Source organism: Pseudoxanthomonas suwonensis 11-1, from assembly GCF_000185965.1.
GTDB classification, from domain to species: Bacteria; Pseudomonadota; Gammaproteobacteria; order Xanthomonadales; family Xanthomonadaceae; genus Pseudoxanthomonas; species Pseudoxanthomonas suwonensis_A.
In genome coordinates, this window is record NC_014924.1 from 333,899 (window position 1) to 388,602 (window position 54,704).

The 54,704-nt window shown below is 70.0% G+C and carries 56 protein-coding genes and 1 tRNA gene (2 of these 57 running past the window's edge); 29 read left to right on the forward strand and 28 right to left on the reverse strand.

Going from position 1 to position 54,704, the window contains the following annotated elements; translation table 11 throughout:
* Positions 1 to 406, reverse strand: the 5' portion of a protein-coding gene (locus tag PSESU_RS01500) for a YajQ family cyclic di-GMP-binding protein (protein WP_013533994.1). Its footprint begins 77 nt before the window's first position; the window shows 406 of its 483 coding nt (coding positions 1-406); its start codon is at positions 404 to 406; its stop codon lies beyond the left edge, outside the window.
* A gap of 88 nt (positions 407 to 494) precedes the next feature.
* Here PSESU_RS01500 and PSESU_RS01505 point away from each other — a divergent pair, with 88 nt between their 5' ends.
* The 6 genes from PSESU_RS01505 to PSESU_RS01530 all read left to right on the forward strand — a co-directional run bounded on the left by PSESU_RS01505 (position 495) and on the right by PSESU_RS01530 (position 5,448).
* The gene (locus PSESU_RS01505; protein WP_013533995.1) at positions 495 to 1,394 is read left to right on the forward strand and encodes a DMT family transporter; all 900 of its coding nucleotides are present in this window, start codon (positions 495 to 497) and stop codon (positions 1,392 to 1,394) included.
* A 121-nt stretch (positions 1,395 to 1,515) separates the two neighbouring features.
* Positions 1,516 to 2,523, forward strand: coding sequence for a methionine ABC transporter ATP-binding protein (locus tag PSESU_RS01510; protein ID WP_013533996.1), 1,008 nt, complete (start codon positions 1,516 to 1,518; stop codon positions 2,521 to 2,523).
* Positions 2,520 to 3,221, forward strand: coding sequence for a methionine ABC transporter permease (locus PSESU_RS01515; RefSeq protein ID WP_013533997.1), 702 nt, complete (start codon positions 2,520 to 2,522; stop codon positions 3,219 to 3,221). The genes PSESU_RS01510 and PSESU_RS01515 overlap by 4 nt, the downstream gene beginning before the upstream one ends.
* Before the next feature lie 42 nt (positions 3,222 to 3,263).
* Entirely contained in the window at positions 3,264 to 4,064 is an 801-nt protein-coding gene (locus PSESU_RS01520) for a MetQ/NlpA family ABC transporter substrate-binding protein (RefSeq protein WP_013533998.1), read from the forward strand.
* An 8-nt stretch (positions 4,065 to 4,072) separates the two neighbouring features.
* Positions 4,073 to 4,624: a hypothetical protein gene (locus PSESU_RS01525; protein ID WP_013533999.1), complete on the forward strand. Its 552-nt coding sequence runs from the start codon at positions 4,073 to 4,075 to the stop codon at positions 4,622 to 4,624.
* Positions 4,625 to 4,671: 47 nt separating this feature from the next.
* Positions 4,672 to 5,448, forward strand: coding sequence for a YiiX/YebB-like N1pC/P60 family cysteine hydrolase (locus PSESU_RS01530; RefSeq protein ID WP_013534000.1), 777 nt, complete (start codon positions 4,672 to 4,674; stop codon positions 5,446 to 5,448).
* 74 nt (positions 5,449 to 5,522) lie between these two features.
* Here the strand turns inward: PSESU_RS01530 and PSESU_RS01535 are convergent, their stop codons facing one another.
* A complete protein-coding gene (locus PSESU_RS01535) occupies positions 5,523 to 6,152 on the reverse strand; it encodes an OmpW/AlkL family protein (RefSeq protein WP_013534001.1) in 630 nt (209 codons plus the stop codon).
* Positions 6,153 to 6,529: 377 nt separating this feature from the next.
* Between PSESU_RS01535 and aceF the strand changes: the two genes are divergently transcribed.
* Positions 6,530 to 7,954: a dihydrolipoyllysine-residue acetyltransferase gene (gene aceF / locus PSESU_RS01540; protein WP_013534002.1), complete on the forward strand. Its 1,425-nt coding sequence runs from the start codon at positions 6,530 to 6,532 to the stop codon at positions 7,952 to 7,954.
* A gap of 10 nt (positions 7,955 to 7,964) precedes the next feature.
* Complete coding sequence (lpdA, locus tag PSESU_RS01545; RefSeq protein ID WP_013534003.1) at positions 7,965 to 10,097, forward strand: dihydrolipoyl dehydrogenase; 2,133 nt, start codon at positions 7,965 to 7,967, stop codon at positions 10,095 to 10,097.
* A gap of 73 nt (positions 10,098 to 10,170) precedes the next feature.
* Here lpdA and PSESU_RS01550 read toward each other — a convergent pair whose 3' ends face one another.
* The gene (locus PSESU_RS01550) at positions 10,171 to 10,995 is read right to left on the reverse strand and encodes an outer membrane protein (protein ID WP_013534004.1); all 825 of its coding nucleotides are present in this window, start codon (positions 10,993 to 10,995) and stop codon (positions 10,171 to 10,173) included.
* A 344-nt stretch (positions 10,996 to 11,339) separates the two neighbouring features.
* Here PSESU_RS01550 and PSESU_RS01555 point away from each other — a divergent pair, with 344 nt between their 5' ends.
* From PSESU_RS01555 to PSESU_RS01595, 9 genes are all read left to right on the forward strand, one after another.
* A complete protein-coding gene (locus PSESU_RS01555; RefSeq protein ID WP_013534005.1) occupies positions 11,340 to 11,708 on the forward strand; it encodes a hypothetical protein in 369 nt (122 codons plus the stop codon).
* A 74-nt stretch (positions 11,709 to 11,782) separates the two neighbouring features.
* Positions 11,783 to 12,583, forward strand: a complete 801-nt coding sequence (gene atpB / locus PSESU_RS01560) for a F0F1 ATP synthase subunit A (RefSeq protein WP_013534006.1) — start codon at positions 11,783 to 11,785, stop codon at positions 12,581 to 12,583.
* Between the two features lie 70 nt (positions 12,584 to 12,653).
* A complete protein-coding gene (gene atpE, locus PSESU_RS01565; protein WP_013534007.1) occupies positions 12,654 to 12,935 on the forward strand; it encodes a F0F1 ATP synthase subunit C in 282 nt (93 codons plus the stop codon).
* Positions 12,936 to 13,057: 122 nt separating this feature from the next.
* A complete protein-coding gene (locus PSESU_RS01570; protein WP_013534008.1) occupies positions 13,058 to 13,528 on the forward strand; it encodes a F0F1 ATP synthase subunit B in 471 nt (156 codons plus the stop codon).
* 1 nt (position 13,529) lies between these two features.
* A complete protein-coding gene (locus PSESU_RS01575; RefSeq protein WP_013534009.1) occupies positions 13,530 to 14,057 on the forward strand; it encodes a F0F1 ATP synthase subunit delta in 528 nt (175 codons plus the stop codon).
* A 72-nt stretch (positions 14,058 to 14,129) separates the two neighbouring features.
* A complete protein-coding gene (gene atpA, locus PSESU_RS01580; protein ID WP_013534010.1) occupies positions 14,130 to 15,677 on the forward strand; it encodes a F0F1 ATP synthase subunit alpha in 1,548 nt (515 codons plus the stop codon).
* A gap of 124 nt (positions 15,678 to 15,801) precedes the next feature.
* Positions 15,802 to 16,665: a F0F1 ATP synthase subunit gamma gene (gene atpG, locus PSESU_RS01585; RefSeq protein WP_013534011.1), complete on the forward strand. Its 864-nt coding sequence runs from the start codon at positions 15,802 to 15,804 to the stop codon at positions 16,663 to 16,665.
* A 99-nt stretch (positions 16,666 to 16,764) separates the two neighbouring features.
* Positions 16,765 to 18,162: a F0F1 ATP synthase subunit beta gene (gene atpD / locus PSESU_RS01590; RefSeq protein WP_013534012.1), complete on the forward strand. Its 1,398-nt coding sequence runs from the start codon at positions 16,765 to 16,767 to the stop codon at positions 18,160 to 18,162.
* A gap of 38 nt (positions 18,163 to 18,200) precedes the next feature.
* Positions 18,201 to 18,623, forward strand: coding sequence for a F0F1 ATP synthase subunit epsilon (locus tag PSESU_RS01595; RefSeq protein WP_013534013.1), 423 nt, complete (start codon positions 18,201 to 18,203; stop codon positions 18,621 to 18,623).
* A gap of 31 nt (positions 18,624 to 18,654) precedes the next feature.
* Here PSESU_RS01595 and PSESU_RS16065 read toward each other — a convergent pair whose 3' ends face one another.
* A complete protein-coding gene (locus PSESU_RS16065) occupies positions 18,655 to 18,894 on the reverse strand; it encodes a hypothetical protein (RefSeq protein WP_155942698.1) in 240 nt (79 codons plus the stop codon).
* 960 nt (positions 18,895 to 19,854) lie between these two features.
* Between PSESU_RS16065 and trpD the strand changes: the two genes are divergently transcribed.
* The 3 genes from trpD to PSESU_RS01610 all read left to right on the forward strand — a co-directional run bounded on the left by trpD (position 19,855) and on the right by PSESU_RS01610 (position 22,843).
* Positions 19,855 to 20,901 (forward strand): anthranilate phosphoribosyltransferase, encoded by a 1,047-nt coding sequence (gene trpD, locus PSESU_RS01600; protein WP_013534015.1) that lies wholly within the window; start codon positions 19,855 to 19,857, stop codon positions 20,899 to 20,901.
* A gap of 431 nt (positions 20,902 to 21,332) precedes the next feature.
* Positions 21,333 to 22,127, forward strand: coding sequence for an indole-3-glycerol phosphate synthase TrpC (trpC, locus tag PSESU_RS01605; protein ID WP_013534016.1), 795 nt, complete (start codon positions 21,333 to 21,335; stop codon positions 22,125 to 22,127).
* Positions 22,124 to 22,843 (forward strand): haloacid dehalogenase-like hydrolase, encoded by a 720-nt coding sequence (locus PSESU_RS01610; protein WP_013534017.1) that lies wholly within the window; start codon positions 22,124 to 22,126, stop codon positions 22,841 to 22,843. The genes trpC and PSESU_RS01610 overlap by 4 nt, the downstream gene beginning before the upstream one ends.
* A gap of 22 nt (positions 22,844 to 22,865) precedes the next feature.
* Here the strand turns inward: PSESU_RS01610 and crp are convergent, their stop codons facing one another.
* Positions 22,866 to 23,555 carry a cAMP-activated global transcriptional regulator CRP gene (crp, locus tag PSESU_RS01615; RefSeq protein WP_013534018.1) on the reverse strand — a complete coding sequence of 230 codons (690 nt, stop codon included), beginning with the start codon at positions 23,553 to 23,555 and terminating at the stop codon, positions 22,866 to 22,868.
* A 136-nt stretch (positions 23,556 to 23,691) separates the two neighbouring features.
* Here crp and speD point away from each other — a divergent pair, with 136 nt between their 5' ends.
* Complete coding sequence (gene speD / locus PSESU_RS01620; RefSeq protein ID WP_041764315.1) at positions 23,692 to 24,486, forward strand: adenosylmethionine decarboxylase; 795 nt, start codon at positions 23,692 to 23,694, stop codon at positions 24,484 to 24,486.
* A 182-nt stretch (positions 24,487 to 24,668) separates the two neighbouring features.
* Entirely contained in the window at positions 24,669 to 24,986 is a 318-nt protein-coding gene (gene sugE / locus PSESU_RS01625) for a quaternary ammonium compound efflux SMR transporter SugE (protein WP_013534020.1), read from the forward strand.
* A gap of 252 nt (positions 24,987 to 25,238) precedes the next feature.
* On the opposite strand, the gene coq7 is transcribed toward sugE, so the two are convergent.
* Positions 25,239 to 25,883, reverse strand: coding sequence for a 2-polyprenyl-3-methyl-6-methoxy-1,4-benzoquinone monooxygenase (coq7, locus tag PSESU_RS01630; protein ID WP_013534021.1), 645 nt, complete (start codon positions 25,881 to 25,883; stop codon positions 25,239 to 25,241).
* Positions 25,884 to 26,097: 214 nt separating this feature from the next.
* Between coq7 and rplM the strand changes: the two genes are divergently transcribed.
* From rplM to PSESU_RS01650, 4 genes are all read left to right on the forward strand, one after another.
* A complete protein-coding gene (rplM, locus tag PSESU_RS01635; RefSeq protein WP_013534022.1) occupies positions 26,098 to 26,526 on the forward strand; it encodes a 50S ribosomal protein L13 in 429 nt (142 codons plus the stop codon).
* A gap of 9 nt (positions 26,527 to 26,535) precedes the next feature.
* The gene (gene rpsI, locus PSESU_RS01640; RefSeq protein WP_013534023.1) at positions 26,536 to 26,928 is read left to right on the forward strand and encodes a 30S ribosomal protein S9; all 393 of its coding nucleotides are present in this window, start codon (positions 26,536 to 26,538) and stop codon (positions 26,926 to 26,928) included.
* A 132-nt stretch (positions 26,929 to 27,060) separates the two neighbouring features.
* Positions 27,061 to 27,135: transfer RNA gene (locus PSESU_RS01645), tRNA-Gln, on the forward strand.
* 74 nt (positions 27,136 to 27,209) lie between these two features.
* Positions 27,210 to 28,250, forward strand: a complete 1,041-nt coding sequence (locus tag PSESU_RS01650; protein WP_013534024.1) for a diguanylate cyclase — start codon at positions 27,210 to 27,212, stop codon at positions 28,248 to 28,250.
* Between the two features lie 13 nt (positions 28,251 to 28,263).
* Here the strand turns inward: PSESU_RS01650 and PSESU_RS01655 are convergent, their stop codons facing one another.
* The 10 genes from PSESU_RS01655 to ccoN all read right to left on the reverse strand — a co-directional run bounded on the left by PSESU_RS01655 (position 28,264) and on the right by ccoN (position 37,370).
* Positions 28,264 to 28,995, reverse strand: a complete 732-nt coding sequence (locus tag PSESU_RS01655) for a sulfite exporter TauE/SafE family protein (protein ID WP_013534025.1) — start codon at positions 28,993 to 28,995, stop codon at positions 28,264 to 28,266.
* A gap of 10 nt (positions 28,996 to 29,005) precedes the next feature.
* Positions 29,006 to 29,197, reverse strand: coding sequence for a cbb3-type cytochrome oxidase assembly protein CcoS (gene ccoS / locus PSESU_RS01660; protein ID WP_013534026.1), 192 nt, complete (start codon positions 29,195 to 29,197; stop codon positions 29,006 to 29,008).
* A complete protein-coding gene (locus tag PSESU_RS01665) occupies positions 29,194 to 31,647 on the reverse strand; it encodes a heavy metal translocating P-type ATPase (RefSeq protein WP_013534027.1) in 2,454 nt (817 codons plus the stop codon). The genes ccoS and PSESU_RS01665 overlap by 4 nt, the downstream gene beginning before the upstream one ends.
* 5 nt (positions 31,648 to 31,652) lie before the next feature.
* Positions 31,653 to 32,171: a FixH family protein gene (locus PSESU_RS01670; protein ID WP_013534028.1), complete on the reverse strand. Its 519-nt coding sequence runs from the start codon at positions 32,169 to 32,171 to the stop codon at positions 31,653 to 31,655.
* The gene (locus PSESU_RS01675) at positions 32,168 to 33,718 is read right to left on the reverse strand and encodes a 4Fe-4S dicluster domain-containing protein (RefSeq protein ID WP_013534029.1); all 1,551 of its coding nucleotides are present in this window, start codon (positions 33,716 to 33,718) and stop codon (positions 32,168 to 32,170) included. The genes PSESU_RS01670 and PSESU_RS01675 overlap by 4 nt, the downstream gene beginning before the upstream one ends.
* Positions 33,719 to 33,902: 184 nt before the next feature.
* Positions 33,903 to 34,199, reverse strand: a complete 297-nt coding sequence (locus PSESU_RS01680) for a hypothetical protein (protein ID WP_013534030.1) — start codon at positions 34,197 to 34,199, stop codon at positions 33,903 to 33,905.
* Positions 34,196 to 35,134: a cytochrome-c oxidase, cbb3-type subunit III gene (gene ccoP / locus PSESU_RS01685; RefSeq protein ID WP_013534031.1), complete on the reverse strand. Its 939-nt coding sequence runs from the start codon at positions 35,132 to 35,134 to the stop codon at positions 34,196 to 34,198. The genes PSESU_RS01680 and ccoP overlap by 4 nt, the downstream gene beginning before the upstream one ends.
* Entirely contained in the window at positions 35,131 to 35,289 is a 159-nt protein-coding gene (locus PSESU_RS15835; protein WP_013534032.1) for a cbb3-type cytochrome oxidase subunit 3, read from the reverse strand. The genes ccoP and PSESU_RS15835 overlap by 4 nt, the downstream gene beginning before the upstream one ends.
* Positions 35,286 to 35,915: a cytochrome-c oxidase, cbb3-type subunit II gene (gene ccoO / locus PSESU_RS01690; protein WP_013534033.1), complete on the reverse strand. Its 630-nt coding sequence runs from the start codon at positions 35,913 to 35,915 to the stop codon at positions 35,286 to 35,288. The genes PSESU_RS15835 and ccoO overlap by 4 nt, the downstream gene beginning before the upstream one ends.
* A 15-nt stretch (positions 35,916 to 35,930) precedes the next feature.
* Positions 35,931 to 37,370 (reverse strand): cytochrome-c oxidase, cbb3-type subunit I, encoded by a 1,440-nt coding sequence (ccoN, locus tag PSESU_RS01695; protein ID WP_013534034.1) that lies wholly within the window; start codon positions 37,368 to 37,370, stop codon positions 35,931 to 35,933.
* A gap of 196 nt (positions 37,371 to 37,566) precedes the next feature.
* On the opposite strand from ccoN, the gene PSESU_RS01700 reads away from it, so the two are divergent.
* A complete protein-coding gene (locus tag PSESU_RS01700; protein WP_013534035.1) occupies positions 37,567 to 40,281 on the forward strand; it encodes a bifunctional acetate--CoA ligase family protein/GNAT family N-acetyltransferase in 2,715 nt (904 codons plus the stop codon).
* A 63-nt stretch (positions 40,282 to 40,344) separates the two neighbouring features.
* Positions 40,345 to 41,277, forward strand: coding sequence for an NAD(P)/FAD-dependent oxidoreductase (locus PSESU_RS01705; protein ID WP_013534036.1), 933 nt, complete (start codon positions 40,345 to 40,347; stop codon positions 41,275 to 41,277).
* A gap of 48 nt (positions 41,278 to 41,325) precedes the next feature.
* Here PSESU_RS01705 and prpF read toward each other — a convergent pair whose 3' ends face one another.
* From prpF to nirK, 8 genes are all read right to left on the reverse strand, one after another.
* On the reverse strand, positions 41,326 to 42,507 hold the full coding sequence (gene prpF / locus PSESU_RS01710) for a 2-methylaconitate cis-trans isomerase PrpF (RefSeq protein ID WP_013534037.1): 1,182 nt from the start codon (positions 42,505 to 42,507) through the stop codon (positions 41,326 to 41,328).
* Positions 42,508 to 42,544: 37 nt separating this feature from the next.
* The gene (locus tag PSESU_RS01715; RefSeq protein ID WP_013534038.1) at positions 42,545 to 43,003 is read right to left on the reverse strand and encodes an SRPBCC family protein; all 459 of its coding nucleotides are present in this window, start codon (positions 43,001 to 43,003) and stop codon (positions 42,545 to 42,547) included.
* A gap of 46 nt (positions 43,004 to 43,049) precedes the next feature.
* Positions 43,050 to 45,668 (reverse strand): Fe/S-dependent 2-methylisocitrate dehydratase AcnD, encoded by a 2,619-nt coding sequence (acnD, locus tag PSESU_RS01720; RefSeq protein WP_013534039.1) that lies wholly within the window; start codon positions 45,666 to 45,668, stop codon positions 43,050 to 43,052.
* A 207-nt stretch (positions 45,669 to 45,875) separates the two neighbouring features.
* Positions 45,876 to 46,115, reverse strand: a complete 240-nt coding sequence (locus PSESU_RS01725; RefSeq protein ID WP_013534040.1) for a hypothetical protein — start codon at positions 46,113 to 46,115, stop codon at positions 45,876 to 45,878.
* A 59-nt stretch (positions 46,116 to 46,174) separates the two neighbouring features.
* A complete protein-coding gene (gene azu / locus PSESU_RS01730; protein WP_013534041.1) occupies positions 46,175 to 46,633 on the reverse strand; it encodes an azurin in 459 nt (152 codons plus the stop codon).
* 36 nt (positions 46,634 to 46,669) lie between these two features.
* Complete coding sequence (locus tag PSESU_RS01735) at positions 46,670 to 47,290, reverse strand: SCO family protein (protein WP_013534042.1); 621 nt, start codon at positions 47,288 to 47,290, stop codon at positions 46,670 to 46,672.
* Positions 47,287 to 48,093, reverse strand: a complete 807-nt coding sequence (locus PSESU_RS01740) for a formylglycine-generating enzyme family protein (RefSeq protein WP_013534043.1) — start codon at positions 48,091 to 48,093, stop codon at positions 47,287 to 47,289. The genes PSESU_RS01735 and PSESU_RS01740 overlap by 4 nt, the downstream gene beginning before the upstream one ends.
* Positions 48,094 to 48,111: 18 nt before the next feature.
* Positions 48,112 to 49,179, reverse strand: coding sequence for a copper-containing nitrite reductase (gene nirK / locus PSESU_RS01745; RefSeq protein ID WP_013534044.1), 1,068 nt, complete (start codon positions 49,177 to 49,179; stop codon positions 48,112 to 48,114).
* A 240-nt stretch (positions 49,180 to 49,419) separates the two neighbouring features.
* On the opposite strand from nirK, the gene PSESU_RS01750 reads away from it, so the two are divergent.
* The gene (locus PSESU_RS01750) at positions 49,420 to 51,477 is read left to right on the forward strand and encodes a TonB-dependent copper receptor (RefSeq protein WP_013534045.1); all 2,058 of its coding nucleotides are present in this window, start codon (positions 49,420 to 49,422) and stop codon (positions 51,475 to 51,477) included.
* Between the two features lie 21 nt (positions 51,478 to 51,498).
* Here PSESU_RS01750 and PSESU_RS01755 read toward each other — a convergent pair whose 3' ends face one another.
* The 4 genes from PSESU_RS01755 to PSESU_RS01770 all read right to left on the reverse strand — a co-directional run.
* The gene (locus PSESU_RS01755; RefSeq protein WP_013534046.1) at positions 51,499 to 52,734 is read right to left on the reverse strand and encodes a hypothetical protein; all 1,236 of its coding nucleotides are present in this window, start codon (positions 52,732 to 52,734) and stop codon (positions 51,499 to 51,501) included.
* Positions 52,731 to 52,961 carry a DUF2249 domain-containing protein gene (locus PSESU_RS01760; protein ID WP_013534047.1) on the reverse strand — a complete coding sequence of 77 codons (231 nt, stop codon included), beginning with the start codon at positions 52,959 to 52,961 and terminating at the stop codon, positions 52,731 to 52,733. The genes PSESU_RS01755 and PSESU_RS01760 overlap by 4 nt, the downstream gene beginning before the upstream one ends.
* 118 nt (positions 52,962 to 53,079) lie before the next feature.
* Positions 53,080 to 53,484, reverse strand: coding sequence for a SirB2 family protein (locus PSESU_RS01765; RefSeq protein ID WP_013534049.1), 405 nt, complete (start codon positions 53,482 to 53,484; stop codon positions 53,080 to 53,082).
* A 9-nt stretch (positions 53,485 to 53,493) separates the two neighbouring features.
* Positions 53,494 to 54,704, reverse strand: the 3' portion of a protein-coding gene (locus PSESU_RS01770; RefSeq protein WP_013534050.1) for an NnrS family protein. Its footprint extends 34 nt past the window's final position; 1,211 of the gene's 1,245 nt are visible here — the last part of the coding sequence; its start codon lies off the right edge, out of view; the stop codon is at positions 53,494 to 53,496.

The following is a 54,704-nucleotide window of genomic DNA, read 5'->3' on the forward strand; positions in this document are numbered from 1 at the left end:
CGTCGCGCTTCTTGCCGTTGACCCGCAGCTTCTCGCCGTTGATCTGGCTGTCGACCTTGAGCTTGGCGTCCTTGAGCGCGGCCTGGATCTTCTTGGCCGTCTCGCGCTCGATGCCCTGCCTGACGGTGACCTTCTGCCGCGCGCCGGCCAGGTTGGTCTCGACGTCGCCGAATTCCAGGCAGCGGATGTCGATGCCGCGGGCAGTCAGGCGCTGCTTGAGGATGTCGGTCATCTGCTTGAGCTGGAAGTCGCTGGGCGCGGACTGGCTGATGATGTTGTCGTCCAGGGCGAACTTCGCGTCCACGCCCTTGAAGTCGAAGCGGGTGGTCAGTTCGCGGCTGGCCTGGTCGACTGCATTGGTCAGCTCGTGGGTGTCCACTTCGGACACGATGTCGAACGAAGGCATTGGGATACTCCTGGTGCGATGCGCACATTCTAGGCGGTGCCCGGGCCGGGAGCGCGCATGGGGCCGCGCATGCGCGGATAATGGGCGCATGCCTCCCCGTCCCCGCTCGAACCTGGCCGCCGCCGGCTGGATGGTCGCCGCCATCGCCTGCTTCTCGGTGATGGACACGGCGATGAAGCTGCTGTCCGCCCGCTACCCGCCGTTGGAGGTGACCCTGCTGCGCGGCGCGGCCTCGTTGCCGTTCGTATTGGCCTGGGTGATGGCCACCGCTGGCGTGCGCTCGATCCTGCCGGTGCGCTGGGGCCTGCACCTGCTGCGCGGCGTGCTGGGCATGGCGATGATCGGCTGCTTCGTGTTCGCCTTGAAGCGCATGCCGCTGTCCACCGCCTACACGATCTACTTCGTCGCGCCGCTGCTGGTGGCGGCGCTGTCGGTACCGGTGCTGGGCGAGCGCGTGGGGCCAAGGCGCTGGACCGCGATCGCCATCGGCCTGGTCGGCGTGGTCGTGGTGCTGCGGCCGGGCGTGGACGGGCTGGTGTCGTTCCCCGGGCTGATGGTGCTGCTGGCCGCCGCCGCCTATGCCGTGGCCGCGGTCAGCGTCAGCCTGCTGACCCGCACCGACACGCCCCAGTCGATGGTGGTGTGGTTCCTGGCGATCATGGCCATTGTCGCTGGCCTGGCGGCGATTCCCGGCTGGGTGCCACTGCAGCGCGGGGATGCGCTGCTGATCCTGGGCATGGGCCTGGCCGGTGCGCTCGGCCAGATCGCGCTGACCACCGCCTTCATGCGTGGCGACGCCTCGCTGATCGCGCCGCTGGAATACACCGGCCTGGTCTGGGTGATCGGCTGGGACTGGCTGTTCTGGCGCACCCTGCCGGACGGCGTCACCTGGATCGGCGCGGCCATCATCATGGGCAGCGGCCTGTACCTGCTGCGCCGCGAGCGCACGGTCGGGGCCTCGCGCAGCGCACCGCTGGACCATTCCTGAGCTGGCGCGGTACGCGGGGGAGCGGGACGCAGCGGCGCGCGGCTGGAACGCCGGCCCGCGCCGCCGGGGCAGGGCAGCTGCTAGGCTTGCCGGCCCGCGCGCCGATGCCTTCCAAGCCCACGTGATCCGGTTCCAGCAGGTCCACAAGTCCTACGCCGTGGGCGGCCGCCAGGTCGCCGCCCTGCATCCGCTCGACCTGGAGATCGAGGCCGGCGAGGTGTTCGGCATCATCGGCCACTCCGGCGCCGGCAAGTCCACCCTGATCCGCCTGATCAACCGCCTGGAGGCGCCCAGCGGCGGCCAGCTGTGGGTCGAGGGCCAGGACGTGGCGGCGCTGGACGGCGACGGCCTGCGCGCGCTGCGCCGCCGGGTCGGCATGATCTTCCAGCACTTCAACCTGCTGTCCTCGCGCACAGTGGCGCAGAACGTGGCCTTCCCGCTGGAACTGGCCGGCGAGCCACGCGCGCGCATCGACGCGCGGGTGGCGGAACTGCTGGAGCGGGTCGGCCTGGCCGACCAGGCAAACAAGTATCCAGCGCAACTTTCCGGCGGACAGAAGCAACGCGTCGGCATCGCCCGCGCCCTGGCCACCGGGCCGAAGATCCTGCTGTGCGACGAGGCCACCAGCGCGCTGGACCCGCAGACCACCGCATCGGTGCTGTCCCTGCTGGCCGGGATCAACCGCGAGCTCGGCCTGACCATCGTCCTGATCACCCACGAGATGGACGTGATCCGCCGCGTCTGCGACCGGGTTGCCGTGCTCGACGCCGGCCGCCTGGTCGAGAGCGGCCCGGTCACCGAAGTCTTCCTGCACCCGCGGCATCCGACCACCCGCCGCTTCGTGTCCGAGGCCGAGCACGTGGACGAGAACGGGCTGCACGCCGACTTCGCCGCGGTGCACGGCCGCATCCTGCGCCTGACCTTCCTCGGCGCCGACACCTATGCGCCGCTGCTGGGCCGGATCGCGCGCGAGGCGGGCGTGGACTACAACATCCTTTCCGGCCGCATCGACCGCATCCGCGACACGCCCTACGGCCAGCTGGTCGTGGCCCTGGTCGGCGGCGATGCCGACGTGGCGCAGCAGGCGTTCGAATCGGCCGGGGTCACCGTGGAGGTGCTGCGCGCATGAACATCTTCGCCATGATCGCCACCAGCGCGGGCTTCTTCCGCAACCTCGACGCCGGCAAGTGGGGCGAGATCGCCCAGGCCACCCTGGATACGCTTGCCATGCTCGGTGGCGCGCTGCCGCTGACCCTGCTGTTCGGCCTGCCGCTGGGCGTGCTGCTGTTCCTGGCCGGGCCGCGCCAGCTGCACGAGCGCCGTGGCTTCTACGCGGTGCTGTCGCTGGTGGTGAACATCCTGCGCTCGGTGCCCTTCATCATCCTGATGATCGCGATGATCCCGCTGACCCTGGCGGTGATGGGCACCTCGCTGGGCGTGCGCGGCGCGATCCTGCCGCTGGTGGTGGGCGCGGCGCCGTTCTACGCGCGCCTGGTGGAGACCGCGCTGCGCGAGGTCGACCGCGGCGTGATCGAGGCCACCCTGGCGATGGGCGCGACCACCTGGCAGCTGGTGTGGCGGGTGCTGCTGCCGGAGGCGCGCCCGGGCCTGGTCGCCGGCGCCACCGTCACCACCATCGCCCTGGTCGGCTTCACCGCCATGGGCGGTGCGATCGGCTCGGGCGGCCTGGGCGACCTGGCCTTCCGCGACGGTTACCAGCGTTCGCACACCGACGTGGCCCTGGTCACGGTGGTGCTGCTGCTGGTGCTGGTGCAGCTGGTGCAGATGCTGGGCGACCGCCTGGTAGCCCGCTACAGCCGCCGCTGAGCCTTATCCTCCATCCACGTCCTTCCCCACGGATTCCTTCCCATGCGCGCCATCCTCCTGCCCGTCCTCATCGCCGCCAGCACCGTGCTTGCCGGTTGCGGCGGCGGTTCCGGCTCCACTGGCAACGACACCCTCAGCGTGGCCGCGACCGCGGTGCCGCACGCCGAGATCCTGGAGGTGGCCAGGCCGATCCTGGAGAAGGAGGGCGTGCGCCTGCAGGTGCGCGTGTTCAACGACTACGTGCAGCCCAACGACCAGGTCGCGCAGAAGCACATCGACGTCAACTACTTCCAGACCGAGCCCTACCTGGACGCGTACAACAAGGGGCGCGGCACCAGCCTGGTGACGGTGACCGGCGTGCACATCGAACCGTTCGGCGCGTACTCGCGCCGCCACGCCTCGCTGGAGGCGCTGCCGGCCGGCGCCGACGTGGCCATCCCCAACGACCCGAGCAACAACTCGCGCGCGCTGATCCTGCTGCACACCGCCGGCGTGATCACCCTGGCGGACCCGAGCAACGCGCTGGCCACCCAGCGCGACATCACCGCAAATCCCAAGGGCCTGAAGTTCCGCGAGCTGGACTCGGCGATGCTGCCGCGGATCCTCGACCAGGTCGACCTCGCCCTGATCAACACCAACTACGCGCTGGACGCCGGCCTGGACCCGACCCGCGACGCACTGGCGATCGAGGGTAGCGACTCGCCCTACGTGAACTTCCTGGTCGCCCGTCCGGACAACAAGGGCGACCCGCGGGTGCAAGCCCTGGCAAGCGCGTTGACCAGCCCCGAGGTCAGGGAATTCATCGAGCGCAAGTACAAGGGCGCGGTGCTGCCGGCGTTCTGAGCCACGCCGTGCCGATCCTGCTCGCCCTCGCCGCGGTACTGGCGCTGTTCCTGGGCCTGCTGCCGGTGGCCCTGGCGCTGCGCATCCGCGGCGCGTTCAACACCCGCCGCCAGGCCTGGGTGCTGCCGCTGCGCCTGGCCTGGTGGTCCAGCCTGCTGTCGGCGGCGCTGTTCGCGCTGACGGTGCTGCTGGCCGGTTTCTTCTGGCCGAACGTCTGGACCTACGTGCCGCTGGCCGCGCTGGCCGGCGCCGTCCTGGGCCTGCTCGCCACCACCCGCGTGCGCTTCGTCGAGACCACCGAAGGCCTGTTCTACCGGACCAGTCCCGTGGTGTCGGTAGGCCTGATGGTGCTGGTCGTGGTGCGGCTGGTGGCCGGCGTGGTTCAGTGCTTCCGCGTGGCCTTCGGCGATGCCACCTGGCCGGAATCCGGCTGGCTGAGCCATGCGGGGATGATGGCCGTCGGCGGCCTGCTGCTGGGCTATGCCCTGGTCATGACCCGATACCTGTACGCACGTACCGCGGCGTACAGGCGCGACGGCGGCGTGCTGGGCCGCCGGTGAGCGGCCGCGTCGGTTAGCCTTCCCCGGTCCACCCGGGGAGTAAGGCGATGGTGTTGCAGTGGATCGGCAGGCGCCTGGCGCGTTTCCTGGCACGGCCACGTCCCGGCCACGCACGCGGTCCCACCAGCCGTCCGGAGCTTGTCGCGGCCACCCTGCGTCGTGGCGACGTGCTGCTGGTGGAAGGCACCAGCCGCTTCTCCACCGCGATCAAGTACCTCACCCAGTCGACCTGGTCGCATGCGGCGCTGTGCCTGGGCGTGCCCGAGGGCGGCGACCAGCCGTGGTTCGTGGACGTGGACGTCAACGATGGCGTGCGCACCGTGCCGCTGTCGGAGTTCGCCGGCCTGCACCTGCGCATCTGCCGACCGGTGGGGCTGGATGCCGCGGAGGTCGAAGCGGTCACCGGCTTCATGCTGGACCGGCTTGGCCATGGCTACGACCTCAAGAACATCCTCGACCTGGCGCGCTACCTCATCCGCCAGCCGCCGGTGCCGGACTCGTTCAAGCGCCGGATGCTGGCCCTCGGCAGCGGCGAGCCGACGCGGGCCATCTGTTCCACCCTGCTGGCCCAGGCCTTCGGTTCGATCGGCTATCCGATCCTGCCGGAGATCGAAGTGCTGGACGGGCAGGGCGCCAAAGGCCGGTTCATGCGCGAGGAGGTGCTGCATATCCGCCACCACAGCCTCTATACGCCGCGCGATTTCGACGTGTCCCCGTTCTTCCAGGTGGTCAAGCCGCGGCTCGAGGCCGGGTTCGACTTCCGCCGCGTGGTGTGGGCCTCGCAGCCCACGCACGACGCGACCGCCGCTGGGACCGCCGCCTGACATCGCTGCGCGGCGCCCGGATGCGGAAGACGGGCCCGTGGGCCCGTCCTCCGTACGACATTGGAGCGCGTGGATCAGAAGCGGGCGCCGATGCCCACGCCGACGGTCCACGGATCCAGCTTCAGTTCCTCGCCAGTGCCCTGGCCGGCAACGCGGACTTCCGGGCGCGAGTGCATGTAGCGCACGTCGGTACGCGCAAACCAGGTCTCGTTGATGTTCATGTCCAGGCCGACGGTGCCGATCGCACCCTTGGCGGTACCCAGGGTGGCCACGCCGCCCAGGCCGGCGACATCCTCGTTGCTGAAGTTGGACTCGTAGTAACCCAGGCCCACGAACGGACGGAAGACCTGGTCGGCCTGGCCGAAGTGGTACTGGCCGCTCAGCGCGATCGGCTGCTGCTCGACGGTGCCGAGCTTGCCCAGGTCGCGATCACGGACGCGGTGGTTGAACTTGTCGGCCGCGCCCCACAGCTCCACCGCGAAGTTCTCGGTGGCGTACCAGCTGGCGCTCAGGGTCGGGGCCGGGCCGCCGTCGACCTTCAGGTTCTGGCCCGGATCGGACGGCTCGATGTGGGCGATACCGCCGACCACGGCGAAACGCTTGTCCGCGGCGGTGCCGGTGGAGGTGCTGTCCTGGGCGAAGGCCGGGGCGGCGACGGCGAGGGCGGGGACGAGGGCGAGGGTAAGGATTCGAATGGACCGCATGGGGGAGTCTCCTCTTCGTTCTTGTGGTGCCCGTGGAGTGGGCGGGGCCGAACGTAGGAGCATGCGGATGAACGGATCCCTGCCACGGCAGGACGATCCGGCTTGGCGTTCAGCAAAAACCCCGCAGGCCGCGTGGTTGCTTGCATCCTCCCGCTGCGGCAATTCATCCGGCTCAGCGCGGCGTGCACGGTGCGTATCGCCCGCGTGCACGTGATGCGCCGGTGGAATCGCATCGACGATGCGGCTACGTATGGTCTCCGCTGAAACCTTGCCGGCGCAAAAAACGCCGTGGAAACACGCTTGTGGAGGTTGGCGGGTGGGGCGCGGACGGACACAATAGGGGTCTTTCCCCACGCACATAACGCCGGAGCCCTGGCATGGCCGAAATCAAGGAAGCGCGCGTCCCCGACATCGGGGATTACAGCGACGTCCCCGTCATCGAAGTCCTGGTCGCCGTTGGCGACACCGTGAGCCAGGACCAGGGCCTGGTCACGCTGGAATCGGACAAGGCGACGCTGGAAGTGCCTTCTCCCTACGCCGGCGTGGTCAAGGAGCTGAAGGTCAAGCTCGGCGACACCCTGTCCGAGGGCAGCGTGGTCGCCCTGATCGAGGTGGCCGATGCCGGCGCCGCCGCGTCCCCCGCTGCCGCGCCGAAGGCCGATGCCGCCCCGGCTGCGCCGCAGACCCCGGTCGCCTCGGTGAAGACCGCCGAGACCGGCGAGCGCATCGAGCCGGTGGCCGTGCCCGAGCAGCCCGACAAGCTCGCCCAGCGCGAGATCAGCCAGGCCCAGGTCGGCCAGCCGGCGCCGACCGGTGCCGCCCCGCGCACCCCGCCGGTGGAGTTCAACGCCGACAGCGTGCTGCCGGAGAAGGTGCCCTACGCCAGCCCGTCGGTGCGCCTGTTCGCGCGCGAGCTGGGCGTGGACCTGTTCCAGGTCACCGGCAGCGAGCGTGGCGGCCGGATCACGAAGGAGGACGTGCAGCGTTACGTCAAGGCCGCGCTTGCCGGCGGCGCTTCGCCCTCGGCTCCGGCCGGCGCCGCCACCGGTGGCAGCGGCCTCAACCTGCTGCCGTGGCCGAAGGTGGACTTCAGCAAGTTCGGCGAGGTCGAGACCAAGGCGTTGTCGCGGATCAAGAAGATCTCCGGCGCGAACCTGGCCCGCAACTGGGCGATGATCCCGCACGTCACCCAGTTCGACCAGGCCGACATCACCGAGCTGGAAGAGCTGCGCGTGCAGCTCAACAAGGAGCAGGAAAAGGCCAAGTCCGGCGTCAAGCTGACCATGCTGGCCTTCCTGCTCAAGGCCTCGGTGGCCGCGCTCAAGCAGTTCCCCGAGTTCAACGCCTCGCTGGACGAGTCCGGCGAGAACCTGACCCTGAAGAAGTACTTCCACATCGGCTTTGCCGCCGACACGCCCAACGGCCTGGTCGTGCCGGTGATCCGCGACGTGGACGAGAAGGGCGTGCTGCAGATCGCCCAGGAAATGGGCGAGCTGGCGAAGAAGGCCCGCGACGGCAAGCTGGGCCCGGCCGACATGACCGGTGGCTGCTTCTCGATCAGCTCGCTGGGCGGCATCGGCGGCACCGCCTTCACCCCGATCATCAATGCGCCGGAAGTGGCGATCCTGGGCGTGTCCAAGTCCAGCTTCCAGCCGGTGTGGGACGGCAAGCAGTTCCAGCCGCGCCTGGCCCTGCCGCTGTCGCTGAGCTACGACCACCGCGTGATCGACGGCGCCGCCGCCGCGCGCTTCACCAGCTACCTGGCCCAGGTCCTCGCGGACATGCGCCGCGTGCTGCTGTAACGGAGGGCACATGGCGAACACGATCGAAGTGAAGGTCCCCGACATCGGCGACTACAGCGATGTCCCGGTGATCGAGGTGCTGGTGGCCGTGGGTGACACGGTCAGCAAGGACCAGGGCCTGGTGACCCTGGAGTCGGACAAGGCCACCCTGGAAGTGCCGTCCTCGGCCGCCGGCGTGGTCAAGGAAGTGAAGGCCAAGGTCGGCGACAGGCTGTCCGAAGGCGCCGTGGTGGTGGTACTGGAAGCCGAAGGCGCCGCCGAGGCCCCGAAGGGGGCCCCTCCTGCGGCTCCCGCGGCTGCTCCGGCCCCGGCTGCCACGCCTGCGGCCCCGGCGCCGGCTCCCGCCGCTGCTGCTGCCAGCGCGGGCCCGGTCGAGGTCAAGGTTCCCGACATCGGCGACTACAGCAACGTGCCGGTGATCGAGGTGCTGGTCGCCGTGGGCGAGAAGGTGAAGAAGGACCAGGGCCTGGTCACGCTGGAATCGGACAAGGCGACGCTGGAAGTACCGTCCTCGGCCGATGGCGTGGTCAAGGAGATCCGGGTCAAGGTCGGCGACACCCTTTCCGAGGGCGACGTGGTGGTGGTGCTGGAAGGCGAAGCCGCCGCCGCTTCCGCCCCGGTCGCACCGGGCAGCAAGCCGCCGGTGGCACCGTCGCACCGTGCTCCCGCCGAGCCGGCCGCGCCCAAGCCGGCGCTGTCCACCGGCAAGACGGCGGACATCGAGTGCCGGATCGTGGTCCTGGGCGCCGGCCCGGGTGGCTACACCGCCGCCTTCCGCGCCGCCGACCTGGGCCTGGATACGGTGCTGATCGAGCGCTATGCCAGCCTCGGCGGCGTCTGCCTCAACGTCGGCTGCATCCCGTCCAAGGCGCTGCTGCATTCGGCCGCGATCATCGAGGAAGCCGCGCATGCCGACGAGTGCGGCATCGAGTTCACGGCGCCGAAGATCCACCTGGACAAGCTGCGCGCCTACAAGGAAAAGGTCGTCGGTCAGCTGACCAAGGGCCTGGCCGGCATGGCGAAGCAGCGCAAGGTGCGCACCGTCCAGGGCGTGGCGAAGTTCGTCTCGCCCAACGAGCTGGAGATCGCCGGCGACGACGGCAAGACCCAGCTGCTGCGCTTCGAGCAGTGCATCATCGCCGCCGGTTCGCAGGCGGTGAAGCTGCCGAACTTCCCGTGGGACGACCCGCGGATCATGGATTCGACCGACGCGCTGGAGCTGGCCGAGGTCCCCAAGAAGCTGCTGGTCGTCGGCGGCGGCATCATCGGCCTGGAAATGGCCACCGTGTACAGCGCCCTGGGCGCCAAGGTCACCGTGGTCGAGTTCATGGACCAGCTGATGCCGGGCGCCGACCGCGACCTGGTCAAGCCACTGGCCGATCGCCTGAAGAAGCAGGGCATCGAGGTGCACCTGAAGACCAAGGCATCCGGGGTGAAGGCCGACAAGAAGGGCATCACCGTGACCTTCGAGTCCGCCACCGAAGGCGAGAAGCCGGCGCTGGAATCGGGCACCTGGGACCGGGTGCTGGTCGCCGTCGGCCGCGCGCCGAACGGGAAGAAGATCGACGCGGAGAAGGCCGGCGTGCAGGTCAGCGACCGCGGCTTCATCCCGGTGGACCGGCAGATGCGCACCAACGTGCCGCACATCTTCGCCATCGGCGACATCGTCGGTAATCCTATGCTGGCCCACAAGGCGACGCACGAGGGCAAGCTGGCCGCGGAAGTGGCCGCCGGCGAGAAGAAGGAGTGGGTGGCGCGGGTGATCCCGTCGGTGGCCTACACCAGCCCGGAAGTGGCATGGGTCGGCGTCACCGAGGGCGAAGCGAAGGCCAAGGGCCTGAAGGTCGGCGTCGGCAAGTTCCCGTGGGCGGCCAGCGGCCGCGCCATCGGCATCGGCCGCACCGAAGGCTTCACCAAGCTCATCTTCGACGAACAGACCCATCGCATCATCGGCGCGGGCATCGTCGGCGTGCATGCCGGCGACCTGATCTCGGAGCTGGCGCTGGCGATCGAGATGGGCGCCGAGGCCGGCGACATCGGCGCGACCGTGCACCCGCACCCGACCCTGGGCGAGACGGTGGCGATGGCGGCGGAGGTGTACGAGGGCACGATCACCGACCTCTACATCCCGAAGAAGAAGTAACCGGCAGCAATGCCTGGAAACGGAAAACCCCGGCGCACGCCGGGGTTTTCCGTTGGGCCAGGATCGGCCGCGGTCAGAACGCCATGGTGACGCCGACCACCGGGCCCTTGAAGCGCTGGTCCCAGCCGACGATGCCGTCGCGCATGTCGTCGCCGGTCACCGTGCGCTTCACGTCCAGACGGTACCACTCGTAGCCGGCGAACAGGCCGAAGTTTTCGGTGAAGCGGTACTCGGCGATGGCGTTGGCGCGCGAGATGCTGCCGTCGTAGTCCTCGAAGTCGCCCCAGTCGGCATCCAGGTACTGCGCCTGCAGGTTCAGCAGCCAGCGCTCGCCCGGGCGCGCGGTCAGGCGCACGCCGACCACCGGGGCGTAGCCGTCCTCGCTGGTCTGCTCGGTCCAGCGGTTCTCGCCGGCTTCCGCCACCAGGGTGGCCTTGGCCTTGGCCCACTCGGCGCCGATCTGCAGGCCCAGGCTGAAGTTGTCGGTCTGCACCACGGAGTAGTCGTACAGCAGGCTGGCCAGCTGGAAGTCCAGCTCGGCCTCGGCGTAGCTGCCTTCCGGGATGGTGATGTCGTCGTAGGACAGGTCCTGGCCGAGGGTCTCGCGGCGCGACTTGTCGTAGTTGAAGTAGTCGAACACCAGGCGCTGGCGCTCGGACAGGCGGAACATGCCGTCGATGCGCGGCACGATCTCGTCGCTGCCGAAGTCGAAGCCCTGGGAGAAGCTGTACGGCTCGTCCATGTAGGTGGTCGAGGCCGACAGGGTGGTCTCGGCGGAGGCGCTCATGGCGCCAAGGCGCAGGGCGAGGCGGTCTTCGCGGGCATCCTGGGCGGCGGCGTGGCCGGCGCAGGCCAGCAGGGCGACGGCAAGCAGGGAGGAGGCGGGGCGCAATTGCATCGTTCGGTCGCGTATGGGGGTTTGGGGGCCGCAACTATGCGCAACCGCCCGGTCCACGGCCCGTGAGCCGGGCGCAGACGCAAGGTGAAGGCCGATGCGACCAAAGGAGGCCCCCTACGAAAGACGAAGGCCCCGCGCGGGGGCGGGGCCTTGGCGGCGACGGATCGACGAGGTTGTCCGCGGCTGCAGGTTTTAGGACTGCCCTGGGGGGCGGAAGTTCCCTCCGGAAGCATGACCTGCGTCGGTTGTCCCCCAAATTGTCCCGCTGCTATACTTTTGCGGCTCACCGGGCGCATCTGCATGCACCGCAGCCTGCTCCCGCTCCCCCTTACAGGTACCGTCGCGTGATCAATTCCGTTGCCGTGGGTCGGCGACAGGCCGGTCGCGCGATCGCCTGGCAGGCGGTGGCGACGCTGCTGACCGCACTGGCCTGCCTCTGGTGGGGCTGGAAGGCGGGCGCGGCGGCGCTGGTCGGCGGGGCTGCGGTCCTGCTGGGTGGCTGGATCGCGGCCCGTATCGGGCTGGGGGGTGGCGTCGACGGAGCGGTTCCGGCGATGGCGCGCCTGCTGGCAGGGATGCTGGCGAAGTGGTTCGTCCTGGTCGCCCTGATGGTGATCGGGGTGATCGCGCTGCGACTGCCTCCGCTGCCGATGCTGGCAGCCACGGCGGTCGCGCTCGTGGCCCAGGTCGTGGCCATGGTGCGCAATCCCTGAACGGCTCAGGCCGTTCCGGGGCAGTTATACCGCAACACACAACTCCAGGTCGTTAGCACAGGAAGATCGGACCTATGGCGGGCGAGGCGGAACTTACCCCTACCAGCTACATCCAGCACCACCTGAAGAACCTGACCACGCCGGTCGGTGACGGCGGTGGCTTCTGGACGATTCACGTCGACACGCTGGTGACCTCGGTCCTGATGGGCCTGTTCATGGTCTTCATGTTCTGGCTGGCCACGCGCAAGGCCACCCCGGGCGTGCCCGGCAAGTGGCAGGCCTTCGTCGAGATCTGCCTGGAGTTCGTGGACCGCCAGGCCCGCGACACCTACCACGGGACCAGCAAGCTGGTGACGCCGATCGCGATCACCCTGTTCTTCTGGATCCTGCTGATGAACCTGCTGAAGATGGTTCCGGCGGACTTCATCGCCAAGCCGCTGGAGCTGGCGGGCGTCCATTACTGGAAGCCGGTGCCGACCGCGGACGTGAACGCCACGCTGGGCATGTCGATCAGCGTGTTCTTCCTGATGCTGTTCTTCGCGCTGCGATCCAAGGGCCTGGGTGGCTTCACCCATGAGTTCCTGACCGCGCCGTTCGGCAAGTGGATGATGCCGTTCAACCTGATCCTCAACATCGTCGAGTGGCTGAGCAAGCCGATCTCGCTGGCGATGCGACTGTTCGGCAACATGTTCGGCGGCGAGATCGTGTTCCTGCTGATCTGGGTGCTCGGCGGCGCCAGCCTCATCGGCATGCTCGGCGGCGCGGTCTTCGGCCTCGGCTGGATGATCTTCCACCTGCTGGTGATCCCGCTGCAGGCGTTCATCTTCATGATGCTGTCGATCGTCTACCTGAGCCTGTCCGAAGACAGCCACTGATTTCCCCCATTCGCTCCACCGTTTCGTTCCCACCGTTTCACCAACTCAGCTATCCGTTCCGGAGAAAACCATGGAAACCGCACTGACCGCCCTCGCTTCCGTCCAGGCTTCGACCGTTCTGGCCATCGGCATCATGATCGGCCTGGCCGCGCTGGGCGCCGGCCTGGGCCTGGCCATCATGGCCGGCAAGTTCCTGGAGTCGGCCGCCCGCCAGCCGGAACTGATCCCGGTCCTGCAGGTGCGCATGTTCATCACCGCCGGCCTGATCGACGCCGCGTTCATCATCTCGGTCGCCGTGGGCCTGCTGTTCGCCTTCGCCAGCCCGTTCCTGGTCGGCGGCCTGGCCCCGTAACTGTCGGATCGAACGATTCGACGGGTCTGCCGCCGGTCCGCTTCGCTGGAACCGGCGGCAGCATGTAGGCAGCCTCGCGGCGCACGCGTCGCAGGCTCCCTGAGCACAGGCAGAGCGTACCAATGAACCTCAATCTGACTCTTTTCGCCCAGGCGCTGGCCTTTGCAGGCCTGATCTGGCTGATCGCCACCAAGATCTGGCCGCCGCTGCTGAAGGCCCTCGAGGAGCGCCAGCAGAAGATCGCCGAGGGCCTGGCGGCTGCCGACCGCAGCCAGAAGGACCTCGCGCAGGCGCAGGACAAGGTCAACGAGCTGCTGAAGGAAGCCCGCGCCAAGGCCAACGAGATCATCGACCAGGCCCACGCGCGCGCCAACCAGATCGTCGACGCGGCCCGCGAGGAAGCCGTGGTCGAGGCCACCCGCCAGAAGGCGCTGGCCCAGGCCGAGATCGAGGCTTCGGCCAACCGTGCCCGCGAGGAGCTGCGCAAGCAGGTCTCCCTGCTGGCCGTGAGCGGCGCCGAGAAGCTGCTGCAGCGCGAGATCGACGCCAACGCGCACAAGGCGCTGCTGGACGAACTGGCTGCCGAGATCTGACATGAGCCAGGCGCTGACCCTCGCACGTCCCTACGCCCGCGCCGCCTTCGGCGCGGCCCGCGACGAAGGCCGCCTGGATGCCTGGTCGCAGGCCCTGGCGTTCTCCGCGCAGGTCGCGGCCGACCCGCGCGTGGCCTCGCTGCTGCTCAACCCGGAACTGGGCGACGAGGCGGCGATCGCGCTGCTGGCGCCGCAGGACGCGGGCGAAAGCTTCCGCTGCTTCCTGTCGATCCTGGCCGAGGCCGGCCGCCTGCCGCTGCTGGCCGAGATCGCGGGCCTGTTCGAGCAGCTGCGCGCCGATGAACAGCGCGTGGTGCGCGCCCGGGTCACCTCCGCCGCCGAGCTCTCGGCCGCCGAGCTGGAGAAGATCCGCGACGCCCTGCGCCGCCGCTTCGGCCGCGAGGTCGAGCTGCAGCAGGCGGTGGACGCCAGCCTGATCGGCGGCGCGGTGATCGACGCCGGCGACGTGGTCATCGACGGCTCGCTCAAGGGCAAGCTGGCGCGCCTGCAGACCGCCCTGGCGGACTGACGGACGCAGCACCCAGACAGTTCACTTTTCAGGTCGCAACCCGGCACGGCGCGCGACTCCAAGGAAACCAACATGGCTACCACGCTCAACCCCTCCGAAATCAGCGACCTGATCAAGTCCCGCATCGAGCAGGTCAAGCTCTCGGCCGAGGCCCGCAACGAGGGCACCGTGACCTCGGTGTCCGACGGCATCGTGCGCATCTTCGGCCTGGCCGACGTGATGCAGGGCGAAATGATCGAGCTGCCGGGCAACACCTACGCGCTGGCCCTGAACCTGGAGCGCGACTCGGTCGGCGCCGTGGTCCTGGGTGACTACGAGCACCTGCGCGAGGGCGACGTGGCCAAGACCACCGGCCGCATCCTCGAGGTGCCGGTCGGTCCGGAGCTGCTGGGCCGCGTGGTCAATGCGCTGGGCGAGCCGATCGACGGCAAGGGCCCGATCAACGCCAAGCTGACCGCCCCGGTGGAGCGCGTCGCCCCGGGCGTGATCTGGCGCAAGTCGGTCGACCAGCCGGTGCAGACCGGCTACAAGTCGGTCGACGCGATGATCCCGATCGGCCGCGGCCAGCGCGAGCTGATCATCGGCGACCGCCAGACCGGCAAGACCGCCATGGCGATCGACGCGGTGATCAACCAGAAGGGCACCGGCATCAAGTGCGTGTACGTGGCGATCGGCCAGAAGGCCTCGACCGTCGCCAACATCGTGCGCAAGCTCGAGGAGAACGGCGCGCTGGCCCACACCGTGGTCGTCGCCGCCACCGCCTCCGAGTCGGCCGCCATGCAGTACATCTCGGCCTACTCCGGCTGCACCATGGGCGAGTACTTCATGGACCGCGGCCAGGACGCGCTGATCGTGTACGACGACCTGTCCAAGCAGGCCGTCGCCTACCGCCAGATCTCGCTGCTGCTGAAGCGTCCGCCGGGCCGCGAAGCCTACCCGGGCGACGTGTTCTACCTGCACTCCCGCCTGCTCGAGCGCGCCGCCCGCGTGTCCGAGGAGTACGTCGAGAAGTTCACCAACGGCGAGGTCAAGGGCCAGACCGGTTCGCTGACCGCGCTGCCGATCATCGAGACCCAGGCCGGCGACGTGTCCGCGTTCGTCCCGACCAACGTGATCTCGATCACCGACGGCCAGATCTTCCTGGAAACCGACCTGTTCAACGCCGGCATCCGCCCGGCCGTGAACGCCGGTATCTCGGTGTCGCGCGTCGGTGGCGCCGCCCAGACCAAGATCATCAAGAAGCTGTCCGGCGGCATCCGCATCTCGCTGGCGCAGTACCGCGAGCTGGCTGCGTTCGCGCAGTTCGCCTCGGACCTGGACGAAGCGACCCGCAAGCAGCTGGAGCGCGGCCAGCGCGTCACCGAGCTGATGAAGCAGAAGCAGTACCTGCCGATGTCCATCGCCAACCAGGCGCTGTCGATCTACGCCGTCAACGAGGGTTACCTGGACGACGTGCCGGTCGCCAAGATCGGCGCCTTCGAGGAAGGCCTGCACGCGCACTTCGCCAACACCGCCGGCGAGCTGGTCGCGAAGATCAACAGCACCGGCGCCTGGAACGACGAGATCGAGGCGGCGTTCAAGAAGGGCATCGAAGAGTTCAAGGCCACGGGCTCCTACTGAGCCCGGGGATTTGGGATTCGAGATTCGGGATTCGTAGGAAAACAGGGTTCGTGACGGGACACGGGATGCGCCTTCGGCCAATCCCCATTCCCGGATCCCGGATCCCGGCGAGCGGAGCGAGCTAATGGCAGGCGGCAGGGAAATCAAAACCAAGATCAAGAGCGTGCAGAACACCCGCAAGGTGACCCGCGCGCTGGAAATGGTCTCGGCCTCCAAGATCCGCAAGGCGCAGGACCGGATGCGTACCTCGCGTCCGTACGCGCAGGCGATGCGGCAGGTGATCGGCCACCTGGCCCAGGCCAACACCGACTACCAGCATCCGTTCCTGGTCGAGCGCGAGCAGGTCAAGCGGGTCGGCTACATCGTGGTCTCCTCCGACCGTGGCCTGGCCGGCGGCCTGAACAACAACTTGTTCCGCAAGCTGCTTGGCGAGATCCGCCAGCACAACGAGCAGGGCGTCGAGGTCGACATGGTCACCATCGGCCAGAAGGCGCAGGCCTTCTTCCGCCGGATCAAGGTGAACATGGTCGGCAGCGTCACCCACCTGGGCGACGTGCCGCACCTGGACGACCTGATCGGCGTGATCAAGGTGATGCTGGACGCGTACACCGAAGGCAAGGTCGACCGCGTGTACGTGGTCTACAACCACTTCGTGAACACGATGAGCCAGAAGGCCACGTTCGACCAGCTGCTGCCGCTGCCGGCGGCGCAGACCGACGTGCCGGCCCACGACTGGGACTACATCTACGAGCCGGATGCGGGCACGGTGCTGGAGCACGTGATCACCCGCTACATCGAGTCCCTGGTCTACCAGGCGGTGCTCGAGAACGTCGCCTCGGAGCACGCGGCGCGCATGGTGGCGATGAAGGCCGCCAGCGACAACGCGACCAAGCTGATCGGCACGCTGAACCTGGTCTACAACAAGGCCCGCCAGGCGGCGATCACCCAGGAAATCTCCGAGATCGTCGGCGGCGCGGCGGCGGTCTGATCCACATCCATCGGGAGCCCGGCGCAGCCGCGCGGGGCCCTGAAGAAAAACCTTCGGCGACCCGGTCGCGAGAAATTTCAAGAGTCTGAGGAAATCACCATGAGTCAGGGCAAGATCGTTCAGATCATCGGCGCGGTCGTCGACGTCGAGTTCCCGCGCGCTGAAGTGCCGAAGGTGTACGACGCGCTGAAGGTCGATGGCACCGCCATCACCCTGGAAGTGCAGCAGCAGCTGGGCGACGGCATCGTGCGCACCATCGCGCTCGGCTCGACCGACGGCCTGAAGCGCAACCTGGTCGCGACCAACACCGGCCGTGCGATCTCGGTCCCGGTCGGCGCCGGCACCCTGGGCCGCATCATGGACGTGCTGGGCAACGCCATCGACGAGGCCGGCCCGGTGCAGGCTTCCGACCACTGGGAAATCCACCGCGCTGCCCCGTCCTACGAGGACCAGTCCTCGGCCACCGAGCTGCTGGAGACCGGCATCAAGGTCATCGACCTGATGTGCCCGTTCGCCAAGGGCGGCAAGGTCGGCCTGTTCGGCGGCGCCGGCGTCGGCAAGACCGTCAACATGATGGAGCTGATCAACAACATCGCCAAGGCGCACTCGGGCCTGTCCGTGTTCGCCGGCGTGGGCGAGCGTACCCGCGAGGGCAACGACTTCTACCACGAGATGAAGGACTCCAACGTCCTCGACAAGGTGGCGATGGTCTACGGCCAGATGAACGAGCCGCCGGGCAACCGCCTGCGCGTGGCCCTGACCGGCCTGACCATGGCCGAGTACTTCCGCGACGAGAAGGACGAGTCGGGCAAGGGCAAGGACGTCCTGCTGTTCGTGGACAACATCTACCGCTACACCCTGGCCGGTACCGAAGTGTCGGCGCTGCTGGGCCGCATGCCGTCGGCGGTGGGCTACCAGCCGACCCTGGCCGAGGAAATGGGCGTCCTGCAGGAGCGCATCACCTCGACCAAGAGTGGTTCGATCACCTCGATCCAGGCCGTGTACGTGCCCGCGGACGACCTGACCGACCCGTCGCCGGCGACCACCTTCGCCCACCTCGACGCCACCGTCGTGCTGTCGCGCAACATCGCCGCCCTGGGTATCTACCCGGCCGTCGACCCGCTGGATTCGACCAGCCGCCAGCTGGACCCGAACGTCATCGGCCACGAGCACTACGACACCGCCCGTCGCGTCCAGGCCACGCTCCAGAAGTACAAGGAGCTGAAGGACATCATCGCGATCCTGGGCATGGACGAGCTGTCGGAAGAGGACAAGCTGGCCGTGTCGCGCGCCCGCAAGATCGAGCGCTTCTTCAGCCAGCCGTTCCACGTGGCGGAAGTGTTCACCGGCTCGCCGGGCAAGTACGTCTCGCTGAAGGACACCATCCGCGGCTTCAAGGGCATCTGCGACGGCGAGTACGACCACCTGCCGGAGCAGGCCTTCTACATGGTCGGCACCATCGAGGAAGCCGTCGAGAAGGCCAAGAAGATCGCCTGAGTGCGATCTTCCCTGGACACTGAGCACAGCGAGGCAGCATGAGCACCATCCGTTGCGACATCGTCAGCGCCGAGCAGGAGATCTTCCGCGGCGAGGCCACCCTGGTCGTGGCCACCGGCGAGCTGGGCGAGCTGGGCATCGCGCCTCGGCACGCGCCGCTGATCACCCGCCTCAAGCCGGGCAAGGTGGTGGTGACGCTGCCTGACGGTTCGTCGCTGGACTTCGCCATCTCCGGCGGCATCCTCGAGGTGCAGCCGCAGGTGGTGACGGTGCTGGCCGACACCGCGATCCGCGCCGAGGACATCGACGAGGCGTCGGTGCGCAAGGCGAAGGAAGAGGCCGAGCGTGCGCTGGCCGGCCGCAGCGAGGCGATGGACGTGGCCGAGGCGCAGCAGCGCCTGGCCGAGGTCACCGCCCAGCTGCAGGCCCTCGAGCGCCTGCGCCGCAACCTCAAGCACTGACGATCCCTCACCCGGCTGCGGCCGGGCAGGGTTACGCGAACGCCGGCCCCTGGGCCGGCGTTTTGCGTTTGGGGCGTCGGGCGGGCGGGTGCGCCGCCGGTTGGAGATACGCCGATACACGGCGGGGATGCGTGCCGGTTGCCCAGCGCAGTCCGTCCACGGCGCTTGCAGGTGGCTGGGGCAGTAGTGAAAGCGGCAACGGCAACGGCAACGGCAACAGCAACGGCAACAGCAACGGCAACAGCAACAGCAACAGCAACAGCAACAGCATGTGCGTGGGTGGCTCCGGAAGGAGCCGCGGCAGCGCGTGGGCATGGCGCATCGCGCGGCTCCGCCATCCATGGCTCCAACGCGCGACCGCAGCACATCCATGTGCTGCTTGCACCATGCCCCCGCGCCGCCAGGGCTTCGCGAGCGTTGGGAGTGGCCTCGCCTTCCTGCCCGCTCTCCCATCCGGGCGCGGTGCGGGGGGCAGGGGTGAGGGCTTGCGACTGCGCGCGGTGAGGTGTTGCCGATATCCGGGAGACTGTTGCAACTGCAACCGGGAGTGCGGCCTTGACTGGCTCCGGAAGGAACCGCGGCAGCACGGGGGCATGTCGCATCGCGCGGCTCCGCCGTCCACGGCTCCAACGCGCGGACGCAGCACATCCTTGTGCTGCTTGCGCCATGCCCCCGTGCTACTACCGCGGCTTCGCGAGCGTTGGGAGCGGCCTCGCCTTCCTGTTTCCCTCTCCCTCCCGGGTGAGGCGCGGGCCTGCGCGCCACTGGCGCGATACCGACGAACGTCCGCGCGTCGTGCGCGGAGTGCGGCAGGGTGGGGGCTGCGACTGGCGGTGACGTCGTCCCGATACCCCGGCCCGTTGCAACTGCAGCCGGGCGTGGGGGCCAGGCCGGCTCCGGAAGGAGCCGCGCAGCGCGGGGCATGGCACGTCGCGCGACTCCGCCATCCGTGGCTCCAACGTGCGACCGCGTGCATCCATGGCCTCACCTGCGCCATGCCCGGCGCTACCACGGCTCCGCGACATTGGGCGGCTTCGCTCTCGGCCCGGTTCCCCTCCCCGGGCGCGGAGTGGCCTCGTAGCCCGGATAAGCGAAGCGCATCCGGGGATCGGGCATGGCAGGTGACCACGCACTGCCTGCGTGCCGCCGCGGATGCAGCCTTCGGCCTTGTCCGGGCCAGGTTCGCCGCACCGCGATAAACTCGCCCGGTACCCGCACTACTGCCACGACCATGACCTTTACTCCGCAGGAAGCCCTGCAGCGCACGATCGAACACCGCGAGATCTTCCACGACGAGATGGTCGACCTCATGCGCCAGATCATGGGCGGCGAGGTCTCGGCGGTGATGGCCGCGGCCATCCTCACCGGCCTGCGGGTGAAGAAGGAGACGGTGGGGGAGATCGCCGGTGCGGCGACGGTGATGCGCGAGTTCTCGCGCAAGGTCGAGGTCGCCGACCGCGGCCACCTGGTCGATATCGTCGGCACCGGTGGCGACGGTTCGCGCACCTTCAACATCTCCACCTGCTCGATGTTCGTGGCCGCCGCCGCGGGCGCGCGCGTGGCCAAGCATGGCGGGCGCAGCGTGTCCTCCAGCTCCGGCGCGGCCGACGTACTCGAGGCGCTGGGTGCCGCGATCGAGCTGCAGCCCGGGCAGGTGGCCGAATCCATCGCCCGTGCCGGCATCGGCTTCATGTACGCGCCGATCCACCACCCGGCGATGAAGGCGGTCGCGCCGGTGCGCCGCGAGATGGGCGTGCGCACGATCTTCAACATCCTCGGCCCGCTGACCAACCCGGCCGGCGCACCGAACATCCTGATGGGCGTGTTCCACCCGGACCTGGTCGGCATCCAGGCGCGCGTGCTGCAGGAGCTTGGCGCAGAGCGCGCGCTGGTGGTGTGGGGCCGCGACGGCATGGACGAGATCTCGCTGGGCGCGGCCACCCTGGTCGGCGAACTGCGCGACGGCAAGGTGCGCGAGTACGAGATCCATCCGGAGGACTTCGGCATCGCCATGTCCGCCAGCCGCAACCTCAAGGTCGAGGACGCGGCGCAGTCGCGCGGGATGCTGCTGGGCGTGCTGGATGGTGCGCCGGGTCCGGCGCGTGACATCGTCCTGCTCAATGCCGCCGCGGCGCTGTATGTCTCGGGCGTCGCGACCGATATTGCAGACGGCATCGGTCGCGCGCGCCAGGCGATCGATTCCGGCGCCGCGCGTGCGGCCCTGGACCGCTATGTGGAAACCAGCCGTGCCCTTGCCGCGGAGGCGGCCCCGGCGTAAGCGGCGGCGGCTTCGCCACGCTGCGGCACCGCCGTAGCACATGGTGGTGTCCGCCCGGCAACGCAGCGAGGCCGATCCGGAGGAATACGCCACCGCTACCGGGCGCATGCGGGAACTGGCACCGCGGCAGCCCGTGTTCCCGGGCGTGGAACTGGTGCGCGGCGCCGATGGTTTCGGAATCAACGTTTCGTGCCGGGAACGCGCGGCCGCGATCGCGGCCTGGCGCGCGCACGCCGGGCACGCAGGGATCCGCCGCCACGGCCTTGCCCGCTGGTATACGAACGCTACGAGCTCGCGTGCGCAGGGTCGACGCGCCGCCGGCTACCGCGCCGATGCAGCGCCCGCCGGCTGGTCCACGCCGGCCTGCGCCCGGCTCATGCGAGAATGCCCATCCCGGCCCTGGCCGGGGTGCCGCGCCATACAGGGACCCCATGAGCGACATCCTGCAGACCATCCTGGCCCGCAAGGCCGAAGAGATCGCCGAGCGCCGCACGCGCCTGCCGCTGGCCGAAGTGGTGGCGCGGGCGCGCGATGCCGGCCCCGTCCGTGGCTTCGCCGCCGCGCTGCAGGCCGCCATCGCCCAGGGCGATCCGGCGGTGATCGCCGAGGTCAAGAAGGCCAGCCCGTCCAAGGGCGTGATCCGCCCCGATTTCCGTCCCGGGGAGATCGCGGTCAGCTACGAGTTCGGCGGCGCCTCCTGCCTGTCGGTGCTGACCGACGTGGACTTCTTCCAGGGCGCGGACGAGTACCTGCAGCAGGCGCGCGCCGCCTGCACCCTGCCGGTGCTGCGCAAGGACTTCACCATCGATCCCTACCAGGTGCACGAGGCGCGCATGCTCGGCGCCGACTGCATCCTGCTGATCGTCGCCGCGCTGGACGATGGCCAGCTGGCCGAGCTTTCCGGCACCGCGCTGGAACTGGGCATGGACGTGCTGGTCGAGGTCCACGACATCGACGAGCTGGAACGCGCGATCCAGGTGCCGGTGCCGCTGGTGGGCATCAACAACCGCAACCTGCGCACCTTCGAGGTGTCGCTGGACGTGACCCTGCAGATGAAGGACGCGGTGCCGCGCGACCGCCTGCTGGTCACCGAGAGCGGCATCCTCGCGCCGCCGGACGTGGCGCTGATGCGCCAGGCCGGCGTGCATGCCTTCCTCGTCGGCGAGGCCTTCATGCGCGCCGAGGAGCCGGGCGAGGCCCTGCGCCAGCTGTTCTTCGACGCATGAGCACCTGGCCCGAACCCAGGGCGAACGCGCCGCTGGTGGTGTTCGACTTCGACCACACCCTGTACGACGGCGACTCCGGCAGCCACCTGTTCGCCTGGATGATCCGCCGCAACCCGCTGCGGGTGCTGGCCGCACTGCTGGCCACGCCGGTCCTGGGGCCGATGGTGGCGTTCCTGCCGACCCGGCGCTGGGGCATCTCGGGCTACGTGTGGATAGGCAGCTTCGGCATGCACCGGGTGCGCGAGTTCGACAAGGTGATCGACCGCTACGTGGCCACCCACCGCGAGGAGATCGCCGCGCGCCTGCTGCCGACCGCGCTGGAGGTGTTCGCCAACCATCGCAGCCGTGGCGACCGCGTGGTCGTGGCCACCGGGGCGCCGCCGGAACTGGCACGCGCGATCCTGGGTTTCGTCGCCCATGCCGACGTGCCGGTGGTCGGCACCGAGGTCGGCCCGCGCCTGGGCGGGGTCAAGGCGACCCGTCACTGCCACAACCAGGAAAAGGTGCGGATGCTGCGCGAGCGCGGCTATGCCGACATCGAGATGGCCTACAGCGACAGCACCGCCGACCTGCCGCTGCTGCAGGCCGCGCGCCAGCCGGTGGTGGTCAACCCCAAGCGCGGGCGCGAAGCGTACTTCCGCCAGGTGCTGCCGGCGGGAACGCCGATCCTCAACTGGGGCTGCAAGGACCGTGGCGGCGACGCGCCGCAGGCCTGAGCCTGCGGCTGTACCGTTCAGTTCAGCGGGTGCCGTAGACCACGACGGTCTTGCCGCGCGCATGCAGCAGGCCATCGGCCTGCAGCTTCTTGAGCACGCGCCCGGCCATCTCGCGCGAGCAGCCCACCAGGCGCGCCAGTTCCTGGCGTGACACGCGCAGCTGGGTGCCCTGCGGATGGGTCATCGCGTCCGGCTCGCGCGCCAGGTCGTGCAGGGTGCGCACGATGCGGTCGGTGACGTCCAGGAACGCCAGGCGGCTGGCCTTGCGGCTGGTGGTCAGCAGGCGCCGCGACAGCTGCACGCCGATCGAGTAGAGCAGGCGCGGAGCGTCGGCGGCCAGCGAGCCCAGCATCAGCTGCTGCAGGCGCTCGTAGCTGATCTCGGCCAGTTCGCAGGCGGCGCGGGTGCGCAGGATGACCTCGCGGCTGTCGCTCTCGATGAACAGGCCCATCTCGCCGACGAATTCGCCGGGACCGAAGTAGCCCAGCACCAGCTCACGCCCGTCCTCTTCCTCGGCGATGATGCTGACCGAGCCGCTGACCACGTAATAGAGGGTTCCAGCCGGGTCGCCAGGCCTGAACACGTCGGTGCGATTGGGGTAACGGCGGCGCTGGCAATGGACGAGGAATCGGTCGATGACTGCCTGGTCCAGCGAGAGCGGGCTGCTGGCAAAACGCACGGGAGACACGGCGGCAGGATTCCTGGCGTTCATGAATTGGGGGGTGGTAGGCGTAGCGAAGGGTACCCCCGTGTCGCCCGGGGGGCAAACGGTGGTTTACGGGGCGTACCCCCCTTCACCGCCTTTGCCTCATAATGCCGCGTTTCCCACCCCCAGAGGCATGACCGCCGTGGTCAAACCGCTGCCGCGCCTGAGGCTGCAAGGCTTCAACAACCTGACCAAAGCGCTGAGCTTCAACATCTACGACGTCTGTTACGCGGTCTCCGAAGACGAGCGCCAGCGCTACATCGAGTACATCGATGAAGCGTACAACGCCGACCGCCTGACCCAGATCCTGACCGACGTGGCGCGGATCATCGGCGCGAACATCCTCAACGTGGCCCGCCAGGACTACGACCCGCAGGGTGCGTCCGTCACCATCCTCATCTCCGAGGAACCGGTGATCGACAAGAAGCAGGCCGGCAAGGAGGTCATCTCCGACGCGGTGGTCGCGCACATGGACAAGAGCCACATTACCGTCCATACCTACCCGGAAACGCATCCGCAGAACGGCATCGCGACCTTCCGCGCGGACATCGACGTGGCCACCTGCGGCGTGATCTCGCCGCTGAAGGCGCTGAACTACCTGATCGAGAGCTTCGAGTCCGACATCGTGGTGATGGATTACCGCGTGCGCGGCTTCACCCGCGACGTGAAGGGCAAGAAGCACTACATCGACCACAAGATCAACTCGATCCAGGACTTCCTGGCCAAGAACATCCGTTCGCGCTACGAGATGATCGACGTGAACGTGTACCAGGAGAACATCTTCCACACGAAGATGCACCTGAAGGAGTTCGACCTCGACACCTACCTGTTCGAGGAGAAGGCCCGCAACCTCTCGTTCAAGGAGCGCATGCGCATCGAGGCGCTGCTCAAGCGCGAGATCGAGGAACTGTTCCACGGCCGCAACCTGGTCGAGTAACCGCGCGGTTACTCGCGGTTACACGCGGTTGCAGCGGTGCCGGGCACACTGGCCTGGCATGGAAAACAAGGCGGGACGACCCGCCCGCGGCAGGCGCCGCGAACGCGGGACCGACGGCGGTCCGGAACCTGGTTCCGGGCCGCTTTTGCATTGCGGCCCGGGCGAATCGCAAGGAGATCGAGATGTCCTGGATCCTGCTCGTACTGGCTGGCCTGCTGGAAGTGGTGTGGGCCGTCGGCCTGAAGTACTCGCACGGCTTCACCCGGCTCACGCCCAGCCTGGTCACCGTGGTGGCGATGCTCGGCAGCTTCTGGCTGCTGGCCACCGCGTTGAAGACGATCCCGTTGGGCACCGGCTACGCGGTGTGGGTCGGCATCGGCGCGGTCGGCACCGCCCTGCTGGGCATGCTGGTGTTCAAGGAGCCCGCGACCACCGCGCGGCTGCTGTGCATAGGCCTGATCGTGGCGGGTATCGCCGGCCTGAAGCTCACCAGCACCTGACCGCCTCGCGCGGAGCGAGTCGGGGCGTTGGCACGGGAAGCACGTGGACACGCGCCAGTGGCCTTCCCACCTTGGCGTTCCTCGCCACTTCCATCCGCCGCATCGGCGGACGCGCTGCGCTTGTCCGGGCTACGGACCTGTCCGCCCGCCCCATCGTCCCGGACTCCCGAAGACGCCCGGGCCCGCTTGCCAATCACGAATCACGAATTCCGAATCACCAATCCCGAATCCCGAATCCCGAATCCCGAATCGTCAGAGCCGGTAAGCCACCAGCTTCATGAACTTCGAGGCCAGGGCCATCGCCTGCGGGATCGGCTGCGGCAGGATGCGGGCGCCGGCGGCCTCGGCGTGGTCGGCGTGGCGGGCCTCGTCCTCCTTCATCACCCGGATGATCTCGCGGCTGCGCTGGTCGTCCGCGGGCAGGGTATCGAGGTGCTCGTCCAGGTGGGCCTCGACCTGGCGCTCGGTCTCGACCACGAAGCCCAGGTTCCAGCCGTCGCCGCGCAGGCCGGCGAGGGTGCCGATGGCGTAGCTGCCGGCGTACCACAGCGGGTTGAACAGGCTGGGACGGCTGTCCAGCTCGCGCAGGCGCTGGGCACACCAGGCCAGGTGGTCGGTCTCCTCCTGGGCCGCCTCCAGCAGGTGCTGGCGGGTGGCCGGGTCGCGCGCAACCGCGGCCTGGCCGAAGTACAGGCCCTGGGCGCAGACCTCGCCGACGTGGTTGATCCGCATCAGGCCGGCGGCGTGGCGGCGCTCGGCCTTGGGCAGGACCGGGTCCTCGGCGCGGGCGGGGCAGGGGCGGGACGCCGGCGGGTCGCCCAGGGTGGTCTCCAGGGCGCGCTGGACCTCGACCAGGACGTGGTCTACGGACGACAGGTGGCGGGCGGCGGACAGCATGGGCGTGGCTCCTCGTGGTACGGGGATTGTCGGCCGGGGCGGCGATGCCGCCAAGTGAAGCCGGGCAGGCTGGACCCGCTCCATGGGGCAACTTGCGCCGGACCCTCCGGATGGGCTACCATTCCGCCTCTTTGCTGCACCTTTCACAACGCGAGGCAAAGTTCCGTCCGGGCAATCCGGGTCCGGAATCCGCCCGACCAACCTTCGAGTCCCCATGAAGACCTTCATCGCCAAGTCCGAGACCGTCCAGCGCGACTGGTATCTCGTCGACGCCTCCGGCAAGACCCTGGGCCGCCTGGCCGCCGAGCTTGCCCACCGCCTCCGCGGCAAGCACAAGCCCGTCTACACCCCTCACGTTGATACCGGCGACTACCTGGTCGTGGTCAACGCCGAGAAGATTGCCGTGACCGGCAACAAGCTGCAGGACAAGATGTACCACCGTTTCACCGGCTACATCGGCAACCTGAAGAGCGAGACCCTGGCCCAGGCGCTGGAGCGCCACCCGGAGCGCGTGATCGAGATCGCGGTGAAGGGCATGCTGCCCAAGGGCCCGCTGGGCCGTGCGATGTACCGCAAGCTCAAGGTCTATTCCGGTTCCGAACACCCGCACGCGGCGCAGCAGCCGAAGCCGCTGGACATCTAAGGCACAACGATGGCTACCACTCAGAACTACGGCACTGGCCGTCGCAAGTCCTCCACCGCCCGCGTGTTCCTGCGCAAGGGCAGTGGCAACATCACCGTCAACGGCCGTCCGCTGGACGAGTTCTTCGGCCGCGAGACCGCGCGCATGATCGTGCGCCAGCCGCTCGAGCTGACCCAGTCGGTCGACAAGTTCGACGTCGTCGTCACCGCCACCGGCGGCGGCACCACCGGCCAGGCCGGTGCGATCCGCCTGGGCATCGCCCGCGCGCTGGTCGAGTACGACGAGTCGCTGAAGTCCGACCTGCGCAAGGCCGGCTTCATGACCCGCGACGCCCGCGAGGTCGAGCGCAAGAAGGTCGGCCTGCACAAGGCCCGCCGCGCCACGCAGTTCTCCAAGCGCTGATGCGCTGGATGGTCCATCCCTTCCGGGGGATGGACCCGGAAGAGGTGGCGACCCCGCCCGGTCGCCACTTCCTTCAGCCACCGGTATGGAAATTCCGGTGGAGGCAGGTATAATTCCCGACCTGCCAGCTACAGCCCCGTCGCCAAGCGGTAAGGCACCTGACTCTGACTCAGGCATTCGGAGGTTCGAATCCTTCCGGGGCTGCCATACAAAAAGAAAAAGCCCGGCCCTCAAGCCGGGCTTTTTCGTGCCGATCTCCCGGTGGACCACCGGAATCCCCAATGCCCTCCGACAGCCCCGGAACCGTAGGTAGCAGCCTCGCGCGCTTCGTCAGGCATACCTCGCTGATGCGGGGCCTGGGCTTCTTCGCCGCCGCCTTCGGCATCGCCTCCTCGCTGGTCGACCGGGGCGTCTCCGACTGGCTGCTGCTGGTGGTCGGCATCAATGCGGTGGCGTGGCCGCTGCTGGCCTGGCAGCTCAGCGAGACCTCGACCCAGCCGCTGCGCACCACCTACCGCCTGCTGCTGGTCGATACCGCCATCGCCGGATTCTGGTCCGCGGTCACCGGCTTCGACCTGCTGCCCAGCGCCATGCTGATGGCGATGATGATGATGGACCGGCTGATCGCCGGCGGCTGGCGCCTGGCCCTGCGCGCGCTGGCGGCGATGCTGGCCGCGGCCCTGGTCGGCTGGAGCCTCGCCGGCTTCCCGTTCCATCCGCAGACCACGTTCCGCACCATGCTCTGGTGCATGCCGTTCTTCGTGCTTTATCCGCTGGCGATCGGCGCGGTGGCCTGGCACCTGACCGAGCGCGTGCGCGCGCGCAAGCGCGAGCTGGAGCAGGACTCGCGCGTCGACCCGCAGACCGGCCTGGCCTCCCGCCGGCAGTGGCAGGCCCAGGTGATCGCCGAGGTGCGCCGCTATCGCCGCCACGGCACCGTGGCCTCGCTGCTGATGCTCGACATCGACCACTTCAAGCGGATCAACGACGCCGAGGGCCACCTGGCCGGCGACGAAGTCATCCGCAAGGTCGCCAACTGCGTGCTGCAGGGCCTGCGCGGCGGCGATTCGGCCGGGCGCTTCGGCGGCGACGAATTCGGCGTGCTGCTGCCCGGCACCGCCCGCGAGGCCGCGCTGGACCTGGCCCGGCGCCTGGGCCAGGCGGTGCGCGACTGCGTGTTCGGCGCCGGCCAGCCGGTCACCCTGAGCATCGGCGTGGCCGAGATCGGCCCCGGCCTGGACGGTTTCGAGAGCTGGACCGGGGCGGCGGACGCGGCCCTGTACCGGGCCAAGATGGCCGGACGCGACTGCGTCCGCGAGTAGGGCCTGCGGCGGCTCAGCCGCCTGCCGGACGGCAGCCCAGCGCGGCCAGCGGCCCATGCAGGGCCGGGACCTGCATCAGCCACGGCGCGGCCATGGTCAGCAGGCCCGCGCACAGCACCAGCAGGGCCAGCGAGGTGCGCAGCGCCGGGCGCTGCAGCCACCGGCCCATGCGCGCGCCGGTCCAGGTCAGCGGCAGCATCACCGGCAAGGTGCCGAGGCCGAACGCGGCCATGACCTGCGCGCCGCCGGCGGCACTGGCCTGCAGCCAGGCCACGGTCAGCAGGCCCAGGCTCAGGCCGCAGGGCATCCAGCCCCACAGCGTGCCCAGTGCCAGCCGCTTCCAGCTGCGGTCGGCAGGGATCAGGCGGCGGCGCAGCGGCTGCAGCCAGCGCCAGGCCTGGATCCCGGGCCTGGCCAGCAGGTCGAAGCGGCCGCCGCGGTCGAGCAGGCGCAGGGCGACCAGCACCAGGGCCATGCCCGCGGCCATGCGCAGGCCCACGCCCAGGGCCTCGATCCGCAACATCCGCAGCACGCCGCCGCCGAGCCCGCCGACCACGGCGCCGGCCAGCACGTAGCCGAGGATGCGCCCGGCATTGGCCTGCCAGGCCACCGTGCGCGCCGGGCCGGCGGCCATGGCATGGAAACCGGTGGCGATGCCGCCGCACATCACCGCGCAGTGCAGGCCGCCGAGCAGGCCGGCGGTGAGCGCCGCCAGCAGGGTGGGCAGGTCGACCGCGAGAGTCATGGCGATGGAATCATGGCGGCGGCGGGCCGCCCTCGCGAGGCTGCGTGCGCGGCGGGGCCGGGCGGTCGTCGTCCTCGAGGATGTCGAGGGCCGGCGTGTCTAGGTCGTCGAACTGGCCACGCTTGACCGCCCACACGAAGGCGGCGATGGCCACGCCCAGCAGCACCAGGCTGATCGGGATCAGCAGCAGCAGGATCCTCATGCGCGTGCCTCGCCGGACATTGGGGAACCGGCATTGTCGCCGCTGGCCGGCAGCGGTGCCTGCCGCGCCAGGCGCAAGGCGTTGAGGGTCACCAGCAGCGAGGACAGGGCCATGCCCAGGGCGGCGATCCAGGGCGTAACCAGGCCCGCCGCCGCCAGCGGGATCGCCAGCACGTTGTAGGCCGCCGCCCAGGCCAGGTTCTGGCGGACGATGGCGCGGGTGCGACGAGCCACCGCGACCGCCGCGGGAATGCGCAGCAGGCCCTCGCCGGTGGTCACCAGGTCGGCGGCGCGGTGCGCCAGCGAGGCACCCTGGCCCATGGCGATGGATACGTCGGCGCCGGCCAGCACCGGAGCGTCGTTGAGGCCGTCGCCGATCATGGCCACGATCCGGCCATCGGCCTGCAGGCGGCGGACCAGGGCCAGCTTGTCCTCGGGCGACTGCCGCGCATGGCGCTGGTCCAGGCCGAGGCCAACAGCCAGCCGCGCGACCGCGGCCTCGCCGTCGCCGCTGGCCAGGTGCAGGCGCAGGCCCTGCGCACGCAGCGCGGCCAGCGCCTGCGCCGCATCCGGGCGCGCGCGCTCTTCCAGCACGAAGCGTGCGGCGGCGACAACGCCGTCGCCCAGCCACAGGGCGCCGTCATCCTCGCGGCCGGCGGCGAAGTCGGCGCGACCCAGATGCCAGCTGCGCCCGCCGACCACGCCCTGCACGCCGCGTCCGGGCACGGCCTCCACGGAGCCGGCGACCAGGGATGAAGCGGCGGCAGCGAACGCGGCGGCAAGCGGGTGGCCGGTGTCGCGTTCCAGCGCCGCGGCGATGGCGAGCACCTCGTCGCGCTCCAGGCCGGCGGCCAGCACCTCGACCGAAGCCAGCACGGGCCGGCCGTCGCTGAGGGTGCCGGTCTTGTCGAACACCATGTCGGTGGCGCGGGCGAGGGTGTCGACCGCGTCCGGGCGCATCGCCAGCAGGCCGGTGCGCGCCAGCGCGCCGTGCGCGGCGGCCAGCGCGGTGGGCACGGCCAGCGACAGCGCGCAGGGGCAGCTGATCACCAGCAGGGCCAGGGTGACCTCGAGCGCGCGTCCGGGCTGCCAGTGCCACCAGCCGGCGAACACCAGCGCCGCCACCGGCAGCAGGGTCATCACGAAGCGGCTGCCGACGCGGTCGGCGAGGCGCGCCAGGGCGGGACGATGGGCCTGCGCCTGTTCCACCAGCCGCGCCAGCTGCGAAAGCCGGGTAGCGGTGCCGGTGCAGGTGACCCGCAGCCGCGCCGGGCGCTCGCGGCACACGGTGCCGGCGTAGACGGTGTCGCCGGGCACGTGGCGTACCGGTGCGGACTCGCCGGTCAGCAGCGCCTCCTCGAACCAGGCCTCGTCCCCCAGCAGCACGCCATCGGCGGGGACCGCCTCGCCTGCGGCCACGCAGGCCACGTCGCCCGGTGCCAGCAGCGACAGCGGCACGGTCTCGCGGCGCCCATCGCCAAGCTCGCGGGTGGCGAAGGCCGGGCGCGCGCGCGCCAGCGCATCGACCTGGGCCGAGGCCACGCTGCGTGCGCGCTGCTCGAGCATGCGCGCGGCGAGCAGCAGGAACACGAACATCACCGCCGCGTCGTACCAGACATGCGGGCCGCCGCGGATGGTCTCGACCAGGCTGGCGAAGTAGGCCAGCAGGGTCGAGCTGGCGATCAGGAAATCCATCCCCAGGCGGCGTTCGCGCAGTTCGCGGGCGGCGCCGGCCAGGAACGGCCAGCCGGAATAGAACACCACCGGCGCGCACAGCAGGAAGGTCAGCCAGCGGAAGAAGTCGCGGGTAGCCTCCGGCATGGTGCTGTCGAAGTCCAGGTACAGCGCCTCGGCCATCATCATGGCCTGGAACATGCCGAGCCCGGCGATGCCCAGGCGCAGCAGCCAGCGCCGGCGTTCGCGCGTGCGTTCCCGCTCCAGCGCCTCGCTGCCGGCCAGGTAGGGCCGGTAGCCGAGCATGGCCAGGCGCCGCAGCGGCACCGACAAAGCAGTACGCGAAGGGTCCCAGGTGATGCGGATGCGACCGGTCACGGCATTGGCGCTGCAGTCGACCACGCCCGGCTCGCGCGCAAGCGCGCGGTCGATCAGCCAGGCGCAGGCGGCGCAGCGCATGCCGTCGGTGAGCAGGGTGATCTCGCGGCCGCCCTCGATCGCGCGGCTGTGTTCGGCCTGGACGTCGGCGCGGTCCCACACCGCCAGGTCGGGCAGTTCCTCGCCGACCTTGCCGGCGGCGGCGCTGCGCAGGCGGTAATAGCCGTCCAGGTCGGCCTGGGCGATCCATTCGGCCGCCGCGGCACAGCCCTGGCAGCAGAAGGAACGCGCCTGGCCGTCGAGTTCGACCACGCGGGCGTTGGCCGGCAGGGCCTCGCCGCAGTGGTGGCAGTGGCCCGCCGCGAATGCGGTGGCCGGCATGGCCAGGGCGGCCGCCATCGCGCTCAGCCTTCGCCGCCGCCCAGCGCCGGCGCCAACCGCGTGGCGTGCTGTTCCCTGGGCAGGCGGCCCTGCAGGCGCCAGCTGCCATCGGCCGGTCGCAGGTGCGCGACCCAGTCGTGGCGGGCGTCCACGCCCTGTGCGGCGCGCCAGCCGGGGCCGTGCGGCTGCAGTTCGAGCTGCAGGTCCTCGGCCTGGCGGGTCGGGTGTTCCAGGCGCAGCTGCAGCGGCGCCTTCGCATCGAACCTGCCGGTCGCAGGCAGCACCTCGACGATGCCGTCCTCCACCCGCAGCACCGCGCTCAGGCCGAGCTTCCTGGCCTGCGCGTCGGGGCCGAGGTCGGCGGTCTGGATCTGCGAGACGCGGCGCACCGGATCGCTGACCACGTCGGCGCCGCCGGAGCGCACCGCGGTCACCACCAGGCCCACGCCGGCGACGATCGACAGCAGCGGCAGGCCGACGACCAGCCACATCACCGGGTTGCGCCAGGGCGAGGGATGCTTGTTGGCGTTGGAGTCGTTCATTGCACCGGTCCGAAGAAACTGCTGTCGATGATGCGCTTTTCGCTGCCGTCCGCGCTCTCGACCACGAACCGGAGGTCATGGCGGCCGGCAGGCAGGTCTTCGCCGGCGACCACGCTGACCGCCACCGGCACCACCTGCTCCGGTCCGGCGGTGACTTCGCCCGCGCCGGACAGCTGCAGCGGTGCCGTGCTTTCCAGGGTGATGCGGTAGCGCTGCTCCTGCTGGCTCTTGTTGACCACCTTGAGCGTGTAGTCGTTGGCGATGCTGCCGTCGCCGGACTGGCGGTACAGCGCGTTGCGGTCGCGCAGCACTTCCACGATCAGCTCGCTGCGGTTGCCCACGCCCCAGGCCCAGGCCGCGCACAGTCCCAGCAGCACCAGGCCGTAGATGAAGATGCGCGGGCGCAGCACGCGGCTGGGCTTGCCGTCGATGCCGTTCTGGGTGGCATAGCGGATCAGCCCGCGCGGGTAGCCCATCTTGCCCATGACCTCGTCGCAGGCGTCGATGCAGGCGCCGCAGGCGATGCACTCGTACTGCAGGCCGTTGCGGATGTCGATGCCGGTCGGACAGACCTGCACGCAGATCGTGCAGTCGATGCAGTCGCCCAGTTCCTCGGGCGCGAACTTCGGCAGCGGTGCCGGCTTCTCGCCGGCTCCGGCCAGGGTGATCGTGCCGCGCGCCTGGGCGCGGTTGTCGGCTGCGGTCGGATGCGCGCTCGCGCGGAACACGTAGTCGTACGCGGTGCGCGGGTCGAGCAGGCCGCGGGCGCGCTCGAGCACGCTGCCGAGGCCACGCTTGCGCGGACCGCGTGGCTCGCCGCGCATCGGGTCGTAGGCGATCAGCAGGGTGTTGCGGTCGAACATCGCGCTCTGGAAGCGCGCGTACGGGCACATGTACTTGCACACCTGCTCGCGCAGGAAGCCGGCGTTGCCCCAGGTGGCCAGGGCGTAGAAGAACACCCAGAAGGCCTCCCAGCCGCCCAGTTCGAACGGCACCAGGCGCGAGCCGAGGTCCTTGATCGGGGTGAAGAAGCCGACGAAGGTGAAGCCGGTCCACAGCGCGAACGCCAGCCACAGGAAGTGCTTGGCGCCCTTGCGCAGGATCTTCTCGCGGTTCCACGGACCGGCGTCCAGCTTCATGCGCTTGCCGCGGTCGCCCTCGGTCCAGCGCTCCATCCACAGGAACACTTCCGTCCACACCGTCTGCGGGCAGGCGTAGCCGCACCACAGGCGGCCGGCCAGGGCGGTGAAGAAGAACAGGGCAAACGCGGCGATGATCAGCAGCACCGCCAGGAACAGGAAATCCTGCGGCCAGAACGCCAGGCCGAACACGTAGAACTTGCGCGCCGGCAGGTCGAACAGCACCGCCTGGCGGCCGTCCCACTGCAGCCACGGGAACACGTAGAACATGCCCAGCAGCCACACCACCGCGGCCACGCGCAGGCGGTTGAAGCGGCCGGAAACGTCGCGCGGGTAGACCTTGCGCTCGCTGACGTAGAAGGAGTTGCCCTGGTCGTCGACCACGTCCAGGGGGATGCGCTTGCTCACGGCGTCCACCGTGCGCCAGCGACGCGGAGATTGGGGGAAGGGATGCGGTTATGGGCGTTCATGGCGTCTGCTTCGCCGGCAGTGCGGCGTGGCGTGCGGGGAATTCCACCGCGTATCCCAGTATCCGCATCCAGCGCGCGCGCGATAGCGACAGATTGTCCCAGGGCCGCGCGCCGGAGCACGCTTATTCAGGCGGAAGCGCGCGGTTGAAGCGGCTGGAGGGACGCAGCAGGATCCAGGTGAAAAAACTGGACGAGGCGGTCGCGAGCCAGAAAACGAAGAACCCCAGCGTGTAGCCGAGCTCGCGTGTCATCGGCAGGCCGGGGAAGGTCATGTCGCGCAGGACCAGCGGGTCGACGAAGGCGAAGAACACCATCGTCGACACGCCGGCCGCGAAGAAGCTGGGCCAGGCTATGGCCCCCACCCGCTGTGCCAGCGGGCGGGGAGGGTGGTCAAGGCGTGGCTCGCTGAAGTCGGTCACTGTTGTGCCGTCGGTTCCCCGGACTGGGCCCGATTATGCGACAGCGACCAGACGTAGGCACCAGCCAGGCGGGCACGCGTCTCGCCGAGCAGTTCCCGGTGCGCCGGCATGCTGCCGTGGCGGCCTTCCGTGATGGTCTTGCGCAGGCTCTCGCGGCTGCTGCCGTACAACCAGTAGTTGTCGGTCAGGTCCGGGGCGCCCAGGTCCTGGTTGCCCTTGCCGTCGATGCCGTGGCAGGCCACGCACACGCCCTCGTAGAGCTTCTTGCCCTGGGCGGCCATGAAGTTGTTCTGCATGGCGGCCGGATCGGACAGGGTGCGCACGTAGGCGATGGTGTAGTCCACCGCTTCCGGGCCACCCATGCCGGTCAGCACGGTGCCCCACTCCGGCATGATGCCCTCGCGGCCATCGAGGATCGTGGTGAGGACCTGCTCCGGCTGCCCGCCCCAGTGCCAGATGTCGTCGGTCAGGTTCGGGTAGCCGACCGCGCCCTGGCCCGAGGAACCGTGGCAGGTGGCGCAGGTGTTGCTGAAGATCGAGCGGCCCAGGGCCACCGCCTTCGGGTCCTTCGCCAGCTCGTCGATGGACCTGCCCGCATACGGCTTGAAGGTCTGCTCGAGGCGCGCGTCCTGCACCGCCTTCTCCTCGGCGTGCTCCTTCTGCGAGGTCCAGCCGCTGTAGCCGGGGATGCTGCCCAGGCCACCGAACCAGATGATGTAGCCGATGGCGAACACGATGGTCAGGTAGAACAGGTTGATCCACCAGCGCGGCAGCGGCTTGTTGTACTCGGTGATGTCGCCATCCCAGGTATGCAGCGTGTCCTCGGGCTTCGGATCGCCCGGGCGCCGGCGCGAGGTCCACCACAGCAACCACACGTAGCCGACGATGTTCAGCGCGACCAGGGCGATGACGTACCACGTCCATCCCATGCTCATGCGCGGTTCCCCCTGATGTTGCCCTTGTGCGAGTCCTCTTCCAGCGGCAGGTTCGCCGCCTCCTCGAACTCGGTCCTGCGTGCCGGGCTCCAGGCCCAGATCCAGCCGCCGATGAACAGCACCAGCAGCAGCGCGGTGACGATTCCGGAAATCACGGCTGGCCTCCCTTCGGTGCGTGGCGTCCAAGTCCCTGCAGGTAGGCGACCACCGCCTCGAGCTCGGTCTTGCCCTCGAGCTCGGCCGGGGCCTGCTCGATCTGCTCGTCGGTGTAGGGGTCGCCCAGCGCCTTGAGCGCGCGCATGCGGCCGGCCACGGATGCGCCGTCGACCTTGGCCTCGGCCAGCCACGGGAACGCCGGCATGTTCGACTCCGGCACCACGTCGCGCGGGTTGATCAGGTGCACGCGGTGCCAGTCGTCGGAGTAGCGGCCGCCGACGCGGGCCAGGTCCGGGCCGGTGCGCTTGGAGCCCCACTGGAACGGACGGTCGTAGACCGACTCGCCGGCCAGCGAGTAGTGGCCGTAGCGCTCGGATTCGAAGCGCAGGGTGCGGACCATCTGCGAGTGGCAGTTGTAGCAGCCTTCGCGGACGTAGACGTCGCGGCCGGCCAGCTCGAGCGCCGGGTAGGGCTCGACGCCTTCCAGCGGCTCGATCGCCTCGGCCTGGAACATCAGCGGCACGATCTCGGCGAGGCCGCCGAAGGAGACGGCCACCGCGATCAGGGCGGCCATCAGGCCGACGTTCTTCTCGACTTTTGCGTGCGGGTTCTGGTTGTCGCTCATGGTTGTCCTTCCTCCTCAGGCGCGCGCATCGGAGGCCGCGACGGGCAGCACCGGCTGGGGAGCGATCGCCGGGGCGGAGCGCCAGGTGCGCAGCACGTTCCAGGCCATCACGCACATGCCGGACAGCACCAGCAGGCCGCCGCCCAGGCGGATCAGGTAGTAGGGGTAGGTCGCGTGCAGCGCCTCGACGAAGCTGTAGGTCAGCGTGCCGTCGGGGTTGGTGGCGCGCCACATCAGGCCCTGCATGACGCCGGCGATCCACATCGAGGCGATGTACAGGACCACGCCGCCGGTGTGCAGCCAGAAGTGCAGGTCGATGGCCTTGACCGAGTACATCTGCTCGCGGCCCAGCATCTTCGGCATCAGCGCGTAGATCGAGCCGATCGAGATCATCGCGACCCAGCCCAGGGCGCCGGCGTGCACGTGGCCGACGGTCCAGTCGGTGTAGTGCGACAGCGAGTTCACCGTCTTGATCGACATCATCGGCCCCTCGAAGGTGGCGATCATGTAGAACGAGATGGCGACGATCAGGAACTTCAGGATCGGGTCGGTGCGCAGCTTGTACCAGACGCCGGAGAGGGTCATGACGCCGTTGATCGCGCCACCCCAGGACGGGGCCAGCAGGATCAGCGAGAACACCATGCCCAGCGACTGCGCCCAGTCGGGCAGCGCGGTGTACTGCAGGTGGTGCGGGCCGGCCCACATGTACACGGCGATCAGCGCCCAGAAGTGCACGATCGACAGGCGGTAGGAGTAGACCGGGCGGCCGGCCTGCTTGGGAACGTAGTAGTACATCATTCCCAGGAAGCCGGCGGTCAGGAAGAAGCCCACCGCGTTGTGGCCGTACCACCACTGCACCATCGCGTCGACCGCGCCGCTGTACACCGGGTAGGAGTGCAGGGCGCTGGTGGGGATGGCGATGTTGTTGACGATGTGCAGCAGGGCCACGGCGATGATGAAGCTGGCGTAGAACCAGTTCGCCACGTAGATGTGCTTGACCCGGCGGATGGCAATCGTGCCGATGAAAAGCACCGCGTAGGCCACCCAGACCACGGCGACCAGGATGTCGATCGGCCAGATCAGCTCGGCGTATTCCTTGCCCTGGGTCAGGCCCAGCGGCAGGCTCACGGCCGCCAGCACGATCACCAGCTGCCAGCCCCAGAACACGAAGGCCGCCAGCTTGTCGGAGATCAGGCGCACGTGGCAGGTGCGCTGGACCACGTGCAGGCTGGTGGCCATCAGCGCGCAGCCGCCGAAGGCGAAGATGACCGCGTTGGTGTGCAGCGGACGCAGGCGCCCGTAGCTCAGCCACGGCAGGTCGAAGTTGAGGACCGGCCAGTACAGCTGGGCGGCGATCAGTACGCCCACGGCCATGCCCACGATGCCCCAGACCACGGTCATGACCGCGAACTGGCGCACTACCTTGTCGTTATATGTCCCCTGGACGGTTGACACGTTCCAATCCTCCTATGGATGGCGGGCATCATCGGCAGCAAGCGCAAGCGGGGCATTGATCAGGATCAAGGCGCCAAACCGCGTTAACGGATTATTCCTTGAAATAGGGGAACTGCGTCCCGGTCCAGTGCCCCCCGGAAGCGCCCACGGGCGCACCGCTGTATCGTTTAGCCCTGAGACGTACGAGCCCTTGCGGATGAGCATCTACGCGCTGGAAGCCGTTTTCGCCCCGAAGTCGGTGGCCGTGGTCGGGGCCAGCCCGCGGCCCGGATCGGTCGGCCGCACCGTGGTCCACAACCTGCGCCAGGCTGGTTTCGCCGGCGCGGTCGGCCTGGTCAACCCCAAGTATCGGCAGATCGAGGGCGTGCCGGCCGTCGCTTCGCTGCGGGACCTGCCGTTCGCCCCGGAGCTGGTGGTGGTCACCACCCCGGCCGCAACCGTCCCCGGGGTGATCGCGCAGGCGGTAGCGGTGGGCGCGAGGGCGGCGGTGGTGGTCTCCGCCGGCCTGGGACAGGGGCCGGGCTCGCTGCTGGAGCACCTGCGCAGCGAGGCCCGTCCGCACGGCCTGCGCATCGTCGGTCCCAACTGCCTGGGGGTGATGGCCCCGCACGTGGGCCTCAATGCCAGCTTCGCCGCGCGCAGCCCGCTGCCGGGCGACCTGGCCCTGGTCTCGCAGTCCGGCGCGATCGCCGCCGGCCTGGTCGAGTGGGGCGCGGCGCGTTCGATCGGCTTCTCCGCCGTGGTCTCGCTGGGGGACGCCCTGGACGTGGATTTCGGCGACCTGCTGGACTGGTTCGCCCAGGACCCGAAGACCCGCGCCATCCTGCTGTACATCGAATCCATCCGCGACGCGCGCAAGTTCATGTCCGCCGCGCGTGCCGCGGCCCGCTCCAAGCCGGTCGTGGTGATCAAGTCCGGCCGCCACGAGCAGGGCGCGCGTGCCGCCGCCACCCATACCGGTGCCCTGGCCGGCTCCGACGCGGTGTACGACGCCGCCTTTCGCCGTGCCGGCCTGCTCCGCGTGCACGCGCTGGACGAGCTGTTCGCCGCGGCCGAGACCCTGGGCCACCTGCGCCAGGCCCCGGGCCGGCGGCTGGCCATCCTCACCAACGGCGGCGGCATCGGCGTGCTGGCGGTGGACCGCCTGGTCGACCTCGGCGGCACCCTGGCTACCCTGGACCCGGCCACCGTGCGCGCGCTGGACAAGGTGCTGCCGCCGACCTGGTCGCGGTCCAACCCGGTGGACATCGTCGGCGACGCCGACGCGGCCCGCTACACCGCCGCGCTGGAGGCGCTGCTGCAGGACCCGGGCAACGACGCGGTGCTGGTGATGAACGTGCCCACCGCGCTGTCGTCCTCGGTCGAGGCCGCCGCCGCCGTGTCCAGGGTGCTGCAGCGGCGGCCGCGCCCGGGCACCGGCAAGCCGGTGCTGGGCGTGTGGCTGGGCGGAGGCCAGGAGGCACTGTCGCGGCTGGATGCGGCCGGGATCCCCACCTATGCCACCGAGGCCGACGCGGTGCGTGGTTTCACCTACCTGGTGCGCCACCGCGAGGCGCAGCAGGCGCTGATGGAGACCCCGCCCAGCCTGCCCGAGGACTTCGTGGTCGATACCGCGGGCGCGCAGGCGATCGTGGCCCGCGCCCTGGAACAGGGCCGCGGCTGGCTGGATCCGCTGGAAGTGGTCGCCCTGCTGGAGGCCTACGGCATCCCGGTGACCCCGGCCTGGCTGGCCGCCGACGCCGGGGTCGCGGCCGAGGCCGCGCGCCCGCTGCTGGAAGCGGGAAAGCTGGTCGCGCTGAAGATCCTGTCGCCGGACATCATCCACAAGTCCGACGTGGATGGCGTGCGCCTGAACCTGTCCAGCGAGGCCGCGGTGCGCGAGGCCGCCGCCTCGATCCTGGCCCGTGCCCGCGAGCTGCGGCCGAAGGCGCGGATCGAGGGCGTGACCGTGCACCCGATGGTGGCGCGTTCCAAGGCGCGCGAGCTGATCGCCGGCCTCGCCCACGACCCGACCTTCGGCCCGGTGGTGGTGTTCGGCCGCGGCGGCACCGCGGTCGAGGTGATCGACGACAAGGCCCTGGCCCTGCCGCCGCTGGACCTGCGCCTGGCCCACGACCTGATCTCGCGCACCCGCGTCAGCCGCATCCTCAAGGCCTACCGCGACGTGCCGGCGGCCGACGAGCGCGCGGTGGCGCTGGTGCTGGTCAAGCTGGCGCAGCTGGCGGCCGACGTGCCGCAGATCCGCGAGCTGGACATCAACCCGCTGCTGGCCGACCGCGAGGGCGTGATCGCGGTGGACGCGCGCGTGGCGATCGCGCCACACCCGGGGCCGGCGCAGAAGGGGCCGTGGCATTCGAGCTTCGTGATCCGGCCGTACCCGAAGGAATGGGAGCGCATGGTCGAGCTGGCCCAGGACCGGCGCATGTTCGTGCGCCCGGTGCGGCCGGAGGACGAGCAGATGTTCCTGGAGTTCTTCTCCCGGGTCAGCGACGAGGACCTGCGCCTGCGCTTCTTCTCCGCGGTGCGCCACTTCAGCCACGAATTCATCGCCCGCCTGACCCAGCTCGACTACGCCCGCTCCATCGCCCTGGTGGCGATCGACCCGGACAACGGCGGGATGCTCGGCGCGGTGCGCCTGCTGGCCGACGCCAACTACGAGCGCGGCGAGTACGGGATCATGGTCCGCTCCGACCTCAAGGGCCTGGGCATCGGCTGGCAACTGATGCGGATCATGATCGAGTGGGCCGGCAGCATCGGCCTGAAGGCGGTCGACGGCCAGGTGCTGCGCGAGAACGTGACCATGCTCGCCATGTGCCAGCAGCTGGGCTTCAAGGTCACGCCCGACCGCGAAGACCCGACGGTGATGGACGTGACCCTGGACGTGGCCACGACCAACGCCGCCGGCGGCTGAGGCCGTATCGCGCGGCGTTCACGCCGGCTGCCTATCGTTCCTGCAGGACGAAGGAGGTGGCAGGTGGACGAGGTCGATGTACTGGTGGTGGGCGGTGGCCCGGCGGGCCTGACCGCCGCCACCTACCTGGGGCGGCTGCACCGCCGTTGCCTGGTGGTCGATGCCGGCGACAGCCGCGCGCGCTGGATTCCCGAGAGCAACAACTGCCCGGGCTTCCCGCAGGGCATCGCCGGCACCGAGCTGCTGGAGCGGCTGCGCGCGCAGGCCGAATCCTTCGGCGCGGTGTTCGAGCATGGCCTGGTGTCCTCGCTCGAGTGCGACGGAGACGGCGTGTTCGTCGCCGGCGCGCCCGACGGCCGCCGCTGGCGCGCGCGTGCGGTGATCCTCGCCACCGGCCTCAGCGACCGCCTGCCGGAGCTGGCCGACGTGGAGGAGGCCGTGGCCAGCGGCGCGCTGCGCCTGTGCCCCGTATGCGACGCCTACGAGGCCAGCGACAAGGCCATCGGCATCTACGGGCCGTGGGAGACGATCCTCGACCACGTGCCATTCCTGCGCGGCTACAGCCCGCGCCTGACCCTGCTGCCCACCGACGTGGTGCCGGCGACACTGCCGCCCGGCCTCGACGTGGAGGTGCTGCCGGCCGGCGGCCGCCTGGCGTTCGTCGATGGCCGCTGCGGTTACGTCGTCGACGGCCACTGCCACACTTTCGACACGGTCTATCCGTTCCTTGGCTGCGAAACCAGCGCGCACCTGGCCAGGCAGGCAGGCGTGGAACTGTCCGACACCGGCGAGATCCCGGTGGACGCGCGCCAGCTCACCTCGGTGCCGGGACTCTATGCGGCCGGCGACGTGGTCAGCGGACTCAACCAGATCTCGGTGGCGGTGGGCCAGGCGGCGATCGCCGCACTGGGCGTGCACAACCGCCTGCCGCCGCGGCCGCGCGAACTGCAGCAGCCACTGGACGCCAACGAACCCGCGGCGCAGGGCGCCGCCTGAGCCGGCCCACCGGGGGGAGGTGCGGCGGGGCCGGCTGGCGACAGGGCGTCAGGCCTGCGGAACCCGCACGTGGCCTTCCATCAGCACCCGCGCGCTGCGGCTCATCACCGCGCGGGTCACGGTCCACTGGCCATCGACCTGGGCGACCGAGGCGCCAACGCGCAGCGTCCCGGAGGGATGGCCGAAACGCACCACGTCGCGCGAACCGCCACCGGCGGCGCGATCTACGAGGGTGCCGGGCACAGCGGCCGCGGTGGCGATCGCGACCGAGGCCGTGCCCATCATCGCGTGGTGCAGCTTGCCCATCGACATCGCGCGCACGTTGAGGTCGATGTCGCCGGCGGCGATCTGCCTGCCACTGCTGGAAAGGTAATCGCGCGGTGGCGCCACGAAGGCGACCTTGGGCGTGTGCTGGCGCCTGGCAGCCTCTTCCGGCGAAGAGATCAGGCCCATGCGCAGGGCGCCGGCGACGCGGATCGCCTCCAGCTTCTGCAGGATCGCCGGATCGCCGTTGATCGCCGGCTGCAGCTCGGCGCCGGTGAAACCGATGGCCTGCGCATCCACGAACACGGTGGGGATGCCGGCGGTGATCAGGGTCGCCTCCAGCGTGCCCACGCCGGGCACCTCGAGGCTGTCGACCAGGTTTCCGGTTGGGAACATGCTGCCGCCGTCCTCGCCTTCCTCGGCCGGGTCGAGGAACTCGACCACCACCTCGGCGGCGGGGAAGGTCACGCCGTCCAGCTCGAAATCGCCGGTCTCCTGCACCTGGCCGCCGCTGACCGGCACGCGCACGACGATGGTCTTGCCGATGTTGGCCTGCCACACCCGCACTTCGACCGCGCCTTCGTCGGGGATGCGCGCCGGGTCGATGAAGCCGTTGGCCACCGCGAACGGGCCGACCGCGGTGCTGAGGTTGCCGCAGTTGCCGCTCCAGTCGACGAAGTCCTCCTCGATCGCCACCTGGCCGTAGAGGTAGTCCACGTCATGCCCCGGGCGCGTGGCCGGGCCGATGATCACGCACTTGCTGGTGCTGGAGGTGGCGCCGCCCATGCCGTCGGTGTGCTTGCCGTAGGGATCGGGCGAACCGATCACCCGCTGCAGCAGGCGGTCGCGCGCCGGACCCGGTACCTGGGCCTCGGCAGGCAGGTCCTGCAGGCGGAAGAACACGCCCTTGGAGGTGCCACCGCGCATGTAGGTGGCGGGGATACGGAGCTGGGGCTTGTGGCTCATGGGCTTGGCAAGGGCAAGTAAGGGTGGAGGACGCGGCTCAGGGCCCGTCCGGGATTTCGGGTTCGACCAGCTTCGCCAGCATGTCCAGCGAATCGCGCCATCCCAGGTGGCACATGTCCACCGGGATGGCCGCGGGAATGCCTTCCTGCACGATCGTCAGGTCGGTACCGGCGATGCTGGGCTTCAACGACACGGTCACGTGCATCTCGCCGGGCAGGTCGGGGTTGTCGAAGGTGTCGGTGTGCCGGAGCAGCTCGTTCTCGACCAGCTCGACGAAGCGTACGCGGAACGATTCGCTGTTGCCGGTGGAGAAGTTGGTGAAGGCCATGCGGTAGCCCACGCCCGCTTCGAACTCGAGCATGCGCGCGGTGAAGCCATACGGCGGCATCCAGCGCACCAGCGCGTTCGGATCGGTGAAAGCGCGGAACACCCTGGCCGGCGGTGCGGCCAGGATGCGGTGCAGGCGGACGGTGCCGGTGGCGTTGGTGTCGGTCATGGTCTTGGTTCCTTTCGGGATGGGTTACATCCCTTCGACGAACCGGTCAGGCCGCTTTCGACGCCTCCAGGAAATCCTGGGCGAAGCGCTGCAGCACGCCGCCGGCCTCGTAGATCGACACTTCCTCGGCCGTTTCCAGGCGGCAGGTCACCGGCACGTTGAGGTCGGTGCCGTCGCGGCGGTGGATGACCAGGGTCAGCTCCGCGCGCGGGCCACGGGTGCCGACCACGTCGAAGGTCTCGCTGCCGTCGATGCCCAGGGTGAGGCGGGTGGTGCCCGGCTTGAACTCCAGCGGCAGCACGCCCATGCCGATCAGGTTGGTGCGGTGGATGCGTTCGAAACCCTCGGCCACGATCGCCTCCACGCCGGCCAGGCGCACGCCCTTGGCCGCCCAGTCGCGCGAGCTGCCCTGGCCGTAGTCGGCGCCGGCGATGATCACCAGCGGCTGGCGGCGTTCCATGTAGGCCTCGATCACCTCCCACATGCGCATCACCTTGCCTTCCGGCTCCAGCCGCGCCAGCGAACCCTGGCGCACGCTGCCGTCCTCGTTGCGCACCATCTCGTTGAGCAGCTTGGGGTTGGCGAAGGTCGCGCGCTGGGCGGTGAGGTGGTCGCCGCGGTGGGTGGCGTAGGAATTGAAGTCCTCTTCCGGCAAGCCCATCTTCGCCAGGTATTCGCCGGCGGCGCTGGTCGGCAGGATCGCGTTGGACGGCGACAGGTGGTCGGTGGTGATGTTGTCGCCCAGCACGGCCAGCGGGCGCATGCCGCGCAGCGTGCGCTCGCCGGCCAGCGCGCCTTCCCAGTACGGCGGGCGGCGGATGTAGGTGCTCATCGGGCGCCAGTCGTACAGCGGCTTCACCGGTTCGCCATGCTCGACGCGCACGTCGAACATCGGCCCGTAGACCTTGCGGAACTGCTCGGGCTTGACGCTGGCGCGGACGATCGCGTCGATCTCCTCGTCCGAGGGCCAGATGTCCTTGAGCGTGACCGGGTTGCCCTGCGGGTCCAGGCCCAGCACGTCCTTCTCGATGTCGAAGCGCACGGTGCCGGCGATGGCGTAGGCGATCACCAGCGGCGGCGAGGCCAGGAAGGCCTGCTTGGCGTACGGGTGGATGCGGCCGTCGAAGTTGCGGTTGCCGCTGAGCACGGCGGTGGCGTACAGGTCGCGGTCGATGATTTCCTGCTGGATCTTCGGGTCCAGCGCGCCGGACATGCCGTTGCAGGTGGTGCAGGCGAAGGCGACGATGCCGAAGCCCAGCTTCTCCAGGTCCGGCAGCAGGCCGGATTCCTCCAGGTAGAGCTGCACGGCCTTCGAACCGGGCGCCAGCGAGGTCTTCACCCACGGCTTGCGGGCGAGGCCGCGCGCGTTGGCATTGCGCGCCAGCAGCGCGGCGGCGATCACGTTGCGCGGGTTGGAGGTGTTGGTGCAGCTGGTGATGGCGGCGATGACCACCGCGCCATCCGGCAGCAGGCCGCGGGCCTCTTCCTCGCGCGCGGACTGCAGCTTGGCCTCGTCGGCGATGCCGCGCTCGGCCAGTGCGGTGGTCGGCAGGCGCCGGTGCGGGTTGGACGGGCCGGCCATGTTGCGCACCACCGAGGACAGGTCGAACTCCAGCACGCGCTCGTACTGCGCCTGCTGCAGGTCGTCGGCCCACAGCCCGGCGGTCTTCGCGTAGTTCTCCACCAGTTGCACCTGCTGCTCCTCGCGCCCGGTCAGGCGCAGGTAGTCCAGGGTTTGCTGGTCCATGTAGAACAGCGCGGCGGTGGCGCCGTACTCCGGGCACATGTTGGAGATGGTGGCGCGGTCGCCGATGGTCAGCGCCGCGGCGCCCTCGCCGAAGAACTCCAGGTAGTGGCCGACCACGCGCTCCCTGCGCAGGAACTCCGTCAGGGCCAGGACCACGTCGGTGGCGGTGATGCCCGGCTGCGGGCGGCCGCTGAGGCGCACGCCGGTGATGTCGGGCAGGCGCATCCACGAGGCGCGGCCCAGCATCACGTTCTCGGCCTCGAGGCCGCCGACGCCGACGGCGATCACGCCCAGCGCGTCCACGTGCGGGGTGTGCGAGTCGGTGCCCACGCAGGTGTCGGGGAAGGCGACGCCGTCGCGCACGTAAACAACCGGCGACATCTTCTCCAGGTTGATCTGGTGCATGATCCCGTTGCCCGGCGGGATCACCTCCACGTTGCGGAACGCGTGCCGGGTCCACTCGATGAAGTCGAAGCGGTCGGCGTTGCGGCGGTCCTCGATCGCGCGGTTCTTCTCGAACGCCTGCGGGTCGTAGCCGCCGCATTCCACCGCCAGCGAGTGGTCGACGATCAGCTGCACCGGCACCACCGGGTTCACCTGCGCCGGGTCGCCGCCCTTGTCGGCGATCGCGTCGCGCAGGCCGGCCAGGTCGACCAGCGCGGTCTGGCCGAGGATGTCGTGGCAGACCACGCGTACCGGGAACCACGGGAAGTCCAGGTCGCGGCGGCGCTCGACCAGCTGGCGCAGGAAGTCGTCCAGCTGGGCCGGATCGGCGCAGCGCACCAGGTTCTCGGCATGCACGCGCGAGGTGTAGGGCAGGGTCGCCCAGGCGCCGGGCTGCAGGGCCTCGACCGCCTCGCGGGCGTCGTACCAGTGCAGGGGGGTACCGGGGAGGGGCTTGCGGTGCTTGGTATTCATGGCGGGCAGGTGCGCTGGGGTTGCGCCGGCCTGCCTGCGGCCGGTGCTTCCGCACTGGCCTGCCGGGCATGCCGGGCATGGATAGGAGGCCCGATCTTACCCCTGCCCATGCGCCCGACCTGCCGGCGGACGCTGTTTTCCGGGCGTTTGGCGCCTGAATGCGGCGCTTGTGTTGATGCCCGAAATCAATAGGTCGCAGTCAATCTATCAACCACTGCAGCCGCCGCAGCAGACCGAGGGCAGGATCTGGATGGCTTCGGCTGGGACGGGCACGCCGGCGGCGGCCAGGACGGTGCGGACTTCGGCGGGTGCGGCGCAGGTGGCCACGCGCAGGTGGCCGCTCGAGGGGTCGAGGTCGACCAGCGCGGCCGGATCGCTTTCCAGCAAGGCGCGCTCGATCCCTGCCAGGTCGATCCGGGCTGGATCGACGCGGATATCGAGTTCCATGGGGATTCTCCAGGAGCCAGCCTTCCGTGCCGCGGGCGCGGCACGGAAGGCGTGGTGGCTTACTTGGTGACGACCAGCTTGCCCTTCATCATGGCCGAGTGGCCCGGGAAGCTGCAGAAGAAGCTGTAGTCACCGCCGGCGGCGAGGGCCTTGCCCGGGAAGGTGATCCTGGTCTTCTGGCCGCCGCCGACCAGGTCGGTGTGGGCGATCACGCGGGCGTCGCCCTTCGGCACATAGGCATTGGCGGCGCCGGCCTTGATGCCGTCGCGGGCCAGGCCGGCGACGTCGGCGGTCTTGGAGACGACGGCGTTGTGGCCCATCGCGGTCACCGGCAGCTTGCCGGTGTGCTCGACCTCGAGGGTGATGGTCGGGCAGCTGGCGGAGACGGTGGCCTCCTTCAGGTCGAACTTCATCGCGTCGTCGCCCTTGAGCGAGACGGTGCAGTTGCCGGCGGCGTGGGCCATGCCGGCGGCGCCCATCAGGGCCAGGGCAGCGAGGATGCGGGTACGGTTCTTCATGGTGTTGCTCCGTGGTGACGAGGGTGGATCGGGGGATCAGTCCGCGGCCAGGGTGGCGCGGACCTGTTGCAGGAATGCGGGATCGGGAGCGATGCCGGTGACCTCCGAACGTGCGACCTCGCGGCCTTCCGCGTCCAGCAGTACCAGCACGCTGGTGTGGTTGATGCTGCCGTCCTCGCGGAAGCGGTAGCGGACGCCCAGCACGCTGGCCAGCGCACGCACGGCGTCGCCCTCAGGGCGAAGGTAGCGCCACTCCGGGGGCGTGCGGTGGTCGGCGGCGACCGCGGCCAGTGCTTCCGGGGTATCGCGCGCGGGATCGAGGGTGATGATGGCCACTCCCAGGCGCGCGCCGTCGGCACCCAGCTGCTTCTGCAGCGCCTTGGCGTTCTCCAGGATCAGCGGGCACATCAGGTGGCAGTTGCCGTAGAACATCGACACCAGGCGCGGCTGCCCGCGCAGCTCAGGCCACTGCAGGGCCTGGCCGTGCTGGTCGGTAAGTGCCGCCTGCACCTGGTAGAGCGAGTCGCCGGGCAGGGATTCGACGACCTGCGATCCGGGCCCCGCCAGGGCGGCGAGCGCGACCGGTAGCGGGCCGCACACGGAAAGCGCCAAGGCCAGGCCCAGGGCGGTGCGCAGCGGGTTGATGCGGTGTTTCATGGCTGGCTCCTCGCGCAGCGGAAGCCCAGGTTGCCGAGGGTGGCACCGGGCGTAAGGGCCGACAGCAGGACGAAGCGCTTGACCACGCCGTAGTCGGCCGGATCGTTGAAGGCCATGGCCGAGGCGCCGCAGTACTGCAGGGCATCGCCGTCGTCCTGGCCGCGGCGGTCGCCGTCACCCAGCAGCGAGCCTGCGTCGCCGGTCCATTCCCAGTACGCGCCGTGCATGCCGCGCAGGCCGTGCACGTTGGCAGGGGCGTCGGCGGCGGCATCGGGCGCGTGCGGGGTGCCGTCGTTGGCCTGGCGCAGGCGCCATTGGCGGTCGTGGCGGGCATCGGTGCGGGTGGCGTCGGCCGCCGCGGCGTATTCCCACTCGATGAAGTCGGGCAGGCGTCCGCCGGCGTCGCGGCAGAACGCGTCGGCGGCGTACCAGTTCACGTGCACGACCGGCGCGTCCGGATCGAGCTTCGCGCCGGCCGCGTCCGCGCTTTCCCAGTGGCCCAGGTAGCCGGGGCTGGAGAAGAGCGCGGGAATGCGGTCGCGACGCCACTGCGGCTGGCGCGCCAGGAAGGCGGCGAACTGGGCGTTGCTGACCGGCCGTTCCATCAGCTGGAACGACGCCACCGGCAGTACCGGGCGGTCGTCCTCGAAGCGCACCGCGGAGCGGAACATGCCGCCGGGGACGGCCCGCCACGCCGGCGCCGACCCATCGGCGGCCGCGTCCCTGGCGCCGGCCGCGGGCAATGCCGGGGCCAGCGCCAGCAGGGCGGCGATCGCGATGGGAAGGTGCGTGTGGCGGGCCATGGCGGCGGTTTCCGTCCGTTACTTGTGGTCGTGGCCCTGGGGCTCGCCCTCGGGGTACTCGATGTCGTGCTGCTGGCCGCTGTAGATGGCGTGGTCCTCCTCGCCGTCGACCTTGAGGATGCCGAGCGTGCCCTTGTGGAAGGCACGGAACAGGCTGTGGTCGACCAGCACGAAGTTGCCGGGCACGTCGGCCTTGAACTCGACGATGGCCGAACCACCGGCCGGGATCAGCGTGGTCTGCACGTTCTCCTGGTACTTGCTGCCGCCCTCGAAGTAGACCTTGTCGAAGATCTCGCCGATGACGTGGAAGCTGGAGGTCAGGTTGGGGCCGCCATTGCCGACGTACATGCGGATCTTCTCGCCGGCCGTGGCCTGCAGCGCGTTGTCGCCCGTGAGCGATCCGACCGAGCCGTTGAACACCACGTAGGTCGGCGTCTCGTCGATGCCCTTCTCCAGGCTGAAGGCCTGCAGGCCCTTCTCGCCCGTCGCGCCCTCGGTGTAGAAATCGCCCTGCATCACGTAGAACTCCTTGTCCACCGGCTCCATGCCTTCCTCCGGTTCGACCAGGATCAGGCCGTACATGCCGTTGGCCACGTGCATCGCCACCGGGGCCATCGCGCAGTGGTAGACGTACAGGCCCGGGCTGAGCGCCTTGAACGTGAACTGCGTTTCGCGGCCGGGCAGGGTGAACGTCGCCTCGGCGCCACCGCCCTGGCCGGTGACGGCATGCAGGTCGATGTTGTGGGAGAAGTGCGAGCTGTGGTGGTTCTTCAGCCGGAACTCCACCGTGTCGCCTTCGCGCACGCGGATGAAGCTGCCGGGGACCGAACCGCCGAAAGTCCAGAAGTTGTAGGTGACCCCGTCGTCGAGCTGCATCTCCTTCTCGACCATCTCCAGGTCGACGACGACCTTGGCCGGGGACTTGCGCGTGATCGAGGCGGGTACCAGCGGCGGCGCGGTCAGCTGCGCCTGCACCACCGGCAGCGGCGCATCGGATGGCTTGGCCCTGGCGGCAAGGGCGGGCGCGGAGGCCAGGGCGATCACCGCGGCGAGAGCGCCGACGGCCAGGGGATGACTGATCTTCATGTTCTGCTCTTCTCGTCTTGTCGGTCTGCGGGACGAACAGTGCGCGTACGGAGCCGCACGGACCTTGATCTGCATCAATCCGCGCCCGTCGGAAGGCACCACCTCGCTGCGGCTTGACCCAGGTCAAGCCGCAGCGGGGAAGGGGCTTGCAGGGCGGCGCGATTGACCACCATCAAGGCCGGCCGGCGTGCCAGGGGGAAGACTTGGGCCACCCGAAGGCAACGCGCACGAGGCGCAGCCATGATCCGCAATCCCCTTGCCCATGCCCTTGCCGCCGCGTTGTACGTGGCCGCTCCCGCCGCGCTGGCCGCGGACGGGCATCTCCATCTGGAAACAGCTCCGACCGACCTGGACGGCGTGGTCGTGCTGGGGGTGGCCCCGGTGGCCGCCGTGACCTTCACCACCGACCCGAAGCTGCCGCGCCAGCCGGTACCGGCCAGCGACGGCGCCGACTACCTCAGGACCATCCCCGGCTTCTCCACCCTGCGCAGCGGCGGCACCAACGGCGACCCGGTGCTGCGCGGCATGTTCGGCTCGCGCATCGCCCTGCTGACGAACGACGGCGTGCTCAGCGGTGCCTGTCCGTCGCGGATGGACAATGCCATGTCCTACATCGCGCCGGAGAGCTACGACCGCCTGACCGTGGTCAAGGGCCCGCAGACCGTGCTGTGGGGCGGCGGCGCATCGGCCGGCACGGTGCGTTTCGAGCGCGAGATCCCGTACTTCGACCGGCCCGGCGTGCGCGCGCAGGGCAGCCTGCTGGCAGGCAGCAACGGCCGCAACGACCAGGTGCTGGACGCAAGCGCCGGCACCCCGCGGGGCTACCTGCGTGCGTCCGCCAACCGCTCCGAGGCGGACGACTACCGCGCCGGCGACGGCCGCCGCGTGCCCTCGGCCTGGGACAAGTGGAACGCCGACGCCGCCATCGGCTGGACCCCGGATGCCGACACCGTGCTGGAGCTTTCGGCCGGCACCGGCGATGCCGAGGCGCGTTACGCCGGGCGCGGCATGGACGGCTCGCGGTTCCGCCGCGACAACCTCGGCCTGCGCTTCGAGAAGAAGCACATGGGTGGCGTGCTCGATGCGGTGGTGGCCAGCCTCTACCGCAACGAGGTCGACCACGTGATGGACAACTACACGCTGCGCGACCCGGATCCCTCCTCCAGCATGCCCATGCCGATGGCCAGCAACGTCGGCGATACCAGCCAGGGCGGGCGCGTGGCCCTGACCTTCCAGCACGACAGCTGGGAGCTGACCGCCGGCGTGGATGGCAGGCAGGGCGAACACCGCCGGCGCAGCGCGATGGGCCGCGATGCCTGGCGCCAACAACCCTGGACCCATGATGCGGACACCGGCACCCTCGGCGTGTTCGCCGAGTCGCACTGGCATATCGACGAGGTGCATCACCTGATGTCGGGCCTGCGCGTGGACCGCGCCCGCGCCGAGGACCGCCGTGCCACGGTCGGCAGCGGCATGAACGCCATGCCCAACCCGACCGCCGGCCAGCGCCGCGAGGAGACCCTCGCCGGCGGCTTCGTCCGCTACGAGCACGACATGGCCGGACGCTTCGGCTGGTACGCAGGCCTGGGCCACGCCGAACGCATGCCCGACTACTGGGAGCTGTTCTCGCCCACGATGGGGCCGCAGGGCGCAGCCAACGCCTTCGCCGGCGTGCAGCCGGAGCGCACCACCCAGCTCGATGCCGGCCTGCAGTTCCGCTCCGGTGGCGTGGAGGCGTGGGCATCGGTCTACGCCGGCCGGGTCGACGACTACATCGTGTTCGACTACCTGCCCGGCGGCATGATGGGCAGCAGCACCCGCGCCCGGAACCTCGATGCCGACATCGCCGGCGCCGAGCTGGGCGCCGACTGGAAGCCGCGCTCCGGGCTGAAGTTTGGCGGCGCCCTGGCCTATGCCTGGGGCCGCACCGACGAGGGTGCGCTGCCGCAGATGCCGCCGCTGGAAGCGCGTCTCTCGGCCAGCGGCGAGCACGGCGACTGGTCCTGGGGTGCGTTGCTGCGGGTGGTGGCGGCCCAGCACCGCACCAGTACTTCGCAGGGCAACGTGGTCGGGCGCGACCTGGGATCGAGTCCGGGCTTCGCGGTCTTCTCGGTCAACGGCGGCTATCGCCTCGGCGATCACGTGCGCCTGGCCGCAGGCATAGACAACCTGTTCGACCGCGATTACCGCGAGCATCTCAACGCGGCCGGCAACAGCGGCTTCGGCTATCCGGCCGAGCCCGAGCGCATCGCCGAGCCCGGTCGCACCGCCTGGCTCAAGCTCAACTTCGAGTACTGAGCGCCACGGTGCCCCGCGGCATCAGCCACCGCGGGCGTGCCTCCAGCTGGCTGCCAGGGTGCAGGCGGCCGCAGTCCAGGTTGCCGCCATCACCAGCCCGGCCGCATGCCCCAGCGGCGGCCAGGCCATCGCCGCCAGCAGCAGGCCGGACGCCGCCAGGTGTAGGCCGAGGGCGCGGTACATCGCCGCAGCGGGTACCAGCTGGCCGACGCCGGGAATGCGCTGCCCGCGTGGCGTGCGCTGCCGCAGCTCGATCCATGCCAGGAAGCTGGCGACCTGCAGCAGCATGCCCAGCAGCGTCGCCGGCAGGCCGATGCCCAGCACCAGCACGCCGACTGCGAGTGCCGGCCTGATCCCGCCGGGGAGTGGCAGCAGGGCGGCGGCCGCGGCCGCAAGCAGCGCCAGCGCGGCGAAGCACCAGGCCAGGCGCAGTGGGCGGTTGCGCACGTGCGGCGAGCGCCATTGCAGGACCAGCACGCCGGTCGCGAACAGCGCGACCGGAAGCAGCGCCAGTCCGGGCGATGCCCGCAGCCACTGCCGCGCCCCAGCCAGGCCTGCGGCCAGGCAGGCCACCAGCAACAACATCCATGCCCGCAACAGCCACGGTGGTGGCGTGCGCGTGCCCTGCAGCATCGGCAGGGTGACCGCGCCGACCGCGGCCAGCAGGCCCACACACCATCCGGCCAGGCCGGTCATGGCGTGCAGGTCCGTCCACGACGCGGTGCGCGGATGCAGCCAGCCGGTACGTGCGGCGAGCAACAGGCCACCCAGCAGCACCGTCGCCGGGAGCGCGGCCACGGCCAGGCCGATGCCTTCGCGCAATACGCGTGCGCCGCTTCCGCGCCGGAGCGCGAGCATCACCGCCGCCGCCGACAGGACTGCGCACGCGCCCAGCAGCAACGTGGCGGCCAGCGCCAGCAGGCGTGCGGCCGGCCACGGCATGAACGCCGGCAACAGGCAGCCGATCCCGAGGTTGAACGCTGCATGCATTGGCACATACACGCGCGGCCAGGGCAGGGGGCTGCCTGCCGCCACCGGCAGGAACTGCAGCAGGCTGCCGAGCATGGCGTTGCCGAGCAGGCCCAGCGCCAGCATGTGCACCATCACCAGGGCATGCGGCGACCAGCGCGATGCCAGCACCAGCCCCCCGTGCCATGCCAGCCACAGCCCCGACAGCACGCCCCAGGCGACCGCGGTGGCGAGGAAACGCAGCGGCAGCGCCGGCGCGGGCGCCGCGCTGAAAGCCAGGCCGCTCATGCCTGCGCCGGCTGCGCGTGGCGGATCCGCAACGCCGTCCCGCCGCCCTGCAGGTCGCGCAGCCGCCAGCGGAAGCCGTCGGCCTCGAGCATCGACAGCAGCGGCAGGGGGCGCATGGGTGTCAGCGCGAACAGGCGGCCGCCAGGTGGCAGCGTCGCCAGCGCGGCGAGGATGCATTCCATCGGTTGCGGCGGTGGCAGGCCGCGCAGGTCCAGGCGCCGTTGCATCAGGCCGGGTCCGTGGGCGACTCCGCGGGACAGGCCAGCTCGATCCCGGCGGCGTCCAGCATCTCCTGCAGGCCGACGGTGGCGCCCTCCCAGCCGGGCGGCAGTCCTGCCGGGCCCATCACAGCACCCCGGCCAGGTACAGCGCACCCGCTGGATGGTGGGCGCGGGCGATGCAGTAGGCCTGCAGGAAGCACAGCACCGCCGCCGACAGCAGCGCGACGCGCGTCCCGGTCCCGCGCTGCGGGCGGAAGGCGAGGATGCCCAGCACCACGTAGCTGGCGACGAAGCCCAGCTTCACCAGCAGCCAGCCATTGGCATAGACCTCGCGCGGCAGGATGGTGAGCAGCATCATCGCCGCCGTCAGCAGCACCGTGTCGATCCCATAGCTGAGGTAGCGCACCGGCGCGAACCGGGGCCACGCCAGCCCGGCGAGCAGGGACAGGCCGCGCAGGGCGAAGAAGCTGCCGCTGAGCATCACGGCACTGACGTGGACGAGCTTGATCTGCGGGTAGAACTCGATCATGGGAGTGGCTCAGCCGGGACGTCCGTCGCGGCGCGGGGTGAGGTAGATGTGGCCGATGCGCGCCACCCAGGGCGACAGCGCCAGCAGCCAGCCGATCGCGGCCAGCGCCTGCCACATGCCCGGATCGGGAAGCACGTCGGCGAGGATGCGCAGGGTGGCGACGAGCTGGATGGCGACGAAGGCGAACCAGGCGATGCCATGCATCCGCAGCGGCCGCCCGGAATGGCCCTGGGTCACGCGGGTGACCATGGCCACCAGCAGGCTGCCGAAGAAGCCGATGAACAGCGCGTGCATCGGCGCGCGGCCAAGGATGAAACCGCCATCCAGCGCATAGGTGACGCTCTGCACCAGGTACAGGCCGAAGGTCACCGGCAGCCACGCGGTGCCGACGAACAGCACCGCCAGCAGGCCCGGCATGCGTCCGCGCGGCCACCAGCGCCACACGGCATGGCCGGTCAGCACCAGCAGTGGCGCATCGGCCAGCCACAGCCAGGCATAGGCGTGCAGCAGTTCCAGCGCCAGGTGCGCCAGCGCCAGCGGCCACACCGCCGCCAGCCAGGCCATCGGCCGCCACGGGCGATAGCCCGGGACCGCGTTGCCGGCGAAGAAGGGGAACATCCGGTGGGCCACCGTGAGGTATACCGGCAGCAACAGGCCGAAGCCACCGAGCTTGATGCTGGCGAAGGCCCACAGCGGCGACGCGCCGAGGACGAAGGCCAGGAACATCGCCAGCCCCAGCCAGCCGAGCACCAGCGCGGCGAAGCAGGAGCGCGCATGCCAGGTTCGCCCGCGCTCGTCCGCCAGCAGCCGCCCCAGCAGCACCAGTGCGGTGGTCCAGCCGGCAAGCGCCATCCACAGGCCCACGGTCAGGCCGGCGGCCCAGCCGGAGGCGCCCAACAGGATCGCCAGCTGCCCGCCCATCAGGTTCGCGCCCACCGGCAGGTAGTGCCGGCGTTGCAGGTCGGGCAGGCCCATCCAGCGCGGGAACACGGTCAGCAGGAAGCCGAACACGAAGCTCGGCAGGACCAGGTACTGCATCAGGAAGGCGTGCAGCCAGCCGGCCGGGATCGCCAGCTCCGGCATGCTCCAGCCGCCCCAGCGCGCCGAAACCAGCCACAGCGCCCACCACAGCATCGCCAGCAGCACGTTGGCGGCGCCGATGAAGAACATCAGCCGGTGTGGCGCCTGCGCCAGCCAGGCGGGTGACGGACGCGGCCGGC

Excerpts from the sequence above, each read along its gene's own strand:
- PSESU_RS01550 (WP_013534004.1), bottom strand. The coding sequence starts at position 10,995 with ATGCAATTGCGCCCCGCCTCCTCCCTGCTTGCCGTCGCCCTGCTGGCC.
- PSESU_RS01505 (WP_013533995.1), top strand. The coding sequence starts at position 495 with ATGCCTCCCCGTCCCCGCTCGAACCTGGCCGCCGCCGGCTGGATGGTC.
- atpB (WP_013534006.1), top strand. The coding sequence starts at position 11,783 with ATGGCGGGCGAGGCGGAACTTACCCCTACCAGCTACATCCAGCACCAC.
- coq7 (WP_013534021.1), bottom strand. The coding sequence starts at position 25,883 with ATGCTGTCCGCCGCCCGCCACCTGTCGTCCGTAGACCACGTCCTGGTC.
- PSESU_RS01535 (WP_013534001.1), bottom strand. The coding sequence starts at position 6,152 with ATGCGGTCCATTCGAATCCTTACCCTCGCCCTCGTCCCCGCCCTCGCC.
- rpsI (WP_013534023.1), top strand. The coding sequence starts at position 26,536 with ATGGCTACCACTCAGAACTACGGCACTGGCCGTCGCAAGTCCTCCACC.
- atpD (WP_013534012.1), top strand. The coding sequence starts at position 16,765 with ATGAGTCAGGGCAAGATCGTTCAGATCATCGGCGCGGTCGTCGACGTC.
- PSESU_RS01760 (WP_013534047.1), bottom strand. The coding sequence starts at position 52,961 with ATGCAACGGCGCCTGGACCTGCGCGGCCTGCCACCGCCGCAACCGATG.
- PSESU_RS01740 (WP_013534043.1), bottom strand. The coding sequence starts at position 48,093 with ATGGCCCGCCACACGCACCTTCCCATCGCGATCGCCGCCCTGCTGGCG.
- azu (WP_013534041.1), bottom strand. The coding sequence starts at position 46,633 with ATGAAGAACCGTACCCGCATCCTCGCTGCCCTGGCCCTGATGGGCGCC.
- PSESU_RS01650 (WP_013534024.1), top strand. The coding sequence starts at position 27,210 with ATGCCCTCCGACAGCCCCGGAACCGTAGGTAGCAGCCTCGCGCGCTTC.
- PSESU_RS01655 (WP_013534025.1), bottom strand. The coding sequence starts at position 28,995 with ATGACTCTCGCGGTCGACCTGCCCACCCTGCTGGCGGCGCTCACCGCC.
- PSESU_RS01575 (WP_013534009.1), top strand. The coding sequence starts at position 13,530 with ATGAGCCAGGCGCTGACCCTCGCACGTCCCTACGCCCGCGCCGCCTTC.
- trpD (WP_013534015.1), top strand. The coding sequence starts at position 19,855 with ATGACCTTTACTCCGCAGGAAGCCCTGCAGCGCACGATCGAACACCGC.
- ccoO (WP_013534033.1), bottom strand. The coding sequence starts at position 35,915 with ATGAGCGACAACCAGAACCCGCACGCAAAAGTCGAGAAGAACGTCGGC.
- PSESU_RS01755 (WP_013534046.1), bottom strand. The coding sequence starts at position 52,734 with ATGAGCGGCCTGGCTTTCAGCGCGGCGCCCGCGCCGGCGCTGCCGCTG.
- atpG (WP_013534011.1), top strand. The coding sequence starts at position 15,802 with ATGGCAGGCGGCAGGGAAATCAAAACCAAGATCAAGAGCGTGCAGAAC.
- crp (WP_013534018.1), bottom strand. The coding sequence starts at position 23,555 with ATGAACGCCAGGAATCCTGCCGCCGTGTCTCCCGTGCGTTTTGCCAGC.
- PSESU_RS01515 (WP_013533997.1), top strand. The coding sequence starts at position 2,520 with ATGAACATCTTCGCCATGATCGCCACCAGCGCGGGCTTCTTCCGCAAC.
- rplM (WP_013534022.1), top strand. The coding sequence starts at position 26,098 with ATGAAGACCTTCATCGCCAAGTCCGAGACCGTCCAGCGCGACTGGTAT.
- aceF (WP_013534002.1), top strand. The coding sequence starts at position 6,530 with ATGGCCGAAATCAAGGAAGCGCGCGTCCCCGACATCGGGGATTACAGC.
- PSESU_RS01520 (WP_013533998.1), top strand. The coding sequence starts at position 3,264 with ATGCGCGCCATCCTCCTGCCCGTCCTCATCGCCGCCAGCACCGTGCTT.
- atpA (WP_013534010.1), top strand. The coding sequence starts at position 14,130 with ATGGCTACCACGCTCAACCCCTCCGAAATCAGCGACCTGATCAAGTCC.
- PSESU_RS16065 (WP_155942698.1), bottom strand. The coding sequence starts at position 18,894 with ATGCTGTTGCTGTTGCTGTTGCTGTTGCTGTTGCCGTTGCTGTTGCCG.
- PSESU_RS01665 (WP_013534027.1), bottom strand. The coding sequence starts at position 31,647 with ATGGCGGCCGCCCTGGCCATGCCGGCCACCGCATTCGCGGCGGGCCAC.
- PSESU_RS01715 (WP_013534038.1), bottom strand. The coding sequence starts at position 43,003 with ATGACCGACACCAACGCCACCGGCACCGTCCGCCTGCACCGCATCCTG.
- PSESU_RS01570 (WP_013534008.1), top strand. The coding sequence starts at position 13,058 with ATGAACCTCAATCTGACTCTTTTCGCCCAGGCGCTGGCCTTTGCAGGC.
- atpE (WP_013534007.1), top strand. The coding sequence starts at position 12,654 with ATGGAAACCGCACTGACCGCCCTCGCTTCCGTCCAGGCTTCGACCGTT.
- PSESU_RS01530 (WP_013534000.1), top strand. The coding sequence starts at position 4,672 with ATGGTGTTGCAGTGGATCGGCAGGCGCCTGGCGCGTTTCCTGGCACGG.
- prpF (WP_013534037.1), bottom strand. The coding sequence starts at position 42,507 with ATGAGCCACAAGCCCCAGCTCCGTATCCCCGCCACCTACATGCGCGGT.
- ccoP (WP_013534031.1), bottom strand. The coding sequence starts at position 35,134 with ATGAGCATGGGATGGACGTGGTACGTCATCGCCCTGGTCGCGCTGAAC.
- nirK (WP_013534044.1), bottom strand. The coding sequence starts at position 49,179 with ATGAAGATCAGTCATCCCCTGGCCGTCGGCGCTCTCGCCGCGGTGATC.
- sugE (WP_013534020.1), top strand. The coding sequence starts at position 24,669 with ATGTCCTGGATCCTGCTCGTACTGGCTGGCCTGCTGGAAGTGGTGTGG.
- PSESU_RS01725 (WP_013534040.1), bottom strand. The coding sequence starts at position 46,115 with ATGGAACTCGATATCCGCGTCGATCCAGCCCGGATCGACCTGGCAGGG.
- PSESU_RS01670 (WP_013534028.1), bottom strand. The coding sequence starts at position 32,171 with ATGAACGACTCCAACGCCAACAAGCATCCCTCGCCCTGGCGCAACCCG.
- PSESU_RS01700 (WP_013534035.1), top strand. The coding sequence starts at position 37,567 with ATGAGCATCTACGCGCTGGAAGCCGTTTTCGCCCCGAAGTCGGTGGCC.
- PSESU_RS01735 (WP_013534042.1), bottom strand. The coding sequence starts at position 47,290 with ATGAAACACCGCATCAACCCGCTGCGCACCGCCCTGGGCCTGGCCTTG.
- acnD (WP_013534039.1), bottom strand. The coding sequence starts at position 45,668 with ATGAATACCAAGCACCGCAAGCCCCTCCCCGGTACCCCCCTGCACTGG.
- ccoS (WP_013534026.1), bottom strand. The coding sequence starts at position 29,197 with ATGAGGATCCTGCTGCTGCTGATCCCGATCAGCCTGGTGCTGCTGGGC.
- PSESU_RS01750 (WP_013534045.1), top strand. The coding sequence starts at position 49,420 with ATGATCCGCAATCCCCTTGCCCATGCCCTTGCCGCCGCGTTGTACGTG.
- trpC (WP_013534016.1), top strand. The coding sequence starts at position 21,333 with ATGAGCGACATCCTGCAGACCATCCTGGCCCGCAAGGCCGAAGAGATC.
- PSESU_RS01765 (WP_013534049.1), bottom strand. The coding sequence starts at position 53,484 with ATGATCGAGTTCTACCCGCAGATCAAGCTCGTCCACGTCAGTGCCGTG.
- PSESU_RS01595 (WP_013534013.1), top strand. The coding sequence starts at position 18,201 with ATGAGCACCATCCGTTGCGACATCGTCAGCGCCGAGCAGGAGATCTTC.
- PSESU_RS01610 (WP_013534017.1), top strand. The coding sequence starts at position 22,124 with ATGAGCACCTGGCCCGAACCCAGGGCGAACGCGCCGCTGGTGGTGTTC.
- lpdA (WP_013534003.1), top strand. The coding sequence starts at position 7,965 with ATGGCGAACACGATCGAAGTGAAGGTCCCCGACATCGGCGACTACAGC.